This window comes from Acidimicrobiales bacterium, assembly GCA_035316325.1.
GTDB lineage: Bacteria > Actinomycetota > Acidimicrobiia > Acidimicrobiales > VFJN01 > DASXTK01.
Genome location: DATHJB010000024.1, coordinates 1 through 56460, shown reverse-complemented (window position 1 = coordinate 56460; position 56460 = coordinate 1). Strand labels below are relative to the sequence as shown.

Annotated in this window: 52 protein-coding genes (1 of these 52 only partly in view); 23 read left to right on the top strand and 29 right to left on the bottom strand. The window is 72.7% G+C overall.

Annotated elements, in window-relative coordinates:
- A protein-coding gene (locus tag VK611_03535; GenBank protein ID HMG40368.1) for an aldehyde dehydrogenase crosses the window boundary here: on the top strand, positions 1-719 show its 3' portion. It extends 715 nt beyond the left edge of the window; the window shows 719 of its 1434 coding nt (coding positions 716-1434); its start codon lies off the left edge, out of view; its stop codon occupies positions 717-719.
- Positions 709-1731: a phosphotransferase family protein gene (locus VK611_03530; protein HMG40367.1), complete on the top strand. Its 1023-nt coding sequence runs from the start codon at positions 709-711 to the stop codon at positions 1729-1731. The genes VK611_03535 and VK611_03530 overlap by 11 nt, the downstream gene beginning before the upstream one ends.
- 13 nt (positions 1732-1744) lie before the next feature.
- Here VK611_03530 and VK611_03525 read toward each other — a convergent pair whose 3' ends face one another.
- Genes VK611_03525 through VK611_03505 form a run of 5 tightly spaced genes read right to left on the bottom strand, consistent with a single transcriptional unit; the run spans position 1745 to position 6818 of the window.
- Complete coding sequence (locus VK611_03525; GenBank protein HMG40366.1) at positions 1745-2911, bottom strand: hypothetical protein; 1167 nt, start codon at positions 2909-2911, stop codon at positions 1745-1747.
- A gap of 15 nt (positions 2912-2926) precedes the next feature.
- Complete coding sequence (locus VK611_03520) at positions 2927-4099, bottom strand: steroid 3-ketoacyl-CoA thiolase (GenBank protein HMG40365.1); 1173 nt, start codon at positions 4097-4099, stop codon at positions 2927-2929.
- 46 nt (positions 4100-4145) lie between these two features.
- On the bottom strand, positions 4146-5273 hold the full coding sequence (locus tag VK611_03515; protein ID HMG40364.1) for a thiolase family protein: 1128 nt from the start codon (positions 5271-5273) through the stop codon (positions 4146-4148).
- Positions 5270-5632, bottom strand: a complete 363-nt coding sequence (locus VK611_03510) for an OB-fold domain-containing protein (protein ID HMG40363.1) — start codon at positions 5630-5632, stop codon at positions 5270-5272. Before VK611_03510 ends, VK611_03515 begins: the two co-directional genes overlap by 4 nt.
- 16 nt (positions 5633-5648) lie before the next feature.
- Positions 5649-6818 (bottom strand): acyl-CoA dehydrogenase family protein, encoded by a 1170-nt coding sequence (locus VK611_03505; protein ID HMG40362.1) that lies wholly within the window; start codon positions 6816-6818, stop codon positions 5649-5651.
- Between the two features lie 36 nt (positions 6819-6854).
- On the opposite strand from VK611_03505, the gene VK611_03500 reads away from it, so the two are divergent.
- A complete protein-coding gene (locus VK611_03500; protein HMG40361.1) occupies positions 6855-7856 on the top strand; it encodes an acyl-CoA dehydrogenase family protein in 1002 nt (333 codons plus the stop codon).
- Between the two features lie 75 nt (positions 7857-7931).
- On the opposite strand, the gene VK611_03495 is transcribed toward VK611_03500, so the two are convergent.
- Positions 7932-9335: an AMP-binding protein gene (locus VK611_03495; protein HMG40360.1), complete on the bottom strand. Its 1404-nt coding sequence runs from the start codon at positions 9333-9335 to the stop codon at positions 7932-7934.
- Positions 9336-9354: 19 nt separating this feature from the next.
- Between VK611_03495 and VK611_03490 the strand changes: the two genes are divergently transcribed.
- Positions 9355-10488 (top strand): acyl-CoA dehydrogenase family protein, encoded by a 1134-nt coding sequence (locus VK611_03490; GenBank protein HMG40359.1) that lies wholly within the window; start codon positions 9355-9357, stop codon positions 10486-10488.
- A 51-nt stretch (positions 10489-10539) separates the two neighbouring features.
- Here the strand turns inward: VK611_03490 and VK611_03485 are convergent, their stop codons facing one another.
- Genes VK611_03485 through VK611_03465 form a run of 5 tightly spaced genes read right to left on the bottom strand, consistent with a single transcriptional unit; the run spans position 10540 to position 16889 of the window.
- A complete protein-coding gene (locus VK611_03485; protein HMG40358.1) occupies positions 10540-12198 on the bottom strand; it encodes an AMP-binding protein in 1659 nt (552 codons plus the stop codon).
- 11 nt (positions 12199-12209) lie between these two features.
- A complete protein-coding gene (locus VK611_03480; protein ID HMG40357.1) occupies positions 12210-12941 on the bottom strand; it encodes an ABC transporter ATP-binding protein in 732 nt (243 codons plus the stop codon).
- Complete coding sequence (locus tag VK611_03475) at positions 12938-13735, bottom strand: ABC transporter ATP-binding protein (protein HMG40356.1); 798 nt, start codon at positions 13733-13735, stop codon at positions 12938-12940. Before VK611_03475 ends, VK611_03480 begins: the two co-directional genes overlap by 4 nt.
- Positions 13732-15729, bottom strand: coding sequence for an ABC transporter permease (locus VK611_03470; protein ID HMG40355.1), 1998 nt, complete (start codon positions 15727-15729; stop codon positions 13732-13734). The genes VK611_03475 and VK611_03470 overlap by 4 nt, the downstream gene beginning before the upstream one ends.
- A complete protein-coding gene (locus VK611_03465; GenBank protein ID HMG40354.1) occupies positions 15726-16889 on the bottom strand; it encodes an ABC transporter substrate-binding protein in 1164 nt (387 codons plus the stop codon). Before VK611_03465 ends, VK611_03470 begins: the two co-directional genes overlap by 4 nt.
- A 339-nt stretch (positions 16890-17228) precedes the next feature.
- Between VK611_03465 and VK611_03460 the strand changes: the two genes are divergently transcribed.
- Together VK611_03460 and murF are read left to right on the top strand one after the other, a co-directional pair.
- Positions 17229-17831, top strand: coding sequence for a C39 family peptidase (locus tag VK611_03460; GenBank protein HMG40353.1), 603 nt, complete (start codon positions 17229-17231; stop codon positions 17829-17831).
- Positions 17828-19285 carry a UDP-N-acetylmuramoyl-tripeptide--D-alanyl-D-alanine ligase gene (gene murF, locus VK611_03455; protein ID HMG40352.1) on the top strand — a complete coding sequence of 486 codons (1458 nt, stop codon included), beginning with the start codon at positions 17828-17830 and terminating at the stop codon, positions 19283-19285. The genes VK611_03460 and murF overlap by 4 nt, the downstream gene beginning before the upstream one ends.
- Before the next feature lie 41 nt (positions 19286-19326).
- Here the strand turns inward: murF and VK611_03450 are convergent, their stop codons facing one another.
- On the bottom strand, positions 19327-20298 hold the full coding sequence (locus tag VK611_03450) for an ATP-grasp domain-containing protein (protein HMG40351.1): 972 nt from the start codon (positions 20296-20298) through the stop codon (positions 19327-19329).
- A gap of 437 nt (positions 20299-20735) precedes the next feature.
- On the opposite strand from VK611_03450, the gene VK611_03445 reads away from it, so the two are divergent.
- Positions 20736-21518: an aminotransferase class IV family protein gene (locus tag VK611_03445; GenBank protein HMG40350.1), complete on the top strand. Its 783-nt coding sequence runs from the start codon at positions 20736-20738 to the stop codon at positions 21516-21518.
- Positions 21446-22525, top strand: a complete 1080-nt coding sequence (locus tag VK611_03440) for an SUMF1/EgtB/PvdO family nonheme iron enzyme (GenBank protein ID HMG40349.1) — start codon at positions 21446-21448, stop codon at positions 22523-22525. The genes VK611_03445 and VK611_03440 overlap by 73 nt, the downstream gene beginning before the upstream one ends.
- A 125-nt stretch (positions 22526-22650) precedes the next feature.
- On the opposite strand, the gene VK611_03435 is transcribed toward VK611_03440, so the two are convergent.
- From VK611_03435 to VK611_03425, 3 genes are all read right to left on the bottom strand, one after another.
- Positions 22651-23385, bottom strand: coding sequence for a class I SAM-dependent methyltransferase (locus VK611_03435; GenBank protein ID HMG40348.1), 735 nt, complete (start codon positions 23383-23385; stop codon positions 22651-22653).
- A 176-nt stretch (positions 23386-23561) separates the two neighbouring features.
- Entirely contained in the window at positions 23562-25037 is a 1476-nt protein-coding gene (gene zwf, locus VK611_03430) for a glucose-6-phosphate dehydrogenase (GenBank protein HMG40347.1), read from the bottom strand.
- Between the two features lie 98 nt (positions 25038-25135).
- Complete coding sequence (locus VK611_03425) at positions 25136-25456, bottom strand: hypothetical protein (GenBank protein ID HMG40346.1); 321 nt, start codon at positions 25454-25456, stop codon at positions 25136-25138.
- A gap of 156 nt (positions 25457-25612) precedes the next feature.
- On the opposite strand from VK611_03425, the gene VK611_03420 reads away from it, so the two are divergent.
- A complete protein-coding gene (locus VK611_03420) occupies positions 25613-27220 on the top strand; it encodes a class I adenylate-forming enzyme family protein (protein HMG40345.1) in 1608 nt (535 codons plus the stop codon).
- Here the strand turns inward: VK611_03420 and VK611_03415 are convergent.
- Positions 27183-28802 (bottom strand): AMP-binding protein, encoded by a 1620-nt coding sequence (locus VK611_03415; GenBank protein HMG40344.1) that lies wholly within the window; start codon positions 28800-28802, stop codon positions 27183-27185. The two genes, VK611_03420 and VK611_03415, sit on opposite strands and share 38 nt — an antisense overlap.
- Positions 28803-28813: 11 nt before the next feature.
- Positions 28814-30067: a cytochrome P450 gene (locus VK611_03410; GenBank protein ID HMG40343.1), complete on the bottom strand. Its 1254-nt coding sequence runs from the start codon at positions 30065-30067 to the stop codon at positions 28814-28816.
- A gap of 101 nt (positions 30068-30168) precedes the next feature.
- Between VK611_03410 and VK611_03405 the strand changes: the two genes are divergently transcribed.
- The 3 genes from VK611_03405 to VK611_03395 are packed head-to-tail and all read left to right on the top strand — an operon-like array spanning position 30169 to position 33055.
- Complete coding sequence (locus VK611_03405) at positions 30169-31389, top strand: Xaa-Pro peptidase family protein (GenBank protein HMG40342.1); 1221 nt, start codon at positions 30169-30171, stop codon at positions 31387-31389.
- Positions 31386-32372 (top strand): M24 family metallopeptidase, encoded by a 987-nt coding sequence (locus VK611_03400; protein HMG40341.1) that lies wholly within the window; start codon positions 31386-31388, stop codon positions 32370-32372. Before VK611_03405 ends, VK611_03400 begins: the two co-directional genes overlap by 4 nt.
- Entirely contained in the window at positions 32369-33055 is a 687-nt protein-coding gene (locus VK611_03395) for a hypothetical protein (GenBank protein ID HMG40340.1), read from the top strand. The genes VK611_03400 and VK611_03395 overlap by 4 nt, the downstream gene beginning before the upstream one ends.
- A gap of 25 nt (positions 33056-33080) precedes the next feature.
- Here the strand turns inward: VK611_03395 and VK611_03390 are convergent, their stop codons facing one another.
- Positions 33081-34283 (bottom strand): cytochrome P450, encoded by a 1203-nt coding sequence (locus tag VK611_03390; GenBank protein HMG40339.1) that lies wholly within the window; start codon positions 34281-34283, stop codon positions 33081-33083.
- A 46-nt stretch (positions 34284-34329) separates the two neighbouring features.
- Between VK611_03390 and VK611_03385 the strand changes: the two genes are divergently transcribed.
- The 3 genes from VK611_03385 to VK611_03375 all read left to right on the top strand — a co-directional run bounded on the left by VK611_03385 (position 34330) and on the right by VK611_03375 (position 37053).
- Positions 34330-35175, top strand: a complete 846-nt coding sequence (locus tag VK611_03385; protein HMG40338.1) for an enoyl-CoA hydratase-related protein — start codon at positions 34330-34332, stop codon at positions 35173-35175.
- The gene (locus VK611_03380) at positions 35172-36356 is read left to right on the top strand and encodes a CaiB/BaiF CoA-transferase family protein (protein ID HMG40337.1); all 1185 of its coding nucleotides are present in this window, start codon (positions 35172-35174) and stop codon (positions 36354-36356) included. Before VK611_03385 ends, VK611_03380 begins: the two co-directional genes overlap by 4 nt.
- Before the next feature lie 346 nt (positions 36357-36702).
- Complete coding sequence (locus VK611_03375) at positions 36703-37053, top strand: DUF952 domain-containing protein (protein ID HMG40336.1); 351 nt, start codon at positions 36703-36705, stop codon at positions 37051-37053.
- A gap of 42 nt (positions 37054-37095) precedes the next feature.
- On the opposite strand, the gene VK611_03370 is transcribed toward VK611_03375, so the two are convergent.
- Positions 37096-37947 carry an acyl-CoA thioesterase domain-containing protein gene (locus VK611_03370; protein ID HMG40335.1) on the bottom strand — a complete coding sequence of 284 codons (852 nt, stop codon included), beginning with the start codon at positions 37945-37947 and terminating at the stop codon, positions 37096-37098.
- A 42-nt stretch (positions 37948-37989) separates the two neighbouring features.
- On the opposite strand from VK611_03370, the gene VK611_03365 reads away from it, so the two are divergent.
- A complete protein-coding gene (locus tag VK611_03365; protein ID HMG40334.1) occupies positions 37990-39279 on the top strand; it encodes an amidohydrolase family protein in 1290 nt (429 codons plus the stop codon).
- Positions 39280-39323: 44 nt separating this feature from the next.
- Here the strand turns inward: VK611_03365 and VK611_03360 are convergent, their stop codons facing one another.
- Entirely contained in the window at positions 39324-40544 is a 1221-nt protein-coding gene (locus tag VK611_03360; protein HMG40333.1) for a cytochrome P450, read from the bottom strand.
- Positions 40545-40630: 86 nt separating this feature from the next.
- On the opposite strand from VK611_03360, the gene VK611_03355 reads away from it, so the two are divergent.
- A complete protein-coding gene (locus VK611_03355) occupies positions 40631-41308 on the top strand; it encodes a hypothetical protein (protein ID HMG40332.1) in 678 nt (225 codons plus the stop codon).
- A gap of 85 nt (positions 41309-41393) precedes the next feature.
- Here the strand turns inward: VK611_03355 and VK611_03350 are convergent, their stop codons facing one another.
- Genes VK611_03350 through VK611_03340 form a run of 3 tightly spaced genes read right to left on the bottom strand, consistent with a single transcriptional unit; the run spans position 41394 to position 43509 of the window.
- Positions 41394-42620: a thiolase family protein gene (locus VK611_03350; GenBank protein ID HMG40331.1), complete on the bottom strand. Its 1227-nt coding sequence runs from the start codon at positions 42618-42620 to the stop codon at positions 41394-41396.
- Positions 42620-43054, bottom strand: coding sequence for an OB-fold domain-containing protein (locus VK611_03345; protein ID HMG40330.1), 435 nt, complete (start codon positions 43052-43054; stop codon positions 42620-42622). Before VK611_03345 ends, VK611_03350 begins: the two co-directional genes overlap by 1 nt.
- Positions 43051-43509 carry a VOC family protein gene (locus VK611_03340; protein ID HMG40329.1) on the bottom strand — a complete coding sequence of 153 codons (459 nt, stop codon included), beginning with the start codon at positions 43507-43509 and terminating at the stop codon, positions 43051-43053. Before VK611_03340 ends, VK611_03345 begins: the two co-directional genes overlap by 4 nt.
- 54 nt (positions 43510-43563) lie before the next feature.
- Between VK611_03340 and VK611_03335 the strand changes: the two genes are divergently transcribed.
- Entirely contained in the window at positions 43564-44472 is a 909-nt protein-coding gene (locus tag VK611_03335; protein HMG40328.1) for an enoyl-CoA hydratase, read from the top strand.
- A 26-nt stretch (positions 44473-44498) separates the two neighbouring features.
- Here VK611_03335 and VK611_03330 read toward each other — a convergent pair whose 3' ends face one another.
- On the bottom strand, positions 44499-45116 hold the full coding sequence (locus VK611_03330) for a nitroreductase family protein (GenBank protein ID HMG40327.1): 618 nt from the start codon (positions 45114-45116) through the stop codon (positions 44499-44501).
- A 45-nt stretch (positions 45117-45161) separates the two neighbouring features.
- Between VK611_03330 and VK611_03325 the strand changes: the two genes are divergently transcribed.
- Complete coding sequence (locus VK611_03325; protein HMG40326.1) at positions 45162-45971, top strand: enoyl-CoA hydratase-related protein; 810 nt, start codon at positions 45162-45164, stop codon at positions 45969-45971.
- Positions 45972-46032: 61 nt separating this feature from the next.
- Here the strand turns inward: VK611_03325 and VK611_03320 are convergent, their stop codons facing one another.
- Positions 46033-47193 (bottom strand): acyl-CoA dehydrogenase family protein, encoded by a 1161-nt coding sequence (locus VK611_03320; protein ID HMG40325.1) that lies wholly within the window; start codon positions 47191-47193, stop codon positions 46033-46035.
- A 168-nt stretch (positions 47194-47361) separates the two neighbouring features.
- Between VK611_03320 and VK611_03315 the strand changes: the two genes are divergently transcribed.
- Positions 47362-48738 (top strand): helix-turn-helix transcriptional regulator, encoded by a 1377-nt coding sequence (locus VK611_03315; GenBank protein ID HMG40324.1) that lies wholly within the window; start codon positions 47362-47364, stop codon positions 48736-48738.
- A 167-nt stretch (positions 48739-48905) separates the two neighbouring features.
- Here the strand turns inward: VK611_03315 and VK611_03310 are convergent, their stop codons facing one another.
- From VK611_03310 to VK611_03295, 4 genes are all read right to left on the bottom strand, one after another.
- Positions 48906-50699: a hypothetical protein gene (locus VK611_03310; GenBank protein HMG40323.1), complete on the bottom strand. Its 1794-nt coding sequence runs from the start codon at positions 50697-50699 to the stop codon at positions 48906-48908.
- A 92-nt stretch (positions 50700-50791) separates the two neighbouring features.
- Positions 50792-51895, bottom strand: a complete 1104-nt coding sequence (locus tag VK611_03305) for a ferritin-like domain-containing protein (GenBank protein ID HMG40322.1) — start codon at positions 51893-51895, stop codon at positions 50792-50794.
- Entirely contained in the window at positions 51892-52491 is a 600-nt protein-coding gene (locus VK611_03300; GenBank protein ID HMG40321.1) for a TetR family transcriptional regulator, read from the bottom strand. Before VK611_03300 ends, VK611_03305 begins: the two co-directional genes overlap by 4 nt.
- 77 nt (positions 52492-52568) lie before the next feature.
- Positions 52569-53651, bottom strand: coding sequence for a TlpA disulfide reductase family protein (locus VK611_03295; protein HMG40320.1), 1083 nt, complete (start codon positions 53649-53651; stop codon positions 52569-52571).
- Between the two features lie 74 nt (positions 53652-53725).
- Here VK611_03295 and VK611_03290 point away from each other — a divergent pair, with 74 nt between their 5' ends.
- The 3 genes from VK611_03290 to VK611_03280 all read left to right on the top strand — a co-directional run.
- Complete coding sequence (locus VK611_03290; protein HMG40319.1) at positions 53726-54658, top strand: TIGR03564 family F420-dependent LLM class oxidoreductase; 933 nt, start codon at positions 53726-53728, stop codon at positions 54656-54658.
- On the top strand, positions 54648-55493 hold the full coding sequence (locus tag VK611_03285) for a thioesterase family protein (GenBank protein HMG40318.1): 846 nt from the start codon (positions 54648-54650) through the stop codon (positions 55491-55493). The genes VK611_03290 and VK611_03285 overlap by 11 nt, the downstream gene beginning before the upstream one ends.
- A gap of 42 nt (positions 55494-55535) precedes the next feature.
- Positions 55536-56460: NAD(P)/FAD-dependent oxidoreductase (locus tag VK611_03280; GenBank protein ID HMG40317.1), on the top strand; the 925-nt coding region annotated here is incomplete at its 3' end.

Sequence of the window (56460 nt, the reverse complement as noted above, 5' to 3'; positions counted from 1 at the left end):
GCGGCGAGCAGCTCAAGCGGGTGAGCCTCGAGCTGGGCGGCAAGTCGGCGGCGATCGTGCTCGACGACGCCGACCTGGCCCGGACGGCGGCCGGCCTCCGCTTCGCCTCCTACATGAACAACGGGCAGGCGTGCGCCGCCCAGACCCGGGTGCTGGTGCCCCGCTCCCGCCACGGCGAGGCCGTCGAGGCGCTGGCCGACGCCGTGCGCAGCTTCGTCGTCGGCGACCCGCTCGACCCGGCCACCGAGATCGGCCCGCTCGTCAGCGAGCGCCAGCGCGACCGCGTGCAGGGCTACGTCGAGCTGGGCCTCGCCGAGGGCGCCCGGCGGGTGGTGGGCGGCGAGCCGCTGCCCCCGGCGGCCGCGGACGGCTGGTACGTCGCCCCGACGCTGTTCGCCGACGTCGACAACCGGATGCGCATCGCCCAGGAGGAGATCTTCGGGCCGGTGGTGGTCGTCGTCGCCTACGAGGACGACGACGATGCCGTGCGCCTGGCCAACGACTCGATCTACGGGCTCGGCGGCTCGGTGTGGACCGCCGACAAGACCCGCGGCCTCGGCATCGCCCGCCGGGTGCGCACCGGCACGTTCGGCGTGAACAGCTACGGGCCCGACGTCGTCACCCCGTTCGGCGGCTACAAGAGCTCCGGCCTGGGTCGGGAGTACGGCACCGAGGGGCTGCAGTCGTTCGTCGAGCTGAAGTGCGTCCATGGGATCTGACCGGGTCGACGCGGTCCGGGCCTGGTACCGGCACCGGCACCCCGGGGCCGGCGATGTGACCCTCACGGTGGAGGACCCACCGGGCGGCGGCTACTCCAACGAGCTGCTGTTCGTGCGGGTGCACGGGGCGGCGCCCGCGCCCGAGACGGCGCTGGTCGTCCGGTGCGAGCCGACCGGCCCGCCGCTGTTCCCGGCCTACGACCTCGGCATGCAGGTCGCCGTCCAGGAGGCGGCGGCCGCGGGCGGGGTCCCGATCGCCGGGCCGGTCGTGCTCGAGGAGGACCCGTCGTGGCTCGGGTGCCGCTTCCTGGTGATGCCCTGGGTGCCGGGCCGCCATCCCGGCGAGGTGCCGACGGAGTGCTCGTGGCTGATGGCCGCGACCGCCGACGAGCAGCGGCAGGTGCACACGGGCTTCCTCGACGCCCTGGCGGCGATCCACCGCCTGCCGTGGGCCGGCACCGGGCTGGAGGCGCAGCTGCGGGGCGCGCACGGTGGCCTCGGCGACGAGCTGCGCTGGTGGGAGGACTACGCCGTCTGGGCCTGCGGGCCGCAGCCGGCCGATGCCCTGCAGGAGCTGTTCGCCTGGTGCCGCACGCACCTGCCCGCCACCGAGCCGCCCCGCTCGGTGCTGTGGGGCGACGTGCGGCTGGGCAACGTCGTGTTCGACGAGCGGTACCGGCCGGCCGCCGTCGTCGACTGGGAGATGGCGACGATCGGGCCCGCCGAGTCGGACGTGGCCTGGTTCACGGCGCTGTCGGCGATGACCGAGCGGTTCTTCGGCACCCGGGTGCCCGGCTTCCTCGACCGCGACGAGGTCGTCGCCCACCACGAGCGCGCCCTCGGGCGACCGCTGCTCGACCTGGGCTGGCACGAGGTGTTCGCCATGGCCCGCGCCGCCACGGTCGTGGTGCGGACGCAGGTGGTGGCAGCGCTGGCCGCCGGCTCACCCGTCCCCGATCCCGCCGACCACCCCGTCGTCCGCTACACGGCCCGCTACGTCGAGCGGCTCTGACGCCGGCGGTGAACTAGAGGAACGACGCCTCGGCGGTGAGGCCCAGGTCGGGGTGGGCGCCGGTGACGATCGACTGCACGGTCCCGACGCCCGTGTCGCCGGTCGCCGGGTCCTCGACGCGCACGATGCAGTCGCGGTGCTGGTGGAGCCGGTGGGCGACGTCGACCCGGTCGCAGCCGACCACGTGCTCGCCCTCCACGTGCAGCTTGCCGCGCCACTCGCCATGCCAGTGGTCCTCGAAGCCGCCGTAGAGACCGGTCCCCAGGTGGAAGCCCGTGTCCGACACCGGGCGGACCGTGAAGGTGCGCTCGCCGCCGTCGGCCAGCACGCAGCGCAGCGTGCCGCCGAGGAGGCGCCGGTTGCCGTCGTCGAAGCGGAGGTCGGGCACCACGTCGCGGAACGGCTGGGGGCGGCCGGCGCCGGCGGGTCGCTCGATGCCGCCCTGCACGCTCCCGGTCGACCAGCCGCGCCCGACGAAGCGCTGGTGGTAGACGAAGAGGCCGTAGGGGGTGCCGTCGGCAGCGGTCATCGTGACGGGCATCCACACGACCAGCCCGGCGGCGTCGGCCGGGGTGCCGGTCGGCTCGACGTCGTCCTCCGGTCGCCCGACCCCGTAGCGGACGCCCCACGAGCGGTCGCGGGCGCCGACCCACGAGCCCGGGTCGATCTCGTGCCGCTCGCCGTCGACCTCGACCCAGCCCTCCGCCACAGCCGTCTGGTGGAACCGGACGACGTCGGCGTCGATGCGGTAGCGGCTGCGGCTGACGTGCGTCTCCTGCTCCTCGACCGCGGGCGGGACCACCCCGCGCAGCTCGCACTCGAAGCTGATCGGCGCCACGTCGTTGGCGTCCAGGGCGATCCGCACCCGGGAGAGCGGCTCGACCACCTCGTAGCGGATCGGGCCGACCCCGGTGCGCTCCGGCTCGGGCGCCAGCCGGCGGCTGCCCCGGACGGTCCACTGCTCGGTGCCGCGGGAGACGCCGGCGAAGGCGTCCATCACGTTGCGGTTCGTGTACTTGCCCAGCCCGAACGCCAGGCTCAGCGAGCCGTCGCGGGCGGCGGCCATGGCCCACACCTTCTCGGTCCAGGCCCGGTCCGTCGGGGCGACGCGGGCGAAGGTGGTGGCGATCTGGTGGGTCAGCGACTCGTCGGCCGCCAGCAGCGGGCCGGAGGACGTCATCGTCGGGTGCCGGCGTCAGGCGCGCTGGAGGATGGTGCCGGTGGCGAGCCCGCCGCCGCAGCACATGGTCACCAGGGCGGTCTCGGCGTCGCGGCGCTCCAACTCGTGGAGCGCCTTGGTGAGCAGCACGGTCCCGGTGCTGCCCAGGGCGTGTCCGAGGGCGATGGCGCCGCCGTTCGGGTTCACCGTGGCGTGGTCGGGCTCCACCTCTCGCTCCCAGGCGAGCACCACGGAGGCGAAGGCCTCGTTGATCTCGGTGATGTCGATGTCGGCCATCGCCATGCCGGTGCGACCGAGCAGGCGCCGGGTGGCGTCGATCGGGCCGGTGAGCATCAGCGTCGGGTCGGAGCCGACGAGGCAGGAGTCGACCACCCGGGCCCGCGGCGTGAGGCCCAGCTCGGCGGCCTTCTCGGGGGTGGTCAGCAGCACGGCCGCGGCGGCGTCAGAGATCTGCGAGGAGGTGCCGGCGGTGTGGTAGCCGTCGGGGCCGACCACGGGCTTCAGGCCGGCCAGCGCCTCCAGCGTGGTCTCCCGCAGCCCCTCGTCGCGGGCCACGAGGTGGGTGGTGCCGGTGGGCTTGCCGTCCTCGCCGAGGTCGGGGGCGTCGACGGGCACGATCTGGCCGTCGAAGCGGCCCTCGTCCCAGGCGACGGCGGCCCGCTGCTGCGAGTCGACGCCCAGCGTGTCGAGCTCGGCGCGGGAGATGCCCCACTTCTCGGCGATCTGTTCGGCGGCCTCGAACTGGGTGGTCCACTCGTACTGCGGGAAGTACGACCTCGGGATCGCCTTGCCGACGCCCTTGCTCAGGCTCGACCCCATGGGCACCTGGCTCATCACCTCGACGCCGCAGGCCACGGCCACGTCGACCAGGCCGGAGGCGACGAAGCTGGCGGCGATGCTGGTGGCCTGCTGCGACGAGCCGCACTGGCTGTCGACCGTGGTGGCCGCCGCGGTGATGGGCAGGCCGGCGGTGAGCCAGGCCGTGCGGGTGACGTTGAAGGCCTGCATGCCGACCTGGCTGATGCAGCCGCCGATCACCTGCTCGACCTCGTTCGGGTCGATGCCCGACCGGTCGACGACGGCCTTCTGGGCGATGGCGAGCAGGTCGGCGGCGTGCATGCTCGACAGGCCCCCGTTGCGCCGCCCGACCGGTGTCCGCACTGCCTCGATGATCACGACCTCACGCATCGGCCCAGAATAGTTGACGCACGTGTCAGAAGCGATCGGGAACGGGCTACCGGCTGAGGATGGTGACGCTGGCGTTGGCGCCGCGGCCGATGGTCTGGGCGAGCCCGACGCGGGCGTCGGCAACCTGGCGCCGGGGGTCGGCCCGACCCTGCAGCTGGCGGACGATCTCGACCACCTGCCCCACGGCTGACGCACCGAGCGGCTCGCCTTTCGACAGCAGCCCGCCGCTGGGGTTCACCGGCAGCCGGCCGCCGAGCCGGGTGTGGCCGGCATCCAGGAAGGCGCCGCACCCGCCCGGCTTGCAGAGGCCCAGCTCCTCGTAGGCGAGCAGCTCGCGGGCGGCGTCGGTGTCCTGGCACTCCACCACGTCGAGGTCGGTCGGACCGAGGCCCGCCTCGGTGTAGGCGTCGGCCGCGGCCATCGCCGTCGGGGGCTCGGGGGCCGCGCCGACGAGGCCGCACAGGGGCGAGCCCTCGTTGAGGACGTGCCCGGGAAGGTGGCTGCGCAGCGCACAGGCCCGCAGCCGGACGCCGCCGCGGTGCCCGGCCTGGAGCACCAGCGCCGCCGCGCCCTCGTTGGGCGAGCACAGCATGAAGAGGTGCAGCGGGTCGCACACCATGCGGGAGGCCAGCACCTCGTCGGCGGTGACGGGCGTGCGGAACATCGCGTCGTCGTTGTGGGCGCCGTGGGCCCGGTTCTTCACCACCACGGCTGCCAGCTGGGCCTTGGTGACCCCCGACTCGATCATCAGGCGGCGGGCGCGCAGCCCGAAGTAGGCCGGCGCCGCGGTCAGCCCCAGCTGCTCCTGCCACGGCTCGAAGTAGGTCGAGCGGATCATCCCCTTGGGCATCTTCTCGACACCGAAGACCAGCACGGTCCCGTGCCGGCCCTCGCGGATGGCGCCGGCGGCCAGCGCCAGCGCGGCGGCGCCCGAGGCGCACCCGGCCTCGACGTCGACGATCGGGGTGCCGGTCAGTCCCAGCCGGCCAAGCACCCGGTGGCCGGAGGCGATGCCGCCGTAGGCCGTGCCGCAGAAGGCCGCGTCGAAGCGCCGTCCGACGCCGGCCTCGTGGAGCGCGTCGTGCACCGCGACCGCCCCCAGCTCGGTCGCGGTGCGCGACGGGTGCCGCCCGAACGGGACCATGGCGGTGCCGGTGACCTCGACGTCGGTCATCGCGGCGTGAACGCCCACGTCGACCGCCCGGCGTCGAGCGCCACGACCGTGAACGTCATGGGGTCGCCCAGGCTCAGCCGGTCGGGGTCGGGCTCGGTGAGGCGGGTGACGACCTGGAGGCCGTCGTCGGCCAGCTCCACGACGCCGAACCCGAACGGCACCTCGCCCTCGTAGCCCGGCGGGGCGGCCGTGACCGACGTCCAGCTCCACAGGGTGCCGTGGCGGGAGAGCTGCACCCGGACCGGGTCGGGTTCACCGCACCAGGGGCACCACTCGGCCAGGGGGAAGTGGCGCCGGCCGCAGGTGCCGCACTCGCCGCCGACGAGGCCGTCGCCGGTGAACAGCTCAGGTCCTGACACGTCCGTCATTTTAGTTTCACTTGTCCCGGGGGAGGCCGAGGACGCGCTCGCCCACGATCGTCCGCTGGATCTCGTTGGTGCCCGCCCAGATCGACGCCGCCTGGTAGTAGAGCCACGACCGCTGCCAGGCACCGTCGCCCGGGTTGCCGTCCGCGCCCCGCCACAGCGGCGACGCCGGCCCGAGCACGGCCATCACGACGTCGTGGAACCGCTGGCTCATCTCGCTCCAGTAGAGCTTCAGCGTGCTGCCCTCGGGCCCGGGCTCCCGGCCCTTGGCCAGCCGCGACAGCGACCGCCAGTTGTTGAGCTGGAACAGCCGCACCTCCACGAACGACTGCATGAGCTGCTGCCGGAGCCGCGGGTCGTCGTAGCTGCCGTCGGCCAGGGCCCGGCGGAGGAGCTCCTCGACGAGCTGCACGTGGATCACCAGCTGGCGGGGGTTGGTGCCGCGCTCGTGCGAGAGCGTCGAGTTGGCCACCTTCCAGCCCTCGTTCAGCCGGCCGACGAGCTGGTCGGTGGGCACGAACACGTCGGTGAGGAACACCTCGTTGAACTCGGCCTCGCCGGTCAGCTGCACCAGCGGCCGCACCTCCACGCCCGGCGCCGACATGTCCACCGCGAAGAACGAGATGCCGGCGCGCTTCGGGGCGTCGGGGTCGGTCCGGGCCAGGCAGATGCCCCAGTCGGCGAACTGGGCGTAGGAGGTCCACACCTTCTGGCCGTCGAGGCGCCACCCGCCGTCGACCGGCGTGGCCCGGGTGCGCAGGCCGGTGAGGTCGCTGCCGGCGTCGGGCTCGCTGAACAGCTGGCACCACAGGTCCCGGGCGTCGAGGATGCGGGGGAGCCAGCGGGTCTGCTGCTCGTCGGTGCCGTGGGCCAGCAGGGTGGGGCCGGCCAGGTTCACCCCGATGCGCCCGACCAGCTCGGGGGCCCGAGCGCGGGCGAGCTCCTCCTGGACGATGAAGTGCTCCAGCGGGCCGGCGCCCCGGCCGCCGTAGGCCTCGGGCCAGGTCACGCCCACGAGGTGCTCGCCGGCGAGCTTGGCCTGCCAGGTGCGCCCGAAGGCGACCTCGTCGCCCAGGTCGTCGTGCTTCGGGGGCAGCCCGACGCCCCACTCCCACGGGAGGTTCGCCCGGAGCCAGGCCCGCACGTCGTCCCGGAAGCGGCGCTGCTCGGCGGTCGGCATGAGGTCCACGAGAAATGACGCTAGCGTCAGAAACCTATGGACTTCGAGCTGTCCGACGACCAGCTGGCGTTGCGCGACGCCGCCCGCGCTCTGCTCGACGATCTCGCGTCGCCGGCGCGGGTGCGGGCGCACATCGGGGCCGGCGAGTCGCACGACGCCGGGCTGTGGGCGGCGATGGTCGAGCAGGGCTGGCTCGGGATCGACCAGGGCTTCGGCCTCGGCTTCGTCGAGGCGGCGGTGCTGATGGAAGAGGTGGGGCGGTGCGTCGCTCCGGCGCCGTTCGCGCCGACGCTGCTGGCGCTGTCGGCGCTCCCGTCGGGATCGCCGTGGGCCGAGTCGTTGCTGGCCGGGGGCATCGGCTGCGTCGGGTGGAGTCGCGGCGACGCGCGCCTGCTGGTGCCGTACGCACCGGTCGCCGACGTGGCGGTGGTCGCCTCGCCCGACGCCGTCGTCGTGCACGACCTCCGGGACCGCCGGCCCCCGCGGGAGTCGGCCATGGACCTGACCCGCTGCGTCGGCTGGCTGTCGCCCGACGCCCCGGGCGGCGAGCAGGTGGGTGGGCCGGCCGAGGGCGCGGCGCTGGTCGACCGGGCCGCCGTCGCCGCCTGCGCCGAGTCGCTGGGCGCCGCCGGCCGGGTGCTGGAGATGACCGTCGAGCACGCCAAGACCCGGGTGCAGTTCGGCAAACCCATCGGGTCGTTCCAGGCCGTCAAGCACCGCTGCGCCGACATGCTCGTCGACCTCGAGGGCATGCGCTCGACCGTGTACCACGCCGCCTGGTGCCTCTCGGCCGGTGACCCCGAGGCGTCGGTCGCCGCCTCCACCGCCAAGGTGTGGTGCGCCGACGCCGCCCGCCGGATCATGGCGTCGGGCCTCCAGGTGCACGGCGGCATCGGCTTCACCTGGGAGCACGACCTGCACCTGTACCTGAAGCGGGCCCAGCTCGACCAGGTCACCTTCGGCGACGCCCCCGTCCACCGCGAGCGCCTCGCCACCCTGCTCCGGGAACGGATCGCCGCCGGCGAGAGCGTCGTGTAGTCGTCACCATCCGAAATTGCGTGGCTGGTGGCCGCAACAGGGCCGTGAGCCACGCAGTTTCGGGTCATCCGGCCGTCAGCCCGAGGTGGCGAGGCGGCGGAGGGCGGCGCGGTCGGGCTTGCCGGCCGGGAGCAGGGGCAGCTCGGACAGCTGCTCCACCCGTTCGGGCCACTTGAACTTCGTCACGCCCTGCGCCTCGCACCAGCGGCGGCAGGCGGCGAGGTCGAACGGCGCCCGGGCCACGACGAAGGCGCACACCCGCTCGCCGAGCCGCCGGTCGGGCACGCCCACCACCGCTGCCTGACGGACGTCGGCGTGCGCCTCCAGCACCGCTTCGATCTCGGCGGCGGCGATGTTCTCCCCGCCCCGGATGATCACGTCCTTCATCCGCCCGACGATGGTCAGCCAGCCCTCGTCGTCGAGCGTGGCCAGGTCACCGGTGCGGAACCAGCCGTCGTCGGCGAAGGCGGCCGCGGTGGTCGCCGGGTCGTCGTAGCCGACGAACAGCTCCGGGCCCCGCACCCACAGCTCGCCGTCGACCACCCGCAGCTCGGCGTGGCCCACCGCCTGTCCGTCGGTGGTGGCCGCCCGCTCGGGCGGGTCGTCGAGGGTGGACGTCGTGACCGTCGGCGCCTCGGTCGACCCGTAGGTCCGTTTCACCCGGCAGTCCAGCGCCTCGGCCGTGGAGCGCACGAACGACGGCGTCACCCCGGCGCCACCGCACGAGACCTGGCGCAGCGACCGCACCTGCTCCGGGTCGAAGCCGGGGTGGTCGACCAGCGACACGAAGAACGCCGGCGGCCCGATCATGAACGTCACACGCTCGCGGTGGATCAGCTCCAGGGCCTCGCCCGGGTCCCAGCGGGCCATCGGCACGGACCGCATCCCGCAGGTGGTGAGCAGCACGCCGTTGAGCAGCCCGGAGATGTGGGCGAGGGGCGCGGCGAGGAGGGTGCAGTCGTCGGGGCCGAGCCGGTGGACGCCGGCCATCAGCCGGGCCTTGTGCAGCAGCGCCCGGTGGGTGTGGAGCGCCAGCTTGGGGGTGCCGGTGGAGCCGGAGGTGGCCAGGGCGACCGCCAGGTCCGCCGGTCGGGCGGCGCCCTGGCCCCGGGGGACGGGCTCGCCGAGGGGAAGGCTGTCGCCCGGGCCGAGGAACGCCGTCGGCCGTACCCGGGTGGCGATCGACTCGACGTCGTTCGGTCCCGCCAGGTGGTGGACCGGGACCGCCACGGCGCCCAGGCGCCAGCAGGCCCGGAACAGCGCGACGGGGCCGGGGCCGTTGGCCAGCTGCCAGGCGACGGCGTCGCCCCGGCCGACCCCGACGGCGCGCAGCCCGCCCGCCAGGCTCGCCACCCGTGCCTCGGTGAGGTCGTCGCCGGCGAGGGCGTCGTCGAGCGTGTCGGTGCTCCACGGGCCGCCGGGCGCCGCCCACTTCGCCGTGAGGGGGTGGGCGTAGGTGGCGGTGAGCTGTTTCGACACGAGTGTTAGTTTCGCACCGATGGACCTCACGTTCACGGTGAGCGAGCAGGCCTTCGCCGCCGAGGTGCGGCAGTGGCTGGCCGCCCACCTGGAGCCACTGCCCGCGTTCACCGGCCTCGACGACGAGGTCGCATGGGGCCGCCGCTGGCAGGCGCAGCTGGCCGAGGGTCGCTGGGTGGGCCTCCACTGGCCCCACGAGTACGGCGGGCGGGGGGCGTCGCCGCTGCACGTCGCCATCTTCAACACCGAGTACGCCCGGGCGCGGGCGCCGCAGCCCGTCAACCGCGTGGGCATCAACCTCGCCGGGCCGACGCTGCTGGCCCACGGGGCGCCCGAGCAGAAGGCCCGCTGGCTGGCGCCGATCCTCACCGCGGAGGAGCTGTGGTGCCAGCTGTTCAGCGAGCCCGACGCCGGCAGCGACCTGGCCGGCCTGCGCACGACGGCGCTGCCGGTGGAGGGCGGGTGGGTGCTCAACGGCCAGAAGGTGTGGACGTCGTACGCCCAGTTCGCCCGGTGGGGGATCTGCCTGGCCCGCACCGACCCGGACGCCCCCAAGCACCGTGGCCTGTCCTACCTGGTGGTCGACATGCACGACCCCGGCGTGGAGGTGCGGCCGCTGGTGCAGCTCACCGGCGAGGCCGAGTTCAACGAGGTGTTCCTCAGCGACGTCTTCGTCCCGGAGGATCACCTGGTGGGGGAGCGTCATCAGGGTTGGGCCGTCGCCAACACCACCCTGGCCCACGAGCGGGGCACCAACTTCCCCTTCAAGGAGCAGGTGGTCCACGAGACCTACGTCCAGGAGCTGCTCGAGCTGGTCGACGGGGCCGGCCGGTGGGACGACGTGGCCATGGTCGACCGGCTGGTGCAGGCGTTCGTGGAGGTGCGGGTGCTGCGGTTGCACAACTGGCGGACGCTGTCGCGGTTGGCCCGCGGTGAGGAGCCGGGTGCCGAGTCGAGCTGGGTGAAGCTGGCCTGGACCGACATGACCCAGCACCTGTCGGCCACGGCGCTCGACCTACTCGGACCGGAGGGCGCACTCGCCGGCCGCTGGTCGCGGCAGTGGCTGTGGAGCGGCGCCGCCGGCATCGCGGGCGGCACCTCCGAGGTCCAGCGCACGATCATCGCCGAACGGATCCTCGGCCTACCCCGGTAACCCTCCGAAATCTCGACACCAGTGGCGCTATTGCCACCATTCCTGTCGAAGTTACGGCTGGGGCAAGAGGCGCTGGCGGCCGTGGGACGCGAACTCGGCGGCCAACCCGGTGGCCGCGTCCGGCGTGAGGCGGGTGTAGGAGGAGCCCGGCTCGGGGCGCCACCACACCGGGTCCGGGGTCTGCCAGGCCTCGTGGCGCAACGCCGGCTTGGCGATCTTGTTGGTGGCGGTCATCGGCAGGCCCGGGGTCACGCGCACGAACCGGGGCCACCACTTGGGGCCCAGGTCGGCCTGTTCGGCCAGGAACCTGGCGAAGCCCTCGGGGTCGAACGTCGTGCCGTCCCGCAGCTCGACCGCCATCATCACCTGGTCGCCGGTGCGGGGGTCGGGCACCGAGTAGACGGCGACCGCCGCCACGTCGGGGTGCCGCCCGACGATGCGCTCCACCGGTGCCGCGGCGAAGTTCTCGCCGTCGACCCGCAGCCAGTCGATGGTGCGACCGGCGAAGTAGAAGACGCCGTCGGCGTCGCGGTAGGCCAGGTCGCCGGACCAGAACCAGCCGTTCCGCAGCCGCTCGGCGGTGGCCTCGGGGTTCTCGTAGTAGCCCTCGAACGTGGCGTCGGCCCCGGCGTCCCGGCGGACCAGCTCGCCGATGGCCTCACCGCTGTTGAGGAGGCGACCCTCGCCGTCGTGCCGCGCCGGCGGGCACTCCCGACCGGTCGCCGGGTCGATGACCGCGATGTCGACGCCCGCCTCCGGCCGGCCCAGCGCCCCCGGGAGCTGGCGCCGCACGGGGAACAGCCGGATGGCACCCTCGCTCGACCCGTAGCCCTCGACCACGGTGACGCCGAAGCGGGCCTCGAACTCGGCGATGTCCCGGGCGGACGACTCCGGCGCGATGGCGAAGGCGATGCGGTGGTCCCGGTCGTCGGCCGAGGATGGCGTGGCCAGGATGTACGAGAGCGCCCGGCCCACCGTGTTGAAGTAGGTGACGCCGAAGCGGCGGGCGTCGGGCAGGAAGCCCGAGGCGGAGAAGCGGGAGCGCAGCACGATCGTGGCGCCGGCGCCCATGCCGGGCAGCAGGTTGGAGGCCAGGGCGTTGCCGTGGAACAGCGGCATCGAGCAGTAGAGGACGTCGTCGGGGGAGAAGCCCAGGTCGGCCATGGCCCCGATGCGCCCCTGCGTGGCCCGCACCGCCTTGGGCGCGCCCGAGGATCCCGACGTGAAGATGAGGACGAACAGCGCGTCCGGGCCCGGGAGCCGCGCCTCGGGCGGCGGCGCTCCGACGTGCTCGTCGAGGAGGCTGATCCAGGCCCGGTCCTCGACCACCAGCACCCGGTCGGCCGGCAGCCCCAGGTCGAGCCCGGCCAGCAGCTCCGCCTGACGGCGGTCGGTCACGATCAGCTGGCAGTCGGTGTGCCGGATGTCGGCGGCCAGCTCCGCACCGCGGCGGGTGGGGTTGATGCCGACGATCGCGGCGCCTTCGAGCGCGGCGGCACCGAGCAGGAACACGTACTCGGGCACGTTCCCGAGCAGCACCCCCACGTGGAACGGCCCGTCCCGCCGGAGCGACCGCAGGACGGCCGCCCGCACGGCCGACTCCTGCACGACCTCCCGCCAGGTCCACGACGACCCGTCCACGTCGGCCGACCGCAGGCCGACGTTGTCGTCATCGCGCCGGCGGAGCACCACCTCCGCGACGGTCGCCATGGTCAGTGGCGCTACGGCTGGGCCGGCTCGCCGAGGAAGGCGGCGGCGCGGTCGCTGTCGAGCTCGGCGCTCGGTCCCTCCCAGGTGACCTCGCCGGTGTCGAAGGCGACCGCCCGGTCGGCGAAGTCGAGCGCCCGCTCCAGGTGCTGCTCCACCAGCACCACGCTGGTGCCGCCGTCGCGGACCCGGCCGAGCGCCCGGTACACCTCGTCGATCACGATCGGCGCCAGGCCGAGCGACAGCTCGTCGGCGATCAGGACCGCCGGCTTCAGGACCACCACCCGGGCCAGCGCCAGCATGCGCTGCTCGCCGCCCGACAGCGAGCCGGCGATCTGGCGGCGTCGCTCCCGCAGCCGCGGGAACAGGTCGAAGGCCTGCTCCAGGGCGTCCGACACCCCCGACCGGCCGTAGGTCTGGCGGAACGACAGGGTCAGGTTGTCCTCCACGCTGAGCGAGGCGAACACCGAGCGGCCCTCGTTGGCGTGGGCCACGCCCCGCCGGGCCAGCTCGTGGGGCGAGAGGCCGGTGACGTCGTCGCCCTGCAGGCGGACGCTGCCCTGCGTCGGGGCCAGCAGGCCGGAGCACACCCGGGCCACCGTGGTCTTGCCGGCGCCGTTGGGCCCGACCAGCGCCACCGCGGCGTTGGCGGGGACGGTGAAGCTGACGTCGAACAGCGCCCGGAAGGGGCCGTAGGCGGCGTCGACGTGCTGCAGCTCGAGCATGGGCGTGTCGGCGGCAGTCATGCGCTCACCCCCAGGTAGGCGGCGCGGACGTCGGGCCGGGCCAGCACCTCGCCGGTCTCGCCGTGGGCCACCAGCCGGCCGGCGTCGAGCACGTACAGACGGGAGGCGAGCCGTCGGACCAGGGGGACGTCGTGCTCGATCAGCAGGATCGCCGTCCCGGTCCGCTCCCGCACCTCCTCCAGCACGACGGCCAGCGCCTGGGTCTCGTCGCGGTCGAGCCCGGACGACGGCTCGTCGAGGAACAGCAGCACCGGGTCGCAGGCCAGCGCCCGCCCCAGCTCCACCAGCCGGGCCTGCCCCAGCGTCAGCGTCTCGACGGGCCGGTCGACGTGCGCGGCGAGGCCGAGCAGCTCGGTGATCTTGCCGGCCTGCTCGCGCTCCGCCGGCGTCGGGCGCCCCTGCCCGAGCAGGTCGCGCCACACCCGGGCGCGGCCGGAGCGGGCCTGGATGGCCACGAGGAGCTGGTCGGCCACCGACATGCCGGCGAAGAGCTCCACGCGCTGGAACGTGCGGGCGATCCCCAGCCGCGCCCGGGTGGTGCCCGAGCACCCGTCGAGGCGGTCGCCCCGGAACCGGACCACGCCGGCCTCCGGTCGCAGGCGGCCGGTCAGGCAGTCGAACAGGGTGGTCTTGCCGGCGCCGTTCGGGCCGATCAGGCCCACGCACTCGCCCGGGTGCACCTCCAGCGGGACGTCGTGGAGAGCGGTGATCCCGTCGAAGCGCTTGGTGACGCCCTCGGCGGTCAGCAGCGACGCCTCGGTCCCGCTCCCGTTCTCGCTCCCGTTCTCGGTCATGCCGCCTGCACCTCCTTCACGGCGAGGGGCGCCGCCGCGGGCTCCCGGCCCTGGTCGCGGCGCTGGAACCGCCGCATCACCGCGGTCGTCTGCGCCTGGATGATGCCCTCGGGGTGGCGGACGTAGGTGAGCGCGCCGAGGCCGAACAGCGCCGTCGACAGGCCGGCCGTCCAGTCGGTCGGGATCAACGGCAGCCGTTGCAGCAGCTCCGGCATCAGGAAGAACGCCATGCCGCCGAACACCGCGGCCTGCACCGACCGGGCCCCCATGGTCACCACCAGCACCACCCACACCAGGCCGGCGAAGAACGTGAAGCTCTGCTCGTAGTTGGCCGAGCCGGTCCACGAGGCGGTGAGCCCGCCGCCGAAGCCGGCGATCCCGGCCGCCAGGGCGAAGGCGACGACCCGCTGCCGCAGCGGGCTGATGCCCACCGCGATCGACGCCGCCTCGCTGCCCCGCAGGGCGTCGAGCAGCCGGCCGGTCGACGCGCTGCGGAGCCGCACCACCAGCCCGCCCACCACGGCCAGGCAGACCGCGGCGAACACGAAGAACAGCTCGTCGTCGGCGAGGTCGAGGCCGCCGAGCAGCGGGCGGGGGACGTCGATCGGCGTGCTGCCCCCCGACACCCAGCCCAGCGGCACCAGCACGTTCTGGAACATCAGGGCGAACGCCAGCGTCGCCAGCGCCAGGTAGATCCCGTCGAGGCGCAGCAGCGGCACCGCCAGCAGGCCGCCGACGATCGCCGCCACCAGCGCGCCCGCCAGCATCGACGTGAGCACCGGGAGGCCAGCGTTCTCGGTGATCTGGGCTGTGGCGAACGCCCCGATCGCGGCGAACGAGGCCTGGCACAGCGACACCATCCCGCCCATCCCGGTGAGCAGGGTGAACGACAGGAGGATCACGCCCAGCACCACGCCGCTGGTCACGATCTGGAGCCAGAACGAGTCGAGCACCGCCAACCCGAGGAAGAGGCCGACGACGCACGCGCCGATCGCCACCACCCGGTTGGCCACGGTGAGGCCCCGGCTGCGGCCGACGCTGGGCGGCGCCGGCGGGGGCGGGTCGACGCCGGCGAGCGGGTCGGACTCCACCCGGTCGCCGAGACGCGGTGGGCGCAGCAGGAGCAGCAGGAACAGCACCACGAACGGCAGTGCCGGCCGCAGCCCGGTGGACAGCACGCTGTCGGTCGGCAGCAGCCCGGCCAGCACCGCCTGGAGCACACCGAGGCCGATGCCACCCGCCACCGCGAGCGGGATGCTCACCAGGCGGCCGACCACGCAGGCGGCCAGCGCGGCGACCAGCAGCGTGAAGAAGTGGAGTGGCAGCAGCTCGGCGAACAGCGGAGCCAGGAGCACTCCGACCAGCCCGGCGAGCGCGCTCGACAGCGCCCACGCCACCATCGACACCCGGTCGGCGTCGACGCCCCACAGCTGGGCCATGCGGGGGCTCTCGACCACGGCCCGCATGCGCAGGCCGATCGCCGAGGCCCGCAGCATGATCGTCAGCCCCACGACGACCAGCGCCGTCGACAGGATCGTGACCACCTGGCCGGCGTCGAGCACGTAGCGCCCGCCCTCGTTCCACAGCCACTCGTCGGTGCGCGTGACCGGCCACAGCGGGGGAGGGTTCTTCTGCGACTGGGTGCCGAGCCACAGCTTCACCAGCTCGGGGATGGCGACGAGCAGGCCCAGGGACGTGACGATGCGGGTCAGCGGCGGCGTGCCCCGCAGGTGCCGGAACAGGCCCCGCTCCAGGATCAGGCCGAGCAGCGGCGCCACCACGCCGATGGCGAGCAGGGCCGCGAGCAGCAGCGGCCACTCGTGCTCCTTGCGCACGACGTAGAACACCGCCGCCGACACGTACGCCTGGGCGGCGAACGCCAGGTTGAACACCCCGGACGTGCGGTAGGTCAGCGTGAGGCCGACCGCCAGCAGCGCGAACACGCAGCCGATGGGCAACCCCCGGATGGCGTACTCGAGGAGGTCGCCCGTCATGCCGTCGGGGTTCCCTCGAGGGTGCCGTCGGCGGAGCGCTCCAGGCAGACGAAGGGTTTGCCGGCCTCCCCGAAGCTGGGGACGAACGCGTCGCCGTCCACCGTCGAGAAGGCGACGCACGACGGGTCGGATTCCTCGGTGTGGGCCTTGGTCCAGTCGACGCCGGCGAGGAGGCCGTCGGCGTCGAAGTCGGTCAGGGCGTTGATGGCGTCGATGACCTTCTGGCGCGAGAAGTCGGGACCGGCCTCCCGGAGACCCTCGACGAACAGGGCGGCGTTGAGCCAGCCGTTCATCGTGTTCTCGTTGGCCTCCTTGCCGCTGCGCTCGATCCAGTCGAGGTAGTCCTGCAGGCCCGGCGGCGGGTCCTCCACCTCGAAGGGGGAGAAGAAGGTGAGGACGATCGAGCCCTGGAACAGGTCGCCGAACTCGGTGATCAGCTCGGGGTCGTAGGCGTTGGGGAGGTACTGCACCGCGTCGAGCGACTGGCGCTTCATCTCGCGGGCGAGGGCCACCACGGCCTGGAGGTCCATGCAGGTGAGCACCAGGTCGACGCCGGCGTCCTTCATCTGCGAGACCTGCACCGAGAGGTCGGCCGTGCCGTAGGCCAGCGACTTGTCGACGAACCCGACGGTCGGCCCGTCGGCCCCGGCGTGCTGCTCGACCGAGTTCTCCACCCCGGTGGCGCAGTCGGCGGACTGGGGGACGTTGTAGGCCAGCAGCCCGAGCGTGCTGGCGCCGATCTGGTCGGCGACGAAGGGGACGATGGGGGAGCCGCACGTGAAGCAGAGGAACGAGCCGTTCTGGCCGAAGAGGTTCTCCCGCGGGTCCTCGGCGGAGCCCTCCCACTCGGGGTTGATGCTCCAGCCGAACGTGGGGACGTTGGCCTCGACCAGCTCGTCGGCCCCGCTGAACAGGAGCACGGCCACGGGCAGCACGGCGAAGACGTCGTCCTGGGAGAGCAGCTGCTGGACGGAGGCGTCGTTGTTGGCCACCTCGTCGTCCTGGCGGACCGCCAGCTCCAGCTGCCGACCGTGGACGCCGCCGTCCTCGTTGACCATCTCGAAGTAGGCCTCGACCCCGTCGGCCACCTGGTCGTACTTGCCGCCGAGCGGGTTGGTGGCCGAGGCGACGCCGCCGACCCGGATGGTGCTGTCGCTCACGCCGGGGGCGTCGACCGTGACGGCCTCGCTCTCCTCCTCGGAGGACTCGTCCCCACCGCTCGAATTGCCGCAAGCCGCGGCGAGCAGACTGCCCGCCAGGCCCATCACAAGCCACGCAGTGCGTTTCGTCGACACAGCGCCCCCCTTCCGACGTGGTCCTTCGCTGGCCGTAGCGTAATCACGAATCTGACACTCGTGTCGTATTTTTCCCCTCCCGGCCGCCATCCGTGAGCGGTCCGCCCCACCCCCCTGACGGCACCGGCCCGCCGAGCAGCTTCCGTTCGGATGGCTGCCACGGCTGGTCTGGGAGCTGCACGGTGGGCAGCTAGCGTCTCGCCGGTGAGCGCCGAGGAAGGATCGTCGGGCGTCGCCTCGACGATCGTGTTGCCGATTTCCCGCTACCCGCAGCTGTTGGACCGGTCGAGGTGGCGTGAGCACGGGTTCGCGTCGGCTGAGGACTCGGATGTGTGGAGCGACCGGGCGTGCGGGGTCGCCTGCGTGGCGATGCTCATCGACTTCGTGACCGGCGAGCCTGTGTCGGTGGTCGACCTGCTCCATGCGGGCCGGGACCTGGGTGCCTACTGCGATCGTGGGTGGCTGCACGTCGGCCTGGCCGACCTGCTCACCAGTCGGGGCATCCCGGCCATGGCCGACCAGATCGACTCAGTCCACGACCTGGCGCCGATCCTGCGAGGCGGCTGCCCGGTCATCGCCTCGATCACGTTGCACTTCCCGGAGAACGGCTCCCGGGGCGGCCACCTCGTGCTTGTGACCGGGGTGACCTGCGAAGCCGACCGTGTGGTCAGCGTGCACTTCAACGATCCGTCACGGTGGGGCGCCGAGAACAACGTTGTACTGGCCGAGCGCTTCGCAGCCAGCTTCACCGGCCGGGTCGTCCGCACCCTGGCACCGGTTGCGGCGCCGCGCCGAGTCGACGCGTGATCCAGCTCGACGCTCTCCGGGCACTCTCTGGCGCCGAGCTACGGCAGGACGGTGCCAGCGCCTTCGGCCAAGCAGCGACGGACACCCGAACACTCGCCGACGGGGACCTCTTCTTTGCCCTGGCCGGCGCCCGTGACGGCCATGCTTTCATCCCTGACGCCGTCACCAAGGGCGCCGCCGGTGTGGTCGTGTCCGACCCGTCGGTGAGCGTCGCTGACGGGGTCACGATGGTCTTCGTGCCCGACACCCTTTGGGCCTTGCAGCAGCTCGCGGCAGCGCATCGTCGCCGGAGCAGCGCCGAGGTGGTCGCCGTGACCGGCAGCGTCGGCAAGACCACTACCAAGACCCTCATCGCAGCTGTCCTCCGGACGAAGCACGACATCCTCGCCAACGAGGCCAGCTACAACAACCACATCGGTGTCCCGTTGACGCTGCTCGGCATCGAGGACCGCCACACGCACGTCGTCAGCGAGGTGGGCACCAACCACCGTGGCGAGATCGACGCACTGGCCGAGCTCATCGACCCCGACCTCGCCGTGCTCACCACGATCGGCTACGCGCATGTCGGCAACTTCGCCTCACGCGACGAGCTGGCAGACGAGAAGGCCGACCTCCTGCGTCGTGTCCGACCGCACGGGGTCTGGGTCCTCAACGGTGACGATGCCTTGCTCGCCACCGCGGCCGGACGGATCGATCGACCCGACGTCACCGCGATCAGAGTCGGATTCGGCCCGGGCAACGACATCCGGGCCACTGATGTCGTCGTGCACGAGCACGCCACCGTGGGGCGCATCGAGGCCGACGGACGATCGCTGCCCTTCGAGTTGCCCGCCGCCGGCCATCACGTCGTCTACGCCGCACTGCTGGCCGTCGCTGTCGGCCGCCACCACGGCGTCGATCTTCCCGTGGGCATCGAGGCGCTGCGTCAGACGCCGCCACCGGCAGGCCGTGCCGACCTGCACCGCCTCAGTGACGACCTGCTCGTCATCGACGACAGCTACAACGCCAGCCCCGACGCGGTGCTCTCCGCGCTCGACCTGCTGGGCCAGCTCCCGGGCCGGGCCAAGGTCGCCGTGCTCGGCGAGATGCGAGAGCTGGGCGACTTCACCGACGAGCTCCACCAGCTTGCCGGCACTCACGCAGGCGCCGCCGCAACCCACCTCGTCACGATCGGCGCCGCCACAAAACACCTCGCAGAAGCGGCCGTCGCAGCCGGTCTGAAGCCATCGCGGGTCATCACCGTCGATTCAGCTCTCGACGCTCACGCCAGCGCACGACGCATCGTCGACTCGACACCCGGGCCGACCGTCGTCCTCGTCAAAGGGTCGAGGTTCCGGCACACCGAGCGGGTCTACCTCGGGCTCACCGGCCGCCAGGTCGCGTGCGGTCTCGACGTGTGCAGCCTCTACATCAACTGCGCAAGCTGCCCCAAGCTCAGCACCGGTTCAGGCTGACCGGCACCGGGGTCGTCAGGAAGGGGACGTAGGTGCCTCGATCACCGGCCGGAAACCAGCTCGGGGTGCGGCAGGAGGCAGGACCGGAGCACACAGAGCACGGTCTCGTCGTAGGTGAGCCCAAGGAGTTTGGTGCAGGCCACGAAGTTCCCGCCCCGGGTCAGGCCCGGGATCGTGTTGACCTCGAGGACGTAGTGCTCACCTGCATCGGTGACGATGAAGTCGACCCGGGAGTAGCCCCGGCACCCGACCAGCTGATGCACGGCCGTCGCGGTCCACCTCACGGCGTGCTCGACGGCTTCCGCGCCGAGTCCGAGGTACGTCGGTGGGTGTGCGGGCGATCCACCGAGCTTCACGTCGGCGTCGTAGAAGTCGCTGTCGAACATCACCCGTACCGCTGGGCTGGCGATGAGCACTCCTGCCAGGTTGAGTACGGCCACAGTGACCGTCTCGCCGGCGATGAACTCCTCCAAGAGCAGGGCACGGTGCTCGTCAGCCGAGACGGTGGTGTCCAGCGACAGCGGCGCGGTCAGGAGCCGCATCCCGATGCTGCTGCCACCCGATACCGGCTTGGCGATGACCGGCGGCCGCAGGCCGTCCAGCCGTGCCTGGTTCACACCCCAGGGCAGTTCGCAATGATCGGCCAGGGCGTAGCGGGGAACCGGCATGGCACAGCCCGACATGAGCCGTTTGAACGTCACCTTGTTCAACGCAACCGCCCCGGCGAGCACGCCCGAGCCGGTGTAGAGCTTGCCGAAGTAGTCGAGCATCCCCTGCAGGCGGCCGTCCTCGCCGTACTCGCCGTGCATGTTGATGAACACCAGATCCGCCGCCCGAAGGTCGTCGAGGAACGAGTCGCTGGCAGGGTCGACATGCCGAGGGTGGAACGCCTGCCGCTCCAACGAATCCATGACGTCGCCGAGGCTCACGCCACCCGCCGGCGCTCGCTCGGCATAGAAGCGGTCCTCCTCCGACACGGCGCCCGCCACCACGGCGACAACTGCGCCCGTCACCTGCCGACGGAAGTTGGCGAGTCCCGCCGGATGATCGCGAGGTGATCGCTCGCGTCCAGCTCCCTACTTGCCGATTCGATCCCACGGCCCGACGTCACGTTGCCACCTCTACGCCGCGGTCACTGAGTTCGTCGCGGACGGCCTTGAGGAACGCCAGTTCCACCTGAGTAAGCCGCCCTCCTTCGTGACGGAGCCTGCGCTCGGCGAGGCGTAGCCGGACGGTGCTCGTCGCCCTGGCTCGGCGGTGAGCACTGTCGTATGCAGCGTGGACTTCCCTCAACGTCGTCATGCCGTTCAGCGTCCCGCTGGAAAGCAGCGACCGGAACTGACCCCGCACCAACTCAGCGCCGAACCACCACCGAACCCGCGCCGAACTCACGCCCGCTCCGGCCCGCCCTCGGGCATCCTCCCAGGCCCGGGGCTGTCACACTGACGTCATGATGGAGTTCGACGGCCGCCCTGCCGAGGTGGGCGATCTCGCCCCGCTGGCGTTGACCAACTACGGCCACTTCACGTCGATGCTGGCGGAGGACTTCGCCGTGCGCGGGCTGTCGTTGCACCTCGAACGCCTCGTCCGTGACGCTCGTCTGGTCTTCGGTGCCGAGATCGACCCCGACCGCGTGCGCCAACTCGTGCGCCACGCCTTGAAGGACGTCGCCGGCCCGATCGTCACCCGGGTCACGGTCTACGACCCGACCCTCGAGCTGGGCCATCCCGGCGCCGACGCCTCGCCCGGCATCCTCGTCACGACCCGCCCGGCCGCGGCGACACCGCTGCCGCCGATGCGCCTCCAGTCGGCTGGCTACTGCCGGGACATGCCCGAGGTGAAGCACGTCGGGCTATTCGGTTCGCTCCGGTACCGGCGTGCCGCCCAGCTCAACGGCTACGACGACGCGTTGTTCACCGACCCCAACTCCAACGTCTCGGAGGCGGCCACCACCAACGTCGGCTTCTTCGACGGCGAACGGATCATCTGGCCGAAGGCCGAAGTCCTGACCGGCGTCACCCTCGCGCTGCTTGCCCAGGTCCACGACGGTCCTGCCGTGACCTCACCTGTCAACCTCGCCCAGCTCGGCGAGATGCAGGCCGCGTTTGCGACCAACGCCGTGATCGGCGTCCGGTCGATCGGTGCCATCGACGGGACCACGTGGTCAGCCGACCATCCCATCCTCGACACGTTGCGTCGCGAGTACCTCGACGTGCGCCCCGAACCCCTCTAGCTACTCAACGTGGTGGTGCCCACCCGCTACGCTCGCTTGCCCGGAGAGCGTTGAGGTGGGAGCCGCGGGTGGCGACGGTTCAGCGATGGTCGGGCAAGGAAGTCCGGGCACTACGAGAGGCCAGGCGGATGAGCCTCCGCGAGTTCGCCGTCCACCTCGGCGTCAGCGACCGAATGGTCTCGAAATGGGAAGCCGGGGCCGAGAACATCCACCCCCGGCCGATCAACCAGGAAGCACTCGACACTTCGTTGGCCAAGTGCAGCGACGAAGAGGAGACCCGCTTCGCCACGTCCCTCGCCGGGACGACGCTTGCCCCGCTCGTGAAGCCCGTCGCCGTCGCTCCTGAGATCAGCTCTGACCAGGCGCGTCACTCTGTCGACGGCAAGCTCATGACCCTGGTGCCCTCCGGCATGTTCCTCAGCGGCCGTGACAACGAGCCGGTCTGGATCGACTCCTTCTACGTCGACGTCCACCCCACTACGAACGCCGACTACGCCCGGTTCATCAGCGCCGCTGGCCACCCGGCACCCCAGCACTGGACCAACGGCCGGTACCCCGACGGCCGGCACGACCACCCCGTCGTCTTCGTCACCTGGCACGACGCCAACGCCTACGCCCACTGGGCCGGCAAGCAGTTGCCCGAGAACCGGCAATGGGAGAAGGCCGCCAGGGGCACTCGCGGCGAGATCTACCCCTGGGGCAACCAACCCACCCCCGCCAAGTGCAACGCCCGCGAAGGAGGCGTCGGCTCGACCACTCCCGTCGACCGCTACCACAGCGGTGTCAGCCCCTACGGCGTCTACGACATGTGCGGCAACACCTGGGAGTGGTGCTCCACCGAGACCACACCCGGCCGCTACGAGCTCAAGGGCAGCGCCTTCACCAGCCCCTTCCACCGAGCCACCCCCGCCACCTTCAACGACGCCTCCTCCCAGATGCTCGACGACGACACCAGCTTCCGCTGCACCGCCATCCCCGACGGCCTCATCCAGCCGCCGACGTCGTAGCCGGACGCCACCCGCAGCGTGCTCCTAGCTTGCTGGCCTGCTATGACGCCCGCTCGGCACACGGTCCGACCTCGCGCGCCTCGACAACCCGACTCTCGTCGAGCGCCTGACATCGCTCCTTAGTGCTAAGAGTTCTTCTCGTACACGGCGACCTGGCTCGTGCTGTCGCCGGTCAACGGGGTTCGGTCCCACGCGGCCCAACGTTCCCGCAGGCGGAGGCCCGCGAGCCTGGCCATGAGGTCGAGCTCGGAGGGCCACACGTAGCGGTAGGGCGCGGCGTGCCGGACGAGGCGTCCTTCGACTTCCATCCAGTGGTGCGACGACGCGATCTGCCCGACGACGTCGTCGAAGGTCTCGATCCCGACGTGGTCACTCTCGAGGGTGAAGATCCGGCCGACCTCTCCTCGTGGGACACGGCGCAGCTGAGGGATGATCACCTCGACCACGAAGGATCCGCCCGGTTCGAGGTGGGCGGCCGCATTGGCGAAGACCGCCAGCTGGTCGTCCTGGGTGGTGACGTTCATGATGGCGTTCGCCACCAGGTACACGAGCGTGAAGGTGCCGGGAGCCCGAGCGGTGGTCATGTCGCCGACGGTCACCGGGACCGCGTCGGAGCCGGGCTTGGTGCGGAGCTGCTCCACCATGTGGGTCGACAGCTCGATGCCGTGCACGGCGACCCCGCGAGCGCTCAGGGGGAGCGCGACCCGCCCCGTGCCGACGGCGAGCTCGAGCGCCGGACCACCCTGCGCCAGTTCGACGAGTGCGTCGACGATCGGATCGAGGACCGCCGGTTCGTAGGTCGCCGGGTAGACCTTGTCGTAGACCTCCGCGATCTCCCGGCCCCACACGATCGAACCCATCGCCGGAGCCTGGCACCAACGATCCCCGCCACCCCAGGCAATTTCACCCCACGACGGTTCTTGAGTCGTTCATGGGCACCGCACGATCATGCGGGTCCGGGCTCGATGCGGTAGGAGGCAACCATTTCGGTCGCTGGACGCCCCACAGAAGGACACGGCGGGCGACAGGGTTGTCGCTACGACGGTGGCATGGTGCGCCAGCCCCGCTCGAAGGGCAGGCGCCAGGCGTGCGGTGCGACGAGCTGGTGGATGGCGTTGGGGCCCCACGACCCGGGTGGGTACATGCGCACCGGCGGTGGGTTCTCGAGGAGCGGTGTCGACAGGTCCCACAGCCGCTCGATGCCCTCGGCGGCGGTGAACAGCGTGTGGTCGCCGCTCATGGCGTCGTAGATGAGGCGCTCGTACGCCTCGAGCACGTCGGACTCGCGGCCGGTCTCGTGCAGGGCGAACTGCAGGCTCAGCTTGTCCAGCGTCATGCCCGGTCCCGGCCGCTTGCCGTAGAACGACAGCGAGAGCTTCGAGGCGTCGGCCAGATCGAACGTGAGGTGATCGGGGCCCTGGCCCCCGACGCCCGAGCCGGGCGGGAACATGCTCTTCGGCGGCTCCCGGAACGCGATGGAGATGATGCGGGCCCCTTCGGCCATGCGCTTGCCGGTCCGGAGGAAGAAGGGGACGCCGGCCCAGCGCCAGTTGTCGATCTCGCAGCGCAGGGCGACGAACGTCTCGGTCTCGGAGTAGGGCCCGACACCCGGCTCGTCGCGGTAGCCCTGGTACTGGCCCCGGACGACGTCGGCCGGCTGGATGGGCAGCAGCGACCGGAAGACCTTGTTCTTCTCCTCGCTGATGGCCCGAGGGGTGAGCTCGGTGGGCGGCTCCATCGCCATGAAGGCCAGCACCTGGAACAGGTGGGTGACGACCATGTCGCGGTAGGCGCCGGTCTGCTCGTAGAAGGCGACGCGGGAGTCGAGCGACAGGGTCTCGGGCACATCGATCTGGACGTGGTCGATGTGGATGCGGTTCCAGATGGGCTCGAACAACCCGTTGGCGAAGCGGAACGCCAGGATGTTCAGGGCCGCCTCCTTGCCGAGGAAGTGGTCGATCCGGAAGATCTGATCCTCGGAGAAGGTCTCGTGCAGGGAGGCGTTGAGGTGCCGGGCGCTGACCAGGTCGGTGCCGAACGGCTTCTCCATGATGATCCGCGACCGGTCGACGAGGCCCGCCTCGCCGAGCATCCGCACGACCGCCAGGGCCGCGGCCGGCGGCACGCTCAGGTAGTGGAGCCGACGGCAATCGCCGCCGAGGGCGCTCTCGGCGTCGGCGACCGCTCGCGCCAGCCCCGCCGGTCCTGCGTCCTGAGGGACGAACACGAGCTTGCGCTCGAAGTCGGCCCACTGGTCGTCGGAGATGTCGCGGGTCGAGTGCTTCTCGTAGGCCCGCCTGGCCAGGGCACGGAACCCGTCGTCGTCGATCTCGTCGAGCGACGTGCCGACGATGCGGCAGTCGGACACGAGCCCCGCCATCGACAGCCGGACGAGACCGGGCAGCAGCTTGCGTTGGGCGAGGTCGCCGGTGGCGCCGAACAGCACGATGACGTGCGGCTTCAGCGGCGACATCAGGCGCGAGTTGATGTCGATCGGCTCGGTTTGGGCCATCGCTGCGCCTCCCGGACGGTTCGCTCCACAGGCTACGGGTTGCGGCGCGCGGGCAGCGTGGCCCCGGGGGGTGGGGCCACGCTGCGGTGCGGGTGGGGTCAGGGGGTGGTCGTCGGGAGGTCGATCGGGCCGGTGGCGCACTCGGTCATGGCGTCGGTGACGACCGCCGGGAGAGGGGTCGAAGGATCGTCGCGGATGGCCTCGTCGTACTCCCTGAACTCGTCGAACGGCATCGTGTCGACGAGCGCGTCGTAGGTGCACCCGCACACGTCCTCGGCGCCGTCGCCCGCGCCGGCGGTGCACTCCGACATGAAGTCCGAGCGCATCTCGTCGGTGTAGCTGCTCGGCTCGTCATCGCCACCACAGGCACTGGCCAGGAACAGTGTCGCCCCAGCGAGTGCGATGAGCTTCCTTCGCACGGCTCTTCTCCTCTGTCGCTTCCGTTCGTGCGGCGCTCATGCTCATCGCCCGGTCACCTCGGAGCATCGGGAGGATGCCCGGGCGACTTCCGGGTCGATCGGGGATCACCCCCGACCCTCGGGGCCTGACGTGAGTGTCAGAAGTAGAGTGGGCGAATGGCGGAGGGCCTAGATCCCGAAGGGGGACCGCGGGTGGTGGCGGGAGACCTGGTGCGGGATCTCGCCGGTCGCCACGGGGACCGGCCGCTCGCCGTGCTCGGCGACCGCACCCTCACCTACGCCGACGCCGAACGGCAGTCGGCGGCGCTCGCCAAGGGCCTGCTGGCATCGGGGGTCGGGAAGGGGAGCCGGGTCGGGTTGCTGGCGCCCAACGGCCCGGAGTGGATCGTCACCTGGCTCGCCGGCAGCCGCATCGGCGCCGTCGTCACCCTGCTGAACACCTACGCCCCGCCCCGGGAGCTCGGCTGGGCCCTGCGGCACTCCGACACCGCGGTGCTGGTGGCGGCCGCGGAGCACCTCGGGCACGACTACGTCGAGCGGCTCCGCCTCACCGTCGACGGGCTCGCCGACCAGCGCCACGAGCACATCCGCACGCCCTCACACCCCTTCCTCCGGTCGGTGTGGTTCCTCGCCGAGAACGGGCAGCCCTGGGCCGGGCCGGTCGACCAGCTCACCGCCCGCGGTGCCGACATCGACGACGACCTGCTCCTCGCCGCCGAGGCCGAGGTGACGCCGGCCGACCCCATGGTGGTCGTCTACTCCTCGGGCAGCACGGCCGAGCCCAAGGGTGCGGTCCACACCCACGGCGCGGTCTGGCGGCAGGGTCGCACGCTCTCGGACTTCCGGCCGCTGGCGCCGGGCGACCGGGTGTACACGCCCATGCCGTTCTTCTGGGTGGGCGGGTTCGGGTTCGCCCTGGTCCGGGCGCTGCGGGCGGGGGCGACGCTGGTGCTGGAGGAGCGCTTCGAGCCCGGCGCCACCCTGGCGCTGCTGGAGCGGGAGCGGGTCACCCACGTCCTCGGCTGGCCGCACATGGGCCCGGCGCTCACCGGTCACCCCGACTTCCCCCGCCGTGACCTGTCGGCGCTGCGGGGTGGGGCGCTGGTCGACCTCCTCCCGCCCGACCGCCGTCCCGCCGACCCCGGGCTGGTGGCGGGCTCCCTGGGGATGACCGAGACGCTCGGCCCCCACCTGATCGACCACGAGGGTGCCGAGCTGAAGGAGGACCAGCGGGGGTCGTTCGGGCGCCCGGTGCCGGGGATGGAGCACCGGGTGGTCGACGGGGAGCTGTGGGTGCGCGGCGGGTCGGTGATGGCGGGGCTCCACAAGCGGGAGCGCGACCACGTCTTCACTCCCGACGGCTGGTACCGCACCGGCGACGCCGGCCACTTCGACGACGACGGGCACTTCTTCTTCACCGGCCGGATGGGCGACCTCGTCAAGTCGTCGGGCATGAACATCAGCCCCCGGGAGGTGGAGGTGGCGCTGGAGGCGGAACCCGAGGTCACCCGGGCCGTGGTGGTCGGCATCCCGGCCGGTCCGCGGGGCGAGGACGTGGCCGCCGCCGTCGTGGCCCGCGACGTCACCGCCGCCGACCTGACCGCCCGCCTCCGGGCGACGCTGTCGTCCTACAAGGTGCCCCGCCACCTGGTCGTGCTGGCCGACGACGACGAGCTGCCGTGGCTCGACTCCGGCAAGGTCGACCGCCGCGCCCTGGCCGAGCGGCTCAGCGGCGCAGGCGGTCCCGCAGGTCCCGCTTCCTGATCTTCCCCGAGGGGGTGCGGGGGAAGTCGGCCACCACCTGGAGCTCCTCGGGCCACTTCTGCTTCGGCAGGCCGACGGCGGCGAGGTGGGCCTGCACCGCCGCCAGGTCGAGCTCGCCGTCGACGCCCGGCGCCGGCCGCACCACCGCGCAGGCGTGCTCGCCCAGCCGCTCGTCGGGCGCGGCCACCACGGCGACCTCGGCGATGCCGGGCATCGTGGCCAGGCGCTCCTCGATCTCGGCCGCCGACAGGTTGCGGCCGCCCCGGATGATCAGGTCGCTGAGCCGGTCGGTGATGGTCAGGAACCCCTGGTCGTCGAGCACCCCCACGTCACCGGTGTGGTACCAGCCGTCCGGGTCGAGGGCGGCGGCGGTCAGCGCCGGGTCGGTGTAGCCGGCGAACAGGTCGGGGCCCCGGCTGACGATCTCCCCGGGCGTCCCCACCGTGACCGAGGCGCCGTCCTCGTCGACCAGCCGCAGCTCCACCCCGGGCATCGGGCAGCCGTCGGTGAACATGCGCTGCTCGGCGGGCACGTCGAGCGTCGACCCGGTGATCGACGGGTGCTCGGTCGAGCCGTAGGCGCGGGTCACCGCGATGCCGAGCCCCTCCGCCCGCTCGGCGACCGCCCGCGGCACCGGCGCGCCCCCGAGGCCGAAGCGGGTCATGGCGGCCAGGTGCTGCGGCCCGAAGTCGGGGTGGTCGAGGAGGCTGGTGAGGAAGATCGTGGCCCCGCCGCCGGGGCTCAGGTCGTGCTCGGCGCAGATCGACAGCACCCGCCCGGGGTCCCAGCGGTCGATCAGCTCGACCGGGTTGCCCTGGTGCAGCGGCACGAGGCTGCCCCCGAGCATCCCGGTCATGTGCGCCAGCGGCGACGCCATCACCGCGGCCCGCCCGCCGAGCACGTTGAGCGATGCCAGCTGGCGCACCTCGGCGAGCAGCGTGCGGTGGGTGTGCACGACACCCTTGGGGTCGGCGGTGGTGCCCGACGTGTAGCCCACCATCGCCGGGGCGTCGGGGTCGACCGGCACGGGGTCGGGCAGCGGCTCGGCCTCCAGCAGGTCGGCGAAGCGGACGGCACCCCCCGGCACGGCGGCGCTCGACCCGGCCGAGTCGCCCACCACCACGACGGTGTCGAGTCCGAGGTCGCCCAGGTCCAGGTCGCCCAGGTGATCGCCCGCCGCCACGACCAGCGCCCGGGCCCCCGACTGGCGGACGATGAAGCGCACCTCGCGCGGCCCGTAGAAGTGGACGATCGGCACCAGCGTCGCCCCGATCCGGAACCCGGCCCACAGCACCACCAGCGTCTCGGCCCAGTTGGGCAGCTGGTAGGCGACCACGTCACCCGGCCCCAGACCCCGCCGCACCAGTCCCGCCGCCAGCCGGGCGGCGTCACGGTGCAACGCCGCCGCCGTGGTCGTGCAGGGACGCTGCTCCGACCAGATCCGCACCCGCAGGTCCGGGGCGGCGGCCACCCGCCGGTCGACGAAGCCGGCGAAGGTCTCGTCGGTCCACCAGCCGTCGTCCACGTAGCGCCGCCGCAGCTCCGCCGGCACCGCGGGGAGCCCCCAGGCGTCCTCCGCCATCGTCGCCATGGTCAGAACGGCCGCTCGGCCGGCCCGACCACCGCAGTTGGGGTGAAGGTGGCCGGCATCCGCACCACGCCGTTCAGCTCCGGGTTGCCGGCGTAGAACACGGTGGCCTCGCGGTCGATCCGGTAGTCGGGCATCCGGGCGAGCACCTGGCGGACCAGCACCTGGAACACGGTGCGCGCCATGTGCAGGCCGATGCAGCGGTGGGGTCCGACGCCGAACGCCAGGTGGGGGTTCTCCTCCCGGTCGATCACCACCTCGTCGGGCCGGTCGAAGACCCGCTCGTCGCGGTTGGCCGACAGCCAGCTGAGCATCAGGTGGTCGCCTCGCCCGAGCTCCTCGCCGCCCAGCTCGGCCGGGCAGGTGACGGTGCGGGTCAGCGTCTCGTTCACCGAGAAGTAGCGCAGGAACTCCTCGGTGGCGACGCCCAGCAGGTCGGGCTCGTCGACGAGCCGCTGCCGCAGGTCGGGGTGCTGGTCGAGGTGGTGGAGGCACAGCGCGGTGAGCGAGGTGGTCGTGTCGAGGCCGCCGCCCACCAGGTTCCACACCACCGACACCAGCTCGTCGTCGGTCAGGTGCCGACCGTCCTCCACCTCCAGCTCCACCAGGTCGGTCAGCAGGTCGTCCTCCCGGGGCCGCTCGCGGCGCGCCGCCACCTCGTCGCGCAGCTCGGCCAGCATGGCGGGGACGTTGGCCAGCGCCCGGTTCCGCTCGGGGCCGACCCCGTAGGCGACGGTGCCGTGGAAGGTCTCGGCGTAGTGCTCCCAGCCGTCGCGGGGGAGCCCGAGCAGCTCCATCGTGAGGATGGCGGGCACGGGGTTGGCGAAGTCGAGCACCAGGTCGATCGCCCCGGACTCGATCCGCTGGTCGAGGAACCAGGTGGCGGTGGCCTCCATGAGCGGCTCGAGGCGGGCGATGGCGGCCGGGACGAGGAACGGGTTGATGGCCCGTCGCAGCGCCTGGTGCACCGGTCCCTCCACCTCGGCGATGCCGATGGTGGGCATGGCCTTGGCCCGGGGTATGCCGGTGATGCCCACGTAGGCGATGCCGTCGTCCGACTCGGGGACGTAGCGGCTGGAGTAGGTCTCGGCGTCGCGGGCCACGGTGGCGACCTCGTCGTAGCCGCTCACCACCCAGAAGCCGCCGAAGTTGGGGTTGTGCGCCACCGGGCAGCGGCGCAGTTCGGCCCACCGGGCGAGGCGGTCCTCGTGGAACTGCTCGTCGTGGTGGTTGAAGTCGACCGTGGTTCGGTCGGCCATCGTGTGCCTCCCCTCCGGGGCGGGAACCCCCGCCTCGTGTCATACCACGTCAGGCGGCAGATTTCTAACGGTCACGTCATTCTTCGGCTATGAAGTAGGGCATGGGAGCAGACCTGAGCCAGGTCCTGGCGGCGCATCCGGCGCCCCCGCCCGCGATCGACGTCGGCCGGATGCGGCGGGAGCGTCACCAGCGGCTGCAGGCCGAGCTGGCCCGACGCGACGTCGACGCCGCCGTGCTGCTGCGCAGCTCCGACGTCGCCTACGCCACCGGTCAGGCGGTGCGGGGGGTCGACGCGGCCCACGCCGCCTTCGAGCGACCGGTGGCTGTCGTGGTGGCGGGGGAGGAGCGGCCGCACCTGCTCTGGGACGACGTCGACCCGGGCCTCGCGGACGACGTCGAGGCCCACCCGGCGGTGTGGCCCGAGCTCGACGAGGGCGCCGAGTCGCTGGCGGGGGTGCTGGCCGAGATCGTCGGCGCCGGCCGGCGGATGGCCGTGGACGAGCAGAGCGGGGCGATGTTGCGTCGGGGGGTGTTCGGCGGGGGACCGCTGGTCGACGCGGCGGAGCTGGTCGGGGCGGCCAAGCTGGTCAAGACCGCCGACGAGCTGGCCTGCATCGGCGAGGCCCAGCGCCTCAACGAGGCGGCGATGCCGGCGGCGCAGGCGGCGCTGCGGCCGGGGTCGACACGCCGGGAGGTCGCCGGGGTGTTCCTGGCCGAGCTGGGGCGGCTCGGGGTCGACGCCAACCTGATCGACCCGATCTTCCAGCGGATGCCCCGCTCGATCGCCGACGGGCCGCGCACGACCACCGGCCACGTCGCCTTCCCCACCGGCGCCGACGAGACCTTCGCCGAGGGCGATCTCGTCTGGGTCGACGCCGGCATCGACCACCTCGGCTACGCCTCCGACTTCGGGCGCACCTGGGTGGTCGGCCGCGACCCCGACCCGGCCGAGCAACGGCTGTTCGAGCGCTGGTGCGAGGCGATGGTGGCGGTGCTCGACGTGCTCGGCCCGGGCGTGTCGGGCGGCGACCTGTGCCGGGCCGCCGAGGCTGCCCACGAGGGCGAGCGACCGTGGCTGCCCCACTTCTACCTGGCCCACGGGGTCGGCGTGGAGAGCGCCGAGATGCCGCTGGTCGGCACCGACCTCGGCACCGCCTTCGACGACGGCCTGGTCATGGCGCCGGGAATGGTCCTGGTGCTGGAGCCGGTGGCCTGGGAGGACGGCGTCGGCGGCTACCGCGCCGAGGAGATCGTGACCGTCACCGCCGACGGCTGGCACCACCTCGGCAGCGGCCACCCCTACCCGCCGTTCGCGCCATGAACGGCGACGAGTTGCGGGGCGCACGGCGGGAGCGCGTGTTCGAGGCCATGGACGAGGCGCGCCTCGACGTGGTGGTGCTCGGGCGGCGCGACTCGGTGGCGTACGCCACGGGTGCCGTCGGGCTCTGGACCGCCGGTACCCGGCCCTTCGGCGCCGCTGCCGTGCTGGTGGGCGGCGACCGGTCGGTGCACCTGCTGTCGACCTGGGACACCGGCGTGCCACCCGAGGTGCCGTTCGAGAACCTCTACGGGGTCACCTGGAACCCGGCGCTCATGTCCGAGGCGCTGGGCGCGATCGACGGGTTGGCCACGGCCCGCCGCATCGGCGTCGACGCCCTGTCGCCGGGGTTCGCCCGCGCCGCCGGCCGCCTGGCCCCGACCGCCGAGCTGGTCCCGGCCGACGACGTGCTCGGCGCGGTGCGTGCCGTGAAGCTGCCCGCCGAGGTCGGCCGCATCGCCGTCGCCGTCGGCGCGGCCCGGTCCGGCGTCGACGCCGCGGCCGCCGCGCTGCGGGCGGGCGCCTCGACGACCGAGGCCCTCGCCGTGGTGGCGGTCGCCCTGGCCGAACGGGGCTCGACGGTGCCCACCTCGGCGCCCGTTGTCGCACCCGTCGCCGACGGGCTGGTCCACGTCGACGTCGGCGTCCTGGTCGCCGGCTACGAGGGAGGCCTCGGCCGGACGGTGGTCGTCGACGGGTCGCCCGACTTCCGGCTCGACGCCCAGGCCACGGCCCACCAGCGCCGCCTCCTCGACGCCTGCCGCCCGGGAGCGACGGCGGCCGCCATCCGCGAGGCCGCCGAGGGCGCGTCGGGTTGGATGGTGCGCGGCACCGGGATGGGCTTCGAGCGCCCGGTGGTCACGGCCTCCCTGGGCGACGGCGTGGTGCTGGCGGCCGGCAACGTCCTGTCGGTGGAGATCACCGTCGAGGGGATCCGCCGCCGCGACCTCGCCCACCTCGGCGCCGACGGGACCGCGGCCCTGTGATCGTCGTCCTCACCGCGATGCGGTCGGAGCTGCGGCCGTTCGTCCGGGCCGCCGGCCTGACCCGGTCCGACGACGGCGCCGTCTGGTCGGGGACGGTCGGCGGGCACGAGGTGGTCGCCACGACGATGGGCGTCGGCATGGCCGGAGCGGCGGCGGCCGCCGAGCAGGCGCTCCAGCGGGGCGACGTCGAGCGACTGCTGGTCGTCGGCATCGCCGGCGGCATCGACCAGGACCTCCCGATCGGCCACGTCGTCGTGCCCGAGGTGGTGATCGACGGCGCCGGCGGGGCCGAGCACCCGACGGCGCCGTGGGGCCCGGTCGAGCCCGACGGCCGGCTCATCACCTACCACGACTTCCAGACCGACCCCGAGCTGATGGCCCGCCTCCAGCGCGAGGGCTACGCGGCGATCGACATGGAGACCGCCGCCGTCGCCGCCGTCTGCGAGCGGCACGGGTGCCCGCACACGGCGTTCCGGGCGATCAGCGACGACGCCCTGGGCGGCACCATCGATCCCCAGGTGGCGGCGATGGCCCGGCCCGACGGCAGCCCCGATCTCGGCGCCGCCGTCCGCTACGTGCTGCGCCGTCCCTGGCGGGTGCCCTACCTGGTCGGCCTGGGCCGGGACTCGGAGCGCGCCGCCCGGGCCGCCGCCGACGCCGCCGTCGCCGCGCTCCGGGCCTGAGGCCTGAGGCCTGAGGCCCGGAGCGTCACCCGATCGTGATCGGCACCTTCGAGTAGCCCGCCACGTTCGACATGTGGACCCGCTCCAGCCCGTCGGCGTCCACGGTGAAGCGGGGGTAGCGCTCGGCCAGCTCCTCGAGCGCGATCCGGCACTCCATGCGGGCCAGCGCCGCGCCCAGGCAGGCGTGGACGCCGTGGCCGAGGGCGAGGGCGAGGTTGGGCGGCCGGGTGACGTCGAAGCGGTCGGGGTCGTCGAACTGGCGCTCGTCGCGGGCGGCCGCGCCGGTGACCAGCAGCACCGGGTTGTTCGCCGGGATGGTCTCGCCGTGCAGCGTGATGTCCTCGACGGCGTAGCGCCCCTGGTACTGGGACGGCGGGTGGTAGCGGAGGATCTCCTCGACGGCGTCGGGGATGCGGGAGCGGTCGTCGAGCACCAGCTGCCACTGCTCGGGGTGGCGGTCGAAGAGCACGGCGGCGTTGCCGACGGCCTTGGTCACCGTCTCGGCCCCGGCCCCGCCCAGCAGCGACACGAACCCGGCGATCTCCACGTCGTCGAGCTTGTGGAGCGCCCCGTCGTCGTCGGCCACCTCGACCTGGGTGAGGCGGGTGATCATGTCGTCGGTCGGGTGGGCCCGCTTCTCGGCCACCAGCCCGTAGAAGTAGGCGCCCATCTCGACGGCGGCTGCCGTGCCGGCCTCGCTGTAGCCCATCTGGCCCTCGTCGCGGGCGAGCACCACGTCGAGCCAGTGGCGGATCTGCTGGCGCTCGCCGGCCGGCACGCCCAGCATCCGGCAGATGATCTCGACCGGGAACGGGCCGGAGAGGTCCTCCACCACGTCGAAGGCGCGGCGGCCGTCGAGGGCGTCGAGGCAGCCGGTCACGACCTCCCGGACCATCGGCTCCAGCGCGGTCACCGCCCGCGGCGTGAACACCCGGCTGACCAGGGCGCGCAGCCGGTCGTGCTGGGGTGGGTCGATCATGATCAGGCTGTCCATGCCCGGGCGCTTGTGGCTGGTCAGCGTGGCGAGGTCGACGCCGTAGGCGCTGGAGAACACGCGCCAGTTGCGGGATGCGTCCACCACGTCGTCCCACCGGGACAGGGCGTAGAAGCCGTAGGTGGCGTTGAAGTACACGGGCCGGTGGTCGCGTAGGCGCCGGTAGGTGTCGTAGGGGTCGTCGAAGTACTCCGACGAGAACGGGTCGAACTCGACGTCGCTGGTGTCGCTCATGTCCCCTCCCGGTCGCGCTGGGCTTCCGCGTGCGAAACTAACACGCATGTCACCTCCGATCCGGTACGAACGGACGGGCGAGGTCGTCGTGCTGACGCTGGCCCGCCCGGAGGCCGCCAACGCCCAGGACACCGCGCTGCTGGAGGCCCTCGACGGGCTGCTCGACGGCATCGAGGCCGACCCGTCGGTGAAGGTCGTGGTCGTCGAGGCGGAGGGCCGCCACTTCTCCGCCGGCCACGACCTCAAGGAGATCATGGCGGGGGAGGACCCGTGGGTCGCCCAGCGGGACACGCCGGAGGGGAAGCTCCGCCACGAGCAGGCCCTCTACTGGGGCCCGATGGTCAAGCTGCGCGACCTGCGCCCGGTCACGATCGCCGCCGTCCAGGGCGCCTGCACCGCGGCCGGGCTGATGCTGGCCTGCATGTGCGACCTGATCGTGGCGGCCGACGACGCCCGCTTCAGCAACCCGGTCGCCCGGATGGCCGGCGTGGGGGTCGAGCTGCTGGTCGAGCCGTGGGAGCTCGGGCCGCGCAAGGCCAAGGAGTTCCTGCTGAGCGCCCTGACGCTCGACGCGGAGGCGGCCGAGCGGGCGGGGCTCGTGAACCGGGTCGTCCCTCGCTCCGAGCTGGGGTCGGCGGCCCGGGCGCTGGCCGACGAGGTGGCGCTGGTGCCGGCGGTGACCGCCGAGGCGATCAAGCGGTCGATCAACGGGATGGTCGACCGCATGGGCCAGCGCGACTCGTGGCAGCTGCACTTCTGGATGCACCAGTTCGTCTCCAACACCCCGACGGCCGTCGACCGGGCGGCGGCCCGGAGGTCCGGGGGGATGGACGCCGTGCGGCGCGAGCAGCAGCCGGGCGGCTCGGGCGGCGAGTCGGGCGGCGACCGGTGAGCGGCGGGCCCCTGTCGGGGTTGCGGGTGATCGACGCGGGGACCCGGATCGCGGCGCCGTTCTGCGCCGGGCTGCTGGGGGAGCAGGGGGCGGAGGTCGTCAAGGTGGAGCAGCCGGGCTCGGGCGACTTCATGCGGGCGGTCGGGCCCTACGAGGACGGCTACTCGCTGTTCTGGGCGGTGGAGGGGCGGGGGCGCAAGAGCGTCACGCTCGACCTGCGGCGGGCGGAGGGCCAGGCGCTGTTCCGCCGGCTGGCCGCCACGGCCGACGTGGTGGTGGAGAACTTCCGGCCGGGGACCGTGGAGCGCTGGCACGTCGGGCCGTCGGACTGCGATCCCCGCCTGGTGTGGGTGCGGATCTCGGCGTTCGGCCAGGACGGGCCCTACGCGTCGCGGCCGGGCCTCGACCGCATCGGGATCGCCGCGGGTGGCCTGCTGCACCTCACCGGCTACCCGGACCGACCGCCGGTGCGGGTCGGTGTGGCGATCTCCGACTACCTCACCGGCGCGTTCTCGGCCCAGGCCGCGGTGGGGGCGCTGTACGGGCGCGATCGGTCGGGCGGCTCTGGCGAGGGCGCGGTGATCGACGCGTCGCTGTACGGCGCCAACCTCCGCATCCTCGAGTGGACGCTGGCGGCCTACGACCGGCTGGGCACGGTGCGCGAGCGGGAGGGCAACCGCCTGGCCAACTCGGCGCCGCTCGACAACTACCCGACCGCCGACGGGGGCGTCGTCTGCATCGTGGCGGGCAGCGACGCCAACTACTCCCGCCTGTGCCGGGCGATGGGCCGGGAGGACCTGATCACCGACCCCCGCTTCGCCGCGCTGCCGCAGCGGGTGGCCAACGGCGACGAGATCAACGGCATCGTGGAGGCGTGGACGCGGTCGCACCCGGCCGCCGAGGTCGAGGCCGCCTGCCTGGCGCATGACGTCCCGGTGGCCACCGCCTACTCCGCCGCCGACATCTTCGCCGACCCCCACGTCGCCGCCCGCGGCGACCTCGTCACCGTCGACGACCCCGTCCTCGGCCCCGTCCGCCAGCAGGCGCCCTTCCCCCGCACCGCCACCACCACGCCCCCGTCCGGCGCCCCCCACCTCGGCCAACACACCACCGAGATCCTCACCGCCCTCGGCCTCACCCCCACCGAACTCGAATCCCTCACCGCCCAGGGCATCATCTGAGGCCCACGGAATGGCCCCGGCCTGGCGGCCGGGTCGTCTTCCCGCCCCGTCGCCTTGTCGCTGGTGCTCTACGGAGTTTGCGACACCTCGCCGCCCGGGGGACGGTGCGGTGTGTGGCGACTGAAGGGGTCGCGTGGCACCGCACGATCATGCGGGTCCGGGCTCGATACGGCGTGAGGCAACCATTTCGGTTGCCGGACGCCGCACGGTGCCAGGAGCAGTCCTCGTCGGAGTCACTAACGGGTACCGCCCACACCTGACCCCATCCCTCGGTGTGCCATGCTCGCTCCATCGGCAAGGTCAACGATGAGAGACCGCTGACTCCGTCGGTGCTGGAGGTGACGGGGTGGCGGTGATCTACCACATTGCGTTGGCGGCGGAGTGGGAAGAGGCGCGGCGGGGTGGGGAGTACACGAGGTCGACGCTCGGGCGGAGTCTGGCGGAGGTGGGGTTCATCCATGCCAGCACGGAGCGGCAGGTGGGGCCGGTCGCGGACATGTTCTATGCCGGGGTGAGCGATCTGGTGGTGCTGGTCATCGATCCCGACCGGGTCACCGCGGAGATCAGGTACGAATCCGTGCCGGGAGCGGACGAGCCGTTCCCGCACATCTACGGCCCGCTCGACCCGGACGCGGTGATCGACGTCCGGCCGCTGGAACCCGCGGCCGACGGGCGGTTCACCTTCGAAGGTTTCTGACATCTGCGTCAGAAAAAACGGTAGTCTCCGGGTGTGGGGGGATCAGTACTTGGAGGTTGCGCCGGGCGGTGGGGTGTGGTCCTCGGGGAAGGCGCGGATCATGTTCTCCTGGGAGAACGAGGCGACCAGGGCGCCCTCCTCGGTGAAGACCGAGGCCATCCCGTGGGAGCGGCCGCGGCCGGCGTAACTGCTCCGGTGGTCGAGCAGCAGCCACGACCCGGCGGCGAACGGCTCGTGGAACGTGATCGTCTGGGCGACCACCGTGGTGGAGATCGTGCGGTGCGCCATCGACTGCCCGACCCCGGCGTGCGGCCGCATGGCGGTGCCGATCAGGAACCCGTCGCTGGCGTAGGCCAGCAGCGCCTGGCTCGTCACCAGGTCGTCCGGGGCGCCCGGCATCCGCGACCACACCCGCAGCTCGGCCAGCCCCACGACGTCCGGGTCGGCGATGTCGACCCCGTCGACCACCCGCACGTCCCACCAACCGTCGTCGGCCCCGGCGGCCGGCAGCGCCGAGGGCGGCTCGACATCCGGCGCCGCGTCCGCGTGGCGGATGAGATCGGGGTCCGGTGCGTGCAGGAGCACCTGGGCCCGGGTGCAGGCACCTCGCGACTGCGACGTCGTCACCGTGACGCTGGCGAACGCCCGCCCCGACTGGATCGTCTCCACGGTCACCGCCAGCGGCTCCTCGACGCTCGCGCCCCGGGCGAAGACGTTGTGGATCGACAGCACCTCCTTGTCCGGGACGGTGCGGGCCGCGGCCACGACGGCCTGCGCCAGCAGCTGACCGCCGAACACGACGCCGTGGCCCTCGTCGAGGTGGTGGGCCACGAAGGCTCCGTCGCCCCGGCGCTCGAGGTCGAGCGCCGCCAACACATCGCTGAGCCGGGTCATGGCCCGGCAACCTAGCCACTGAGGAGAAGGGGGCATCCAAACATGGAGATCAACGATCTCGTCATGGTCAGCGTCGACGACCACGTGGTCGAACCGCCGCACCTGTTCGAGGGCCGCCTGCCCAAGAGGTACGAAGACCTGGCGCCGCAGTTCCTGACCAAGGACGACGGCACCAACGTCTGGCTCTACGAAGGCCAGGAGCTGCCCAACGTGGCGCTCAACGCCGTCGCCGGCCGCCCACCCGAGGAGTACGGGCTGGAGCCGACGTCGTTCGCCCAGCTGCGGGCGGGTTGCTACGACATCGACGAGCGGGTCAGGGACATGGACGCCAACGGTGTCCTCGGCTCGCTGTGCTTCCCGTCGTTCCCACAGTTCTGTGGCCAGCTCTTCGCCCGCACGGAGGACAAGGACGTCGCCCTGGCGATGGTCCGGGCCTACAACGACTGGCACATCGACGAGTGGTGCGGCACGCATCCCGGGCGCTTCATCCCGTGCTCGTTGCCGGCGATCTGGGACCCGGAGGTCCTCGCGGCCGAGGTCCGCCGCACCGCCGCCAAGGGCGCCCACGCGGTCACGTTCTCGGAGAACCCGTCGAAGCTCGGCTGGCCCAGCCTGCACTCCGACCACTGGGACCCGTTCTGGCAGGCCTGCAGCGACGAGCAGGTGGTGGTGTGCATGCACATCGGGTCGTCGTCGGCCCTGGTGATCACCGCGCCCGACGCCCCGATCGACTGCCTCATCACCCTCACGCCGATGAACATCGTGCAGGCCGCGGCCGATCTGGTCTGGTCGCCGGTGCTGCGCAAGTTCCCCGACCTGAAGATCGCCCTGTCCGAGGGCGGCATCGGCTGGGTGCCCTACATGCTCGAACGGCTCGACTACAACTACCGCAAGCACCACCTGTGGACCGGGCAGGACTTCGGCGACAAGCTGCCCAGCCAGGTGTTCAACGAGCACGTGCTCCTGTGCTTCATCGACGACCGCTTCGGCGTGGAGTCCCGGGCGGCGCTCGACATGGACAACGTGATGTGGGAGTGCGACTACCCCCACTCCGACTCCACCTGGCCGTTCTCGCCGGAGACCTTCATGGAGCACATCACGCCCGACGTGAGCGACCACGACGTCGAGCGGATGTCGCACCTCAACGCCATGCGGCACTACAGCTACGACCCGTTCACCGCCCTGGGCGGCCGGGAGAACTGCACCGTCGGCGCGCTGCGGGCGAAGGCCGCCGGCCACGACGTGTCGATCCGGGCGACGAGCGACCCGGCGAGGGCCGGCGCCAAGGCCACCAAGTCGTCCGACCTGGCCGCCTTCGCCTCCCGGGACTGACCCCGAGCCGCCCGACCCAACCGAAATCTCGACAGAAACGGTGGCTATAGCGCCATTTCTGTCGAGATTTCGGTCGGGGTGCGGGGGCCGAGGGTCATCGGGAAGTGGTCGATCGAGCGGATGCCGGTCGTGTAGCTGAGCTCGTGGCCGGCCTTCACGGAGTAGTGGGGGATGCGGCGGTGCCACTCCCGCAGCGCCACCCGCAGCTCCAACCGCGCCAGGTGGGAGCCGAGGCAGCGGTGGACGCCGCCCCCGAAGGCCAGGTGGCGGTTGGTGTCGCGGTCGAAGCGGACGTCGTCGCCGTCGCCGAACTCGGCGTCGTCGGTGTTGGCCGCGCCCAGGAGCACGCTGACGTGCTGGCCGGCGCTGATCGGGCACCCGCCCAGCTCGGTGTCCTCGGTGGCGACCCGGACGATTCCCATCACCGGCGTCTCCCAGCGCAGTAGCTCCTCGACGGTGGACGCCACGAGAGACGGGTCGGCCACCAGCTGCGCCCGGCGGTCGGGGTGGTTGGCGAGGTAGGCGAAGAAGCAGTCGAGCGACGCCGTGACCGTGTCGAGCCCGGCGGCCAGGAACAGGAACGAGATGTCGAGGATCTCCTCGGTCGACAGCGGGCGGCCGTCGATCTCGCTGCCCAGGAACCGGGTGAGCAGGTCGTCGCGGCCCTCGGCCCGGCGCTCGGCGACCACGCCCTCGAAGTACGTGTAGATCGTCTGGGCCGTCGCCCGGAGGTGCTCGTCGGCGGCGGCGGCGCTCCGGCTGGTCTCGCCGACCATGTGCTCCGGCCGGATGACCCCGTCCTTCATGGCGAGGAAGGTGGGCAGCTCGTCGAGGGGCAGGCCGAGCATCGTGAGGAACACCTGGCTGGGGAACGGCACGGAGAACTCGGTGGCGAAGTCGATCTCGCCGCGGTCCTCGAAGCCGTCGATGAGGTCGTTCACCAGCTTCGTCACCGACGGCTCCAGCAGCGCCATCTGCTTGGGCGAGAAGATCGGGTCGAGGATGCGGCGGTACTTCTTGTGCTCCGGCGGGTCGATCTGCAGGGGGATCAGCGGCCGGACGTTGCCCAGGTCGACGGCGCTCATGTTCGACGAGAACACGTCGGAGCGCCGGAGGGCCTCGTCGATCTCGGCCCGGCGGCACACGACGACCATCGAGTCGTCGACCGGCACGACGGCGGCCGCCTCCCGCATGGCCCGGTAGAGCGGCTGCGGGTTGTCGGCCAGCCCGGCGGCCATCGGATTGCTGCTCGGAACCTCGCTCATGGCGCTGTGCCCCCGTCTCGTTTCCCCCATGTCATTTCTGACACTCACGTCAATATACCGACTTCGGCCGACTAGCGTCGGGTGCGATGCTCCCTGCTCCCGATCGTGTCGCCGTGGGCTTCTTCTCGTTCACCGAGGTCCCGCCCTCCGCCGACCGCAGCTACAACGAGTGGCACCGGCTCGACCACCTCCCCGAGCAGTACGCCCTGCCGGGGATCGCCCACGGCGAGCGCTGGGTGGCGTCGCCCGACTGCGTGGCGGCCCGGCTCGTGGACGACGAGCTGCTCGGCCGCGCCCAGTACGTGACGCTGTACCTGATCGGCGAGCCCGTGGAAGCGACCATCGACGCGTTCGGTGCGCTCGGCGGCGAGCTCCGGGCGGTCGGCCGGTTCCACGAGGAGCGCACGGCGCACATGGCCGGGGGCTGGCGGGTGGCGGCGACCGGGACGTCGCCCCGGCTGCCGATCTCGCCGGCGGTGATCCCGTGGCGCCCGGCCGCCGGGGTGTTCGTGCTGGTCGAGGCGGACGGCCCCGACGCCCCGCCCCCGCTGGACCCGCTGCTGGCGGTGCCGGGCGTCGCCGGCGGCTGGACGTTCGTGCCCCACGACGACCTGACCCGGGCGTGGTGGATCATGCAGCCGCACCGGATCACGGTGCTCTGGCTCGACGACGACCCGGTCGAGGTGACCGCCCGACTCGCCCCGGTCCTGCACGACCAGGCGTCGACCCCCGTCCTCGCCGCCCCCTACCGCACGATCCACTGACCGAAGCGAAATTTCGACAGAAGTGGTGGCTATAGCGCCATCTCTGTCGAAATTTCGGTGGGGGGTGCTGCCGGCGGACGCTCGGCTACGACGTGGTCAGCAACAGGCAGCCGGCGAGGGGGCCGCCGCCCGCCGCGGCCACGGCGACCTCGGGGCCACGGTCACCCGGGCGCACCACCTGGCGCTCGCCGGCCTCGCCCCACAGCTGCCGGCAGGCCTCGTGGAGGAAGCCGTAGCCGTGGAGCCGCCCGGACGACAGCTGGCCGCCGTTGGTGTTGAGCGGCAGCTCGCCGTCCCGTGCGATGCGGCCGCCGCCCTCCACGAACGGCCCGCCCTCGCCCTTGGCGCAGAACCCCAGGGCCTCCAGCCAGCACAGGGTGATGAAGCTGAAGCCGTCGTACAGCTCGGCGACGTCGACGTCGGCGGGCGTCAGGTCGGTGCGGGTCCACAGCTGGGCGCCGGCGTCGCGCAGGGCCATCGTCGTCAGGTCGTCCCACTGGTCCCACGACGGGCGGCCGTGGATGGCCGTGCCCACCGCCTCCACCCGTAGGGGCGGTCTGCGCAGGTCGGAGGCCCGGTCGGCCCGCGACACGATCACCGCGGTGCACCCGTCGGCCGGCACGTCGCAGTCGTAGAGGCCGAACGGCCAGGAGACCATCCGGGCGCCCAGGTAGTCGTCGAGCGACATGGGGTCGGTGTAGATGGCCTTCGGGTTGAGCGCGGCGTTGGTGCGGGCGTTGACGGCGATGGCGCCCAGGTGCTCCCGCCGGGTGCCGTACTCGTGGAAGTGCCGGGTGGCCATCATGGCGATCCAGTTGGCGGCGGACGGGGCGCCGTAGGGCATGACCCACTGCATGAAGCCCGACATGCGGGGGACCTTGCCGCCACCCCCGCCGCCGCCCGCGCCGGTGCCCGGCATCACCGAGGCCCGACCGCCGCCGGCCTGCGCCGTGCCCTCCCACACCGTCCGGAAGCAGAGGACGTGGTTCGCCATCCCGGTGGCCACCGCGGCGCAGGCGTCGATCACCGAGCCGAGCTGGCCGGGCGCCTCGGGGCCACCCGAGTACCAGTTCAGGTTCAGCCGCAACGCCTCGTGCACGTCGGTCACCCCGACGCCGCTGAAGCCGGGCGGGATCGACATGGCGCCGGGGTAGGTGGCGATGCCGTCGATGTCGGCCCGGGTGAGGCCGGCGTCGTCGATGGCGGCCAGGGCGGCGTCGAGCGTCAGGTCGAGCGGGTCGCGGAACAGGCGGCGGCCGACGTCGGACTGCCCGACCCCGGAGATCACCACCCGGTCGTCGAAGAACGGCATCACGCACCACCCGCCGGCCGGAAGAACGGCAGCCAGACGTCGTCGTAGCGTTCGAAGCACACCTCGACGTCGAGTCCGACCTTCACGTCGTCGACCGGCAGCCCGACGATGCCCGTCGTCAGCCGCAGCCCCGCCTGCTCGGGCAGCTCGACGATCGCCACCACGTACGGCGGCTCGAGCCCCGGGTACCAGGGCTGGTGGTTCACGGTGAAGGTGTGGACGACCGCCCACCCCGACACGGCCTCGACCGCCAGCTCCTTCGACAGGCACAGCGGGCAGCGCACCGACGGCGGGTGGATCCAGTGGCCGCACGCCTGGCAGCGCCACAGTCGCAGCTCGTCGTGCTCGCCGCCGGTCCAGAACGCCCGGTTGAGGTCGTCGAGCTGGGGCAGCAGGCGGAAGGGCTGCGGGGGCGGTGGGGGCGTGTCGCTCACGGGCGTCCCCGCCGGAACGACATGGGCAGCAGCTCCAGCAGCTGGCCGTCGGGGTCGCGCACGAAGGCGGCGAAGGGCAGCCGGGTGACGATCTCGCCGCCGAGCGCCTCGACCCGGTCGACGGTGGCGTCGAGGTCGTCCACCGACATGGACAGGTGGGTCAGCCCCGGCTCGTTGAGCACCCGGGGACGGAAGGGCGGGTTGCCGGGGCGGTCGTAGGCCAGCAGCTCCAGCTGGAAGTCGCCCTTGCGCAGGTAGGTGGCCGACAGCCCGACCGGGGGAGCGACGCCGAGGAGGGGCCCGGCGGCCTCGTCAGGCACGTCGAGCCGGCGGTCGACCTCGAAGCCGAGCAGCTCGACGTAGAAGCGCTCCGCCCGCCCGATGTCGGCGACGCACTGGCCGACGTGGTTCACGACGGCGGTGTCGGCGCCGGGTTCGGGCTCGGAGGTCGGCATGGTCGGAAGCTAGGGTCTTTCTGACAGATGCGTCAACTAATACAGGGGAGCCTGATGCCGGAGTACAAGTTCCTGAAGTACGAGAGCTTCGACGAGGGTCGCATCGTCCGGATCCTGCTGAACCGGCCCGAGTCCCGCAACGCCCAGAACCGGGGGATGCTCGTCGAGCTCGACGAGGCGTTCCTGGCCGCCGAGGCCGACGACGAGGTGCGGGTGGTGATCCTGGGCGGCGAGGGCCTGATGTTCTCGTCGGGCCACGACATGGGCTCCAAGGTGTCGCTGGAGGAGTACGCACCCGGGCCCAACCAGCACCCCACCCGCACCATCAACGGCGGCACCCGCGAGGGCGCCGAGAACCGGATGCTGCAGGAGTGGCACTACTTCTTCCAGAACACCCTCCGGTGGCGGAACCTGCGCAAGATCACGATCGCCCAGGTGCACGGCGACGTCTACGCCGCCGGCCTGATGCTGATGTGGGCCTGCGACCTGATCGTGGGCTCGGAGGAGGTGCGCTTCGCCGACGTCGTGGGCACCCGCCTGGGCATGTGCGGGGTCGAGTACTTCGGCCACCCGTGGGAGTTCGGCCCCCGCCGCACCAAGGAGCTGATGCTCACCGGCGACTCGATCGACATCCACGAGGCGCACCGGCTCGGCATGGTCTCGAAGGTGTTCAAGCTCGACGAGCTCCCCGAGCAGACCGTCGAGCTGGCCCGCCGCATCGCCGGCCTCCCGACGATGACCGCCCTGCTGATCAAGGAGTCGGTCAACCAGACCGTCGACAACATGGGCTTCTACAACTCCCTCCAGGCCTGCTTCACGATGCACCAGCTCAACCACAGCCACTGGGCCGAGGTGCGGGAGGACAAGTACCCGATCGCCGACGAGGCCCACGGCATCCCCAACTGGCGCGAGGCCCCACCGATCGTGCCCTCCGTGAAGGACAAGGTCCGCGCCGACTCCTGAGCCCGTCGGCTCCGTCCGTCAGCACGTCAGCCGTCGAACGGTGTGCCGAAGCGGTTGCGGTGGGCGACCTCGGCCACCGGGCGGCGACGGGGTGGTCCGAGGGGGACGGCCGGGCGGCCGATCGGGAGGACCGCGAACGGGATGATCCCGGCGGGCAGCCCCACCACCTCCGCCAGCTCGGCCGGGGCCTGGGCGGCGAGGGTCGTCATCGTCGAGCCGTAGCCCAGCGCGGCGGCGGCCAGCAGCAGGTTCTGGGCCGCCGGGAAGATCGACGAGGCGAGCAGCCGCGGTGAGGTCCCGCTGCGGCCGTCGCCGGCCACGACCACCAGCGTCGGCGCTCCGCCGTAACCGCTCGCCATGAACCCGTCGACGGCCTCGAACAGCCCGGCGGGGAGGTTGCGCTCGGAGGGCTCCCGGGCGATGTCGTCCCACAGTCGTCTGGTCAGGTCGGCCACCGCCTGCCGGGCCTCGGGGGCGTCGACCACCACGAACACCCACGGCTGGGCGTTCTCGGCGCTGGGGGCGTGGGTCGCCGCCCGGAGGATGGTGTGCAGGTCGCCGGGGTCGACCGGGTCGCTCAGGAACCGGCGGCAGCCCCGCTGGCGCACCAGCAGGTCGAGCACGGCACGCTCCTCGTCGCTCACCGGGTCATCGTAGGCAGAACTAACACTCGTGTCATAATCAACGGCGTGCCGATCCGCTACGAGCCCCAGGGCGACCACCTGCTCCTGATCACCATCGATCGACCGGAGCGGCGCAACGCCCTCGACCTCCACCACTTCCGCGACCTGGCCCAGGCGTGGCGGGACTTCCGTGACGACGACGACCTGTGGGTCGCGGTGGTCACCGGCGTCGACGGGTCCTTCATGTCCGGTGCCGATCTCAAGGACTACGTCCCCCAGGTCACGGCCCTGGCCCAGGAGATCCGCCGCGGCGAGGTCGAGGAGATCGACGGCTGCCGCCTCAGCGACGGCGCCGAGGCCGTGCTGCGCAACGCCAAGCTCTACAAGCCGATCGTCGCCGCGATCGACGGGCCCTGCGTGGCCGGCGGGATGGAGATGCTGGGCGGGATCGACATCCGGGTGGCCAGCGAGCGGGCGACGTTCGGCGTGCTGGAGCCGAAGCGGGGGCTGTTCGCCGGCGGCGGCACCACGGCCCGACTGCCCCGCCAGGTCCCCTACGCCGCAGCCATGGAGCTCCTCCTCGTCGCCGAGTCGGTGTCGGCGCGCCGGGCGCTCGAGCTGGGGCTGCTCAACGAGGTGGTCGCTTCCGAGGACGTGCTGACCAGCGCCTTCCGGTGGGCCGAGCGGATCCTGGCCAACGGGCCGCTGGCGGTGCGGGCCACCAAGGAGTCCGTGGTGCGGGGCCTGTCGGGAACCCTGCGGGACGCCTACAAGATCGAGGCCGAGCTGTCCGGCGTCGTGTTCGCCTCGGAGGACGCCAGGGAGGGCCCGCAGGCGTTCGCCGAGAAGCGGCCACCCCGCTGGCAGAACCGCTGAGGCGACCCGCCCGGCGTCGACCCGCCCGGCGTCGCCGGCGTCGACCCGCCCGGCTTCGGGGTCAGCCCGACGACTCCGCCCAGCGGGCCATCAGGCCGCGGGCGATGACGATGCGCTGGATCTCGTTGGTGCCCTCGCCGATCACCATCAGCGGGGCGTCCCGGTAGTAGCGCTCGATCGGGAGATCTGTGGTGTAGCCGTAGCCGCCGTGGATGCGCATGGCCTCGGTGGCCACCTCGAGCGCCGTCTCCGAGCAGAACAGCTTGGCCATGCCGGCCTCGACGTCGGCCCGCTCGCCCGCCTCGAAGCGCTCGGCGGCGCTGCGCACCAGCAGCCGCGACGCCTCCACCTTCGTGGCCATGTCGGCCAGCTTGAACTGGATGGCCTGATGCTGGGCGATCGGCACCCCGAAGGCCTCCCGCTCGTGGGCGTACTTCATCGAGGCGTCGTAGGCCGCCCGGGCGACGCCGAGGGCGCGGGCGGCGATGTTGATCCGGCCCAGCTCCAGCGACCCGAGGATGTAGTGCAGGCCCCGGCCGAGACCGTCGGGCCCGCCGAGCACCGACGAGGCCGGCACCCGGTGGTCGACATAGGTCATCTCCACCGTCTCCAGGCCCTTGTAGCCGAGCTTGTCGATGTTGCGGCTCACCCGGATGCCGCCGTGCTCCGCTCCCGGCGCCTTCTCCACCATGAAGCACGTGATGCCCTCGGGCGTCTTGGCCGCCAGCGCCACGATCCCGGCCCGCGCTCCGTTGGTGACCCACATCTTCGTGCCGTTGAGGACGTACTCGTCGCCGTCTGGCTCGGCCTTGCAGCGGATCGCCCGGGTGTCCGAGCCGGCGTCGGGCTCCGAGAGCGAGAAGGCGGCCCGAGGCTCGCCCGTCGCCATCGACGGCAGCCATCGGCCCTGCTGGTCGGCGGTGCCGAAGCGCTCGATGAGCGTGGCGGCGATGGTGTGGGTGTTGAGGACGCCGGCCAGCGACATCCAGCCGTAGGCCAGCTCCTCCATGAGGCGGGCGTAGGTGAGGGTGTCGAGCCCCAGGCCGCCGTGGGACTCGGGGATGCGGGCGCCGAAGAGCCCGAACGCCTTCATCTGCTCGACGAACGCCGTGGGGAACTCGTCGGCGTGCTCGAAGGCCGACGCCTGGGGGATGACCTCCTTGCGCACCCAGGTCCGGACGGTGTCCACCAGCTCGTCGGCCAGCGCGGGATCGGTCGCCATGCCGCCAACGTATCTGACAGTCACGTCAATTTCCGGGCTTGCTCGGCAGGACGTGGGCGATGGGAGCATCCGGCCCACCTGTCACACTTTTCGGCACCTTCGAGGTGTGGGCGTAGGGGAGCGGGCACGCTGGGAGGGCGGTGGAAAGGGGGTTCGGTGGTGGCGGTGATGGTTGTGGCTCGCTCCGCTCGGCGGGTCGTCGCCGGTCGGTTCCAGGCGCAGGCCTGCCTGCTCCACGCCTGGCGGACCCGCGTGGCGGGGCTCAGCCAGGCGACGGTGGCGGCGCGCCTGGGCATCTCCGAGGGATTGGCCAGCATGTGGGAGACCGGCGCCCGCCGGATCAGCCTCACGCACCTCCGGGCGCTCGACGCCCAGTACGGAGCGGAAGGTGCGCTCCTCGACCTGGCCCTCGCCCTCGACAAGCCGGACGGCCTGCCGGCCGGCACGGTGTGGGCGCACAACCCTCAGGGCCCGAGCCGGCCCCACTGGGCGTGGCTGCGACCCCGCCCGGGCCGGGGACGGGTCGACGCCCTGCTCCTGTGGGGCGCGTTCGCGTTCGACTGCTCCTCCGACTGCGACGACCGGGGCTTCTTCGTGACGTCGCCGGTCTCGATGCCGAACCCGCCGGTGTGGGTCCACCTGCGGGAGCCCGGCTGGGTCGACTTCGGGCAGGGCCGGATCCCCGACATGTTCGAGGTTCCGTGCTTCGAGGCCGTGAACGTGGCACGGCTCTCGAACGGCGGGCAGTCGCCGGTCGGCCTGGTCGACCCGGACGTCGTCGCCCGCTTCCGGCGGGACCCCCGGTTCGCCACGGCGGTGCTCGACCTGTTCGGCCAGAGGCCCGAGCTCGTCCGGCAGGTGTTCAGCGCGACGGAGCCGAAGACGTACGTCGCCGACCTCACCGTGCAGCCCCCGGTGGCCCTCCACGACCCCCGCCCGTTCGACGGCCCGGCGCTCCGGACGCTGCGCGAGGCCCGGGGCTTCAGCCAGGCCGACGCCGCCCAGCTGGCGACCGAGCTGCTGCCCGACCACCCCGTCAGCGACGACCAGGTGCGGGTGCTCGAGCGGGGCGGGAGTCCCCGGGCGCGCCTGCTCCGCTCCCGGCTCGACAGCGTCTACGGCGCCGACGGCCTCACCTGCGTGGAGGAGGTGGGCGTCACGGGTGGGCGGTCGCCGATCGTCGTCGGCTTCCCCGGCTACTGGATCGGGCCCATCTGGGTCACCCTCGTGGCGGAGGGATCGACGCCCGCCCTGGTGCAGCTCACGTTCGGGATGCACAGCAAGCAGGTGATCGCCCGGCCGGGGACCACCCTCACGTGCCGGCGGGCGACCCGGACGAAGGGGTCGCTCCTGGTGTCGTGCCCGACGGGCTGGCGGGTGCGGGCGGGCGTCGGCGCCCGTCCGGACGGCCGGGACGTCAACTGGGGCTGGCGCAACGTCGACGACCTCAGCACCCGCGGCGACGCCCCCGTCCACGAGCTGCTCCTGGGCCTGTTCGGCCGCACGGTGGCGGACTTCGAGCAGCTCCTGCACCGGTTCGACTGAGGCCGGGCGGAGCCGGGCGGAGGGGTGGTGTCGCTGCCGCCGCGATCACGACACCACCCTCCTCGACCCGGCCTGCGCCTGGAGGGCGACCTGGCGCAAGCCTCCCCAGGTTCGACTTCGCGGGAGCCGCTGTCGACGGTCGTCCCGGAGTCTGTGAACCCCGGGCCTCAGGCGGTGCGCGCGGTGCGAGCGGTGCGGTGGCGGCTGGGACCGGCCAGGTGGAGGGGACGGATGCCGCGGCGGGCGGCGGTGGTCTCCAGGTCGGCGAGGTCGTCGGCATCCTCGGCCAGGAGCCCGGGGCCACCCGACGTGGGCAGGCGGGATCGCTCGGCGACGTAGCCGTCGAGGTCGCCGTCGACGAGGGCCAGCCGGCACGCCGCCCGCACGGTCCGCAGCCGGGCCGACTGCGCCATCGCGATCCCGGGTGCGCCGTGGCCCCGCCAGCCTGCCTCGTTGCCGGCGATGAGGCGACGCGCCCGGGCGCGGGCCCGGGCGGCCGCCGACCCGTCGCCCTCGGCCACGTGGGCCTCGACCTCCTGCACCACCAGGCCGGCCAGGATCGCCTCCGCCGACAGGCCCCACTCCGGCGGGAGCAGCGGCTGCTCCCACACCAGCTCTGCGGACCGGATCTCGGCCGCCTGCGCCTGCGCCATCCAGCGGCGGGCGTTCGCACCGGGCGCGGAGTGCGGCGCCGCCCGGGCGGCGTGGCCCTGGATCATCCCCTGCGAGAACAGCAGCTGCTGGAGCCAACCGCCGGGCTCCTCCTCCTGCTCCGGGTCGCCCCGCGCCCGCAGCAGCTCGTAGGCGTGGGCCAGCGTCGTCATGGCCCGGTGCGGGAGCCCGAGCCGGCCGTACAGCTCGGCGAGCTCCTGGAAGGCCCGCAGGGCGTTCGACGTCACCTGCGGCGCGTCGGCGGGCTGGGCCGCGCCGGCGAGGGCCAGCCGGGTGAGCCGGATCGCCTCCCAGGCCGCCGGCACACCCGCCGGGTCGTCGTTCAGCCGGGCGTAGACGGCGGAGGAGACCAGCGGCCTCGTCACCAGGCCGACCGGGAGCGGCACCGGTGAGGTGAGCACGGCGTGGCGGACCGCCCCGAGCACCGCCGGCGCGTGCGGCGATCCCGCCTGGGCCAGCGTGTGGGCATAGGCCGCCGCGTCGACGAGCGCCTCGCGGTCGTGGCCGTCGCCGTCGGGCAGCCGGCACACGTGGTCGAGCGCGGCCCACACCCCGGCGTCGGCCACGTGCAGGCGCGGCCCGAGGAGTCCGTCGACGTTCGGGTCGACGATGGGGGAGGAGCGCCGGTCATGGCCCCGGCAGCGGCGCTGGACGGCGACCTCCACGATCGCCTGGGCGCGGCGACGTCGGCGCCGGCGGGTCTCCGGGTGGACCACGAGATCCGCCACCCGGAGGCCGTGGTCGTGCTCGAAGAGCAGCAGCGCCGCGGCCGACTCGTGGTCCTCGTCGGGGACGTCGGCCCAGGCCGTCAGCATCACCCGGAGCCGGTCCAGGGCCCCGGCGTCAGTGGCGTCGGCGCCGGCGCCGGCGGCGAACACCTCCTCCACGTCCGGCACCGCCACAGCCACCGGGTCGACGCGGAGCCCCGCCCGACCGAGCGCCGCGGCCAGCGCGGCTTCGGCCTCGACCAGCAGCTCGCCCACCCGGCGGGCCCGCAGAGGCCGCCCGACGTCGCCGTGCACCCGGGGCATGGTGGCGGCGATGGCATCGATGCCCTCGGGGAGGCGACCCAGCCCGTAGAACCGGACGCAGGCCTCCGCCGCCCGCAGGTCGCTGGTGTCGGCGCGGACCCGCGCCGCGAGCGTTGCGCACACGTCGGCGAGCGGCAACCCGAGCAGGTCGGTCAGCTCGGCCGGGAGCGACGCGGTGTGCTGCTTCGCCCGGGTGCCCTCGCCCCGCCGCAACGCCCGCACCGCCCGCAACAACCCATGGACCCGCCGAACATCCATTCCTCCACATCATCCCGCGTTCGGAGGCCTTCCGTTTGGCACCTGATGCTCCACCCGCCACGGCCGGCTACGCGACCCCGTGAACCGCGTGCTCAGGCGCGGTCGGCGGCGACGGCGTCCAGCGACGAGTACTCCTCGCTGGTGTCGACCCAGTTCTCGAACTGGATGATGCCGATCTCGGTGAACTTCTGGCGGAGCCAGCCGTCGCCGGCGTCGAGGAGGCCGAGCTTCTTGGCGTTGGGGACGATCTTCGAGAACAGCATCGTCTGGAACAGCTCCTGGCCCGGGTTCGGGTTGGCGTTCAGGAACGCCACCACCTCCTTGGGGTCGGCGCCGAGCCGCTCCCACACGTCCTGGACCATGAACCGGTTGCGGAGCCGGACCGCGGCCTCGAAGGCGAACTCCTGGCGCTCCCGGATCTCCGTGCTGCCGAGGCCGTCGTAGAACTCCTTCAGCGACAGGACCCCGAAGGCCACGTGGCGGGCCTCGTCCGACATCACGTAGCGCAGCAGCTGCTTGAGCAGGGGCTCGGTGGTGAGCATGTGCATGAACCCGAAGGCGGCCAGCGCCAGGCCCTCGACCATGATCTGCATGCCGAGGTAGGTGATGTCCCAGCGGCCGTCGCGGATGATGTCGTCGAGCAGGCCGCCGAGCTGCGGGCTGATCGGGTACTGCCCGTTGGTCTTCTCCTGGATGTACCGGCCGAAGACCTCGACGTGGCGGGCCTCGTCCATCACCTGGGTGGCGGCGTAGTACTTGGCGTCGATCCACGGCACGGTCGCGGTGATGAGGCCGGTGCACACGAGCGCGCCCTGCTCGCCGTGGAGGAACTGCGACAGCAGGGCGGTCTGCATCTCGACGGAGAAGGCGCGCCACTCCTTGTCGCCCCACTTGGCGAGTGGGGAGCCCTCGATGTCGCGCAGGGGCTGGAACCGCTCGTTCTGGCGGGCGGCCTCGTCGGCCAGCTTGTCCCAGTCGACCTCGGTGTCCCACGGCAGGTCGGTTGTGCCGTTCCACTGGGAGGTCTTGGCCTTCTCGTAGAGCTTCACCAGCGCGGTCCGGCTGCGCTCGTAGTCCCAGGTGAGCAGCACGTCGCTGTGCAGCTCGATCTCGTGGATCACGGCGGCGAGGACGGCGGGGTCGCGTTCGACGACGATCTCGTCGACGCTGTTGACGTCGCGGTCGAGGGAGGTCATGGGGTCGTCTCCTGCGTGAAGGCGCCGACGATGCGGCGCATGAAGTCGGTCCACTCGGCCGGGTCGGCCGTGGGCAGGTCGAGGGTCCGGACGAGCATCGAGCCGAGGCCGAGCATGAGGGCGAAGCGGGCGGCGACCTCGGGCGAGACGTCCTCGATCAGGTCCCCGGCGGCCTGTCCGTCGGCGATCAGCCCCGCCATGAGCTGCTCCCGCTCGGCGAGGGTGGCGGCGAGCACCTGGCTGAGCGCCGCGTCGCGGCGGGATGCCAGCAGGGCCTCGGCGAGGAGCGCGGTGGCGTTCTGCTCGTCGGTGCCGAGACGGGAGCCGAGGGTGATCAGGAGGCTGGCGGCGTCGGTGCGGCTGCCGGGCGGGAACAGCGCAGCGATGGCCCGCTCGCGATGGGCCCGCAGCGCGTCGACGAGGAGCTCGGCCTTGCTGGCGTAGTGGGCGTAGATGGCGCCGCTGGTGACGCCGGCCTCCTGGGCGATCTGGGCGACGGTCGCGCCCTCGTAGCCCTTGAGCTCGAACACGCGGGCGGCGGCGTCGAGCAGCCGCTCCCGTGTCTCGGTGGGGGAGACCCCGGCGATGCGTCCCATGCCGCCAACATAAAGAGCGCCCGTTATTTAGTCAACTCGACCCCGGTTCGACGGGGTCAGCGGGAAGGGGGAGCGTCCTACCGGTCCGGGTCGAGGCCGTGGAACGGTGCGCCCGCCTCCCGCCAGCGACGGTAGAGCTCGAAGAAGTCCGGGCCGAAGGGGTCGCGTCCCGTCAGAGGCATGGCGGCCCGGGCCACGGTGAAGTCCACGGGTGCCAGCTCGGCCGCCCGGGCGAAGCGCTCGGCCGCCTCGTCGTCGCGGCCCTGGCGGCGCAGGTGGGTGGCGATGCGGAACCACAGCCGCGCCGCCTCTTGGTCCTCGCTGAGGTCGCCGACCTCCGTGCCAGATCCCCCTGCGGCCGCGTTCGCACGTCCCTCGGGGACCTGGCCGTCGCGCACCCACCGGCGGACGGCGTCGAGGTGCGGCCCCGAGGGCACGCCGGTGTACTCCGTCCACTTGTCGGTCCCGAACGCCACCGTCGGCGGCCGGGCCACGCAGCCGTCCTCGTCGACCCACACCACGGCGGGCACGTTGGAGATGCCCAGCCGGTCCGAGACGACGTGGTCGCGGTCGACCAGCACCGGCAGGGTCACCGGCTCGGCGAAGGGCCGCACGTCCTCGGCGTCCTCGTCCAGCGCGACCGCCACGACGGCGACGTCGTCGCCGAGGTCGTCCTGGAGGGCCTGCCAGCCCGGCAGGTCGTCGCGGCACCCGCACCAGGTGGCGAAGGCGACCAGGATCGCCTTGCGTCCCTGCAGCGACGCCAGGTCGACGATCTGGCCGTCGACGTCCGGCAGCGCCAGCTCGGGCAGCGGCCCGCCCGCCAGGGCCTGGCGGCGGCTCGACCGGCCCGGGCCGATCGCGGCGACCCCGGCGTCGAGGTCGACGACCAGCGGCCGATCCAGCGCCGCGGCCACCCCGTGGAGCGACACACCGTTGCCCTCGCCGGCCGGCTCCACCAGTGACCGGTCCCGGACGGGCACGCACACGTCGCCGCGGCAGAGTCCCTCCGGCTCGAGCTCCCAGCCCAGCACGGCCGCGAGGTCGGCCGGCGCCAGCACGACCTGCTCGCCGTCGACGGCCACGGCCACCTCGGTGACGGCGTCGTCGAGCAGCGTGATCGTGCGGGTGGCGCTCGACGGATCGGTGGTCGCGTCCATGTCAACGTCCCTTCCCCTGCGGCCGGCCCGGTGACCGGTGCCTCAGTGTGGCAGCCGCCGATAACTTGCGGCCCATGCGCATTGGACTGCCGGGGGGCGCCGCGAGCGTCGACAAGATGATCGAACAGGCTCGGCGGGCCGAGGCCGACGGGTTCACCAGCCTCTGGTACGCCGGAGCGATCGGTGGCGACCCGCTGGTCGCCATGGCGCTCGCCGGGCGGGCGACCGAGCGGATCGAGCTGGGGACGGCGATCCTGCAGACCTACGCGATGCATCCGGTGGCCATGGCGCGGCGGGCGGCGTCGGTGGCCGCGGCGTTCGGTCGGCCGGGCTTCACGCTCGGCGTCGGCCCGTCGCATCGACCGGTCGTCGAGGACGCCTACGGCCTGTCCTACGAGCGCCCTGGACGCCACACCGAGGAGTACGTCCAGATCCTGGCGCCGCTGTTGCGGGACGAGGACGTGGCCTTCGACGGCGACGACTTCCACGTGCGCATCGCCGGACCGGCCACCCAGCCCGCGCTGCCCATCCCCCTGCTCGTCGCCGCCCTGGCCCCTCGCCTCCTCCGGGTCGCCGGCACCCACGCCGACGGCACCGTGACCTGGATGGCCAACGCCACCGCGATCGAGGACCTCATCGCTCCCCGCCTGCGGGAGGCGGCCACGGTCGCCGGGCGACCCGAGCCGCGCATCGTCGCCGGGCTGCCGGTGGCCGTCGTCGACCCCGGCGAGGAGGCCGGGGCCCGCCAGGCCGCCGCCCAGGCGTTCGCGGTCTACGGCACGCTGCCGAACTACCAGCGGGTGCTCGCCGCCGGCGGCCTGACGCAGCCGGCGGACGCTGCCATCGTCGGCGACGAGGCATCGGTGGCGGCGCAGATCGAGGAGCTGTTCGCCGCGGGAGCGACCGACGTGTGGGCGGCGCCCTTCCCGGTCGGGGACGACCGACCCGGCTCCCGGGCCCGCACCCGAGCCCTGCTGAAGGAGCTCGTGACCACCCATGTCGGCTGAGATGTACGGGTCGTCGGCCGACGCCCTGGTCGGCCCGGGCTGGCTGGGGCTCCGCCAGGACGCCGACGACCGGTGCTCGTTCGAGCTGGTGCCGGCGCTGGCCCGCTTCGACGGCCAGCTCTACGGCGGCGCCGGGCTCGCCGCCGCGGTGGCGCTGGTCGATGTCGCCACCGGTCGCCCGCCGCTGTGGACCACCACCCAGTTCGTCGGCCAGGCACGCCTGGGGGAGCGGATCGACTGCCACGCCGAGGTGCTCGCCCACGGCGGCCGGTCCTCGCAGGTGCGGGTCACCGCGACGGTCGGCGACCGCCTCGTGTTCACCGCCCTCGGGTCCGCCGGGCTGGGCCGGACCGACGGGTTCTCGGCCGACTTCGACGGGTTCCCCGACGTCGACCCACCCGCCGAGTGCCCGCCGTGGGTGGTGTTCGACCGGCTGCCGCCGGGCGTGGTGCCGGCCGACACCGCCCGCTTCGGCCCCTTCGGCCTCGCCGAGTTCCGCCAGGCCGCGCCGCGCACGGACCCCGGCCTGATCTGGGTGCGCATGCGGGAGGGAGCGCAGACCCCCGAGTCGATGGCGTACCTCGCCGACTTCGTGCCCACCATGGTCCTCCGGGCCGTCGGGCGCATGGGCGGCGGCACCAGCCTCGACAACAGCATCCGCTGCGGCCCACCGCCCACCGGCCCGTGGGTCCTGGTGGACGTCGACCCGTACTTCGGTCACGCCGGCTACGTCCACGGCGCCGCCCGGGTGTGGACGCCCGAGGGTCGACTCGTCGCGGTCGCCAGCCAGACCGCCGTCGCCCGGGTGTTCGGAGGCGCTCCCGAAACTCGCTGATACCGTATCGGTAGAGGTCCGGTCGGGAACGGGGGAGGGCGCATGGCCGTCGACAAGCAAGCTCTGCAGCTTCGGTACGCCGAGGAGCGGGCGAAGCGCCTACGCCCGGACGGCAACGACCAGTACCTCCGGCTCGAGGGCCGGCTGTCGCACTACCTCGACGACCCCTACACACCGGTCACCGAGCGCGAGGCCCGGCACGACCACGTCACCGTGGCGCTGGTCGGCGGCGGCTTCGCCGGGCTGCTCACCGCGGCCCGCCTCGTCGAAGCAGGGGTCACCGACGTCCGGCTGGTCGAGAAGGGCGGCGGCGTCGGCGGCACCTGGTACTGGAACCGCTACCCCGGCGCCCAGTGCGACATCGAGAGCTACATCTACCTGCCGCTGCTGGAAGAGACCGGCTACCTGCCGAAGGAAAAGTACAGCTTCGGTGGTGAGATTCGCGCGCACGCCCGGCGGATCGGCGAGACCTTCGACCTCTATCGCGCGGCCTGTTTCCAGACCGAGATCTCCGAACTGCGCTGGCTGGAGGACGAGGCGCGCTGGCTGGTCTCGACCAATCGCGGCGACCGGATGAAGGCCCGCTATGTGGTGATGTCCAACGGGCCGCTGAACCGGCCGAAGCTGCCGGGCATTCCCGGGATCGAGGGGTTCAAGGGCCACAGCTTCCACACCAGCCGCTGGGACTACGCCTATACGGGCGGCACGTCGGAGGGCGGCCTCGACAAGCTGGCCGACAAGCGGGTGGCGATCATCGGCACCGGGGCGACGGCGATCCAATGTGTGCCGCACCTCGGCCCGGCGGCCAAGCAGCTCTATGTGTTTCAGCGCACGCCGTCCTCGGTGGACGTGCGGGGCAACAAGCCGACCGATCCGGAGTGGGCCAAGTCGCTAAAGCCCGGATGGCAGAAGCGGCGCATGGAGAACTTCAACACCCTGGTCGCCGGCGGCCACCAGGACGAGGACC

Excerpts from the sequence above, each read along its gene's own strand:
- VK611_03365 (HMG40334.1), top strand. The coding sequence starts at position 37,990 with ATGGAGATCAACGATCTCGTCATGGTCAGCGTCGACGACCACGTGGTC.
- VK611_03335 (HMG40328.1), top strand. The coding sequence starts at position 43,564 with ATGCCGGAGTACAAGTTCCTGAAGTACGAGAGCTTCGACGAGGGTCGC.
- VK611_03415 (HMG40344.1), bottom strand. The coding sequence starts at position 28,802 with ATGGCGGAGGACGCCTGGGGGCTCCCCGCGGTGCCGGCGGAGCTGCGG.
- VK611_03420 (HMG40345.1), top strand. The coding sequence starts at position 25,613 with ATGGCGGAGGGCCTAGATCCCGAAGGGGGACCGCGGGTGGTGGCGGGA.
- VK611_03490 (HMG40359.1), top strand. The coding sequence starts at position 9,355 with ATGGACCTCACGTTCACGGTGAGCGAGCAGGCCTTCGCCGCCGAGGTG.
- VK611_03350 (HMG40331.1), bottom strand. The coding sequence starts at position 42,620 with ATGCCGTTCTTCGACGACCGGGTGGTGATCTCCGGGGTCGGGCAGTCC.
- VK611_03360 (HMG40333.1), bottom strand. The coding sequence starts at position 40,544 with ATGAGCGAGGTTCCGAGCAGCAATCCGATGGCCGCCGGGCTGGCCGAC.
- VK611_03530 (HMG40367.1), top strand. The coding sequence starts at position 709 with ATGGGATCTGACCGGGTCGACGCGGTCCGGGCCTGGTACCGGCACCGG.
- VK611_03305 (HMG40322.1), bottom strand. The coding sequence starts at position 51,895 with ATGACCTCCCTCGACCGCGACGTCAACAGCGTCGACGAGATCGTCGTC.
- VK611_03290 (HMG40319.1), top strand. The coding sequence starts at position 53,726 with ATGCGCATTGGACTGCCGGGGGGCGCCGCGAGCGTCGACAAGATGATC.
- VK611_03340 (HMG40329.1), bottom strand. The coding sequence starts at position 43,509 with ATGCCGACCTCCGAGCCCGAACCCGGCGCCGACACCGCCGTCGTGAAC.
- VK611_03470 (HMG40355.1), bottom strand. The coding sequence starts at position 15,729 with ATGACGGGCGACCTCCTCGAGTACGCCATCCGGGGGTTGCCCATCGGC.
- VK611_03520 (HMG40365.1), bottom strand. The coding sequence starts at position 4,099 with ATGCGTGAGGTCGTGATCATCGAGGCAGTGCGGACACCGGTCGGGCGG.
- VK611_03310 (HMG40323.1), bottom strand. The coding sequence starts at position 50,699 with ATGGATGTTCGGCGGGTCCATGGGTTGTTGCGGGCGGTGCGGGCGTTG.
- zwf (HMG40347.1), bottom strand. The coding sequence starts at position 25,037 with ATGGCCCAAACCGAGCCGATCGACATCAACTCGCGCCTGATGTCGCCG.
- VK611_03300 (HMG40321.1), bottom strand. The coding sequence starts at position 52,491 with ATGGGACGCATCGCCGGGGTCTCCCCCACCGAGACACGGGAGCGGCTG.
- VK611_03505 (HMG40362.1), bottom strand. The coding sequence starts at position 6,818 with ATGCCGACCGCCGAGCAGCGCCGCTTCCGGGACGACGTGCGGGCCTGG.
- VK611_03295 (HMG40320.1), bottom strand. The coding sequence starts at position 53,651 with ATGGACGCGACCACCGATCCGTCGAGCGCCACCCGCACGATCACGCTG.
- VK611_03500 (HMG40361.1), top strand. The coding sequence starts at position 6,855 with ATGGACTTCGAGCTGTCCGACGACCAGCTGGCGTTGCGCGACGCCGCC.
- VK611_03355 (HMG40332.1), top strand. The coding sequence starts at position 40,631 with ATGCTCCCTGCTCCCGATCGTGTCGCCGTGGGCTTCTTCTCGTTCACC.
- VK611_03515 (HMG40364.1), bottom strand. The coding sequence starts at position 5,273 with ATGACCGACGTCGAGGTCACCGGCACCGCCATGGTCCCGTTCGGGCGG.
- VK611_03435 (HMG40348.1), bottom strand. The coding sequence starts at position 23,385 with ATGGGTTCGATCGTGTGGGGCCGGGAGATCGCGGAGGTCTACGACAAG.
- VK611_03390 (HMG40339.1), bottom strand. The coding sequence starts at position 34,283 with ATGAGCGACACCAGCGACGTCGAGTTCGACCCGTTCTCGTCGGAGTAC.
- VK611_03475 (HMG40356.1), bottom strand. The coding sequence starts at position 13,735 with ATGACCGAGAACGGGAGCGAGAACGGGAGCGGGACCGAGGCGTCGCTG.
- VK611_03410 (HMG40343.1), bottom strand. The coding sequence starts at position 30,067 with ATGGCCGACCGAACCACGGTCGACTTCAACCACCACGACGAGCAGTTC.
- VK611_03285 (HMG40318.1), top strand. The coding sequence starts at position 54,648 with ATGTCGGCTGAGATGTACGGGTCGTCGGCCGACGCCCTGGTCGGCCCG.
- VK611_03525 (HMG40366.1), bottom strand. The coding sequence starts at position 2,911 with ATGACGTCCTCCGGCCCGCTGCTGGCGGCCGACGAGTCGCTGACCCAC.
- VK611_03370 (HMG40335.1), bottom strand. The coding sequence starts at position 37,947 with ATGACCCGGCTCAGCGATGTGTTGGCGGCGCTCGACCTCGAGCGCCGG.
- VK611_03485 (HMG40358.1), bottom strand. The coding sequence starts at position 12,198 with ATGGCGACCGTCGCGGAGGTGGTGCTCCGCCGGCGCGATGACGACAAC.
- VK611_03400 (HMG40341.1), top strand. The coding sequence starts at position 31,386 with ATGAACGGCGACGAGTTGCGGGGCGCACGGCGGGAGCGCGTGTTCGAG.
- VK611_03315 (HMG40324.1), top strand. The coding sequence starts at position 47,362 with ATGGTTGTGGCTCGCTCCGCTCGGCGGGTCGTCGCCGGTCGGTTCCAG.
- VK611_03480 (HMG40357.1), bottom strand. The coding sequence starts at position 12,941 with ATGACTGCCGCCGACACGCCCATGCTCGAGCTGCAGCACGTCGACGCC.
- VK611_03405 (HMG40342.1), top strand. The coding sequence starts at position 30,169 with ATGGGAGCAGACCTGAGCCAGGTCCTGGCGGCGCATCCGGCGCCCCCG.
- VK611_03320 (HMG40325.1), bottom strand. The coding sequence starts at position 47,193 with ATGGCGACCGATCCCGCGCTGGCCGACGAGCTGGTGGACACCGTCCGG.
- VK611_03445 (HMG40350.1), top strand. The coding sequence starts at position 20,736 with ATGATGGAGTTCGACGGCCGCCCTGCCGAGGTGGGCGATCTCGCCCCG.
- VK611_03385 (HMG40338.1), top strand. The coding sequence starts at position 34,330 with ATGTCACCTCCGATCCGGTACGAACGGACGGGCGAGGTCGTCGTGCTG.